Source organism: Mammaliicoccus stepanovicii (assembly GCF_002902525.1).
Taxonomy (GTDB): domain Bacteria; phylum Bacillota; class Bacilli; order Staphylococcales; family Staphylococcaceae; genus Mammaliicoccus; species Mammaliicoccus stepanovicii.
This window is the reverse complement of sequence record NZ_PPQZ01000106.1, coordinates 19,049-60,866: the sequence shown is the minus strand read 5'-3', so window position 1 is coordinate 60,866 and position 41,818 is coordinate 19,049. Positions and strand designations below refer to the sequence as shown.

General features: G+C 31.8%; 42 protein-coding genes, 1 other RNA gene, 1 pseudogene and 1 other annotated feature. Of the genes and pseudogenes, 2 read left to right on the top strand and 42 right to left on the bottom strand.

The window, feature by feature from the left end; all coding sequences use genetic code 11:
• From CD111_RS11300 to sal, 33 genes and pseudogenes are all read right to left on the bottom strand, one after another.
• A pseudogene (locus CD111_RS11300) lies at positions 1–275 on the bottom strand (DNA internalization-related competence protein ComEC/Rec2); the annotation flags it as partial.
• Between the two features lie 49 nt (positions 276–324).
• Positions 325–780 carry a ComE operon protein 2 gene (locus tag CD111_RS11295; protein ID WP_095087690.1) on the bottom strand — a complete coding sequence of 152 codons (456 nt, stop codon included), beginning with the start codon at positions 778–780 and terminating at the stop codon, positions 325–327.
• A gap of 59 nt (positions 781–839) precedes the next feature.
• Positions 840–1,481: a helix-hairpin-helix domain-containing protein gene (locus tag CD111_RS11290; protein ID WP_095087688.1), complete on the bottom strand. Its 642-nt coding sequence runs from the start codon at positions 1,479–1,481 to the stop codon at positions 840–842.
• Between the two features lie 47 nt (positions 1,482–1,528).
• On the bottom strand, positions 1,529–2,245 hold the full coding sequence (locus CD111_RS11285; RefSeq protein WP_095087685.1) for a class I SAM-dependent DNA methyltransferase: 717 nt from the start codon (positions 2,243–2,245) through the stop codon (positions 1,529–1,531).
• Positions 2,245–2,598: a ribosome silencing factor gene (gene rsfS, locus CD111_RS11280; protein ID WP_095087682.1), complete on the bottom strand. Its 354-nt coding sequence runs from the start codon at positions 2,596–2,598 to the stop codon at positions 2,245–2,247. The genes CD111_RS11285 and rsfS overlap by 1 nt, the downstream gene beginning before the upstream one ends.
• Positions 2,599–2,610: 12 nt before the next feature.
• On the bottom strand, positions 2,611–3,183 hold the full coding sequence (gene yqeK, locus CD111_RS11275; RefSeq protein WP_095087681.1) for a bis(5'-nucleosyl)-tetraphosphatase (symmetrical) YqeK: 573 nt from the start codon (positions 3,181–3,183) through the stop codon (positions 2,611–2,613).
• A complete protein-coding gene (gene nadD, locus CD111_RS11270) occupies positions 3,173–3,742 on the bottom strand; it encodes a nicotinate (nicotinamide) nucleotide adenylyltransferase (protein ID WP_095087680.1) in 570 nt (189 codons plus the stop codon). Before nadD ends, yqeK begins: the two co-directional genes overlap by 11 nt.
• A 3-nt stretch (positions 3,743–3,745) precedes the next feature.
• The gene (gene yhbY / locus CD111_RS11265) at positions 3,746–4,036 is read right to left on the bottom strand and encodes a ribosome assembly RNA-binding protein YhbY (RefSeq protein WP_095087679.1); all 291 of its coding nucleotides are present in this window, start codon (positions 4,034–4,036) and stop codon (positions 3,746–3,748) included.
• Between the two features lie 2 nt (positions 4,037–4,038).
• Entirely contained in the window at positions 4,039–4,848 is an 810-nt protein-coding gene (gene aroE / locus CD111_RS11260; protein ID WP_095087678.1) for a shikimate dehydrogenase, read from the bottom strand.
• A 12-nt stretch (positions 4,849–4,860) separates the two neighbouring features.
• Positions 4,861–5,961: a ribosome biogenesis GTPase YqeH gene (gene yqeH / locus CD111_RS11255; protein ID WP_095087676.1), complete on the bottom strand. Its 1,101-nt coding sequence runs from the start codon at positions 5,959–5,961 to the stop codon at positions 4,861–4,863.
• A gap of 2 nt (positions 5,962–5,963) precedes the next feature.
• On the bottom strand, positions 5,964–6,488 hold the full coding sequence (locus tag CD111_RS11250; protein ID WP_095087675.1) for a YqeG family HAD IIIA-type phosphatase: 525 nt from the start codon (positions 6,486–6,488) through the stop codon (positions 5,964–5,966).
• 233 nt (positions 6,489–6,721) lie between these two features.
• Positions 6,722–7,411, bottom strand: a complete 690-nt coding sequence (locus tag CD111_RS11245) for a 5'-methylthioadenosine/adenosylhomocysteine nucleosidase (RefSeq protein ID WP_095087674.1) — start codon at positions 7,409–7,411, stop codon at positions 6,722–6,724.
• A gap of 67 nt (positions 7,412–7,478) precedes the next feature.
• Positions 7,479–8,717, bottom strand: a complete 1,239-nt coding sequence (locus tag CD111_RS11240; protein WP_095087673.1) for an NRAMP family divalent metal transporter — start codon at positions 8,715–8,717, stop codon at positions 7,479–7,481.
• An 11-nt stretch (positions 8,718–8,728) separates the two neighbouring features.
• Positions 8,729–9,487: a 5-oxoprolinase subunit PxpA gene (gene pxpA, locus CD111_RS11235; protein WP_095087672.1), complete on the bottom strand. Its 759-nt coding sequence runs from the start codon at positions 9,485–9,487 to the stop codon at positions 8,729–8,731.
• A 13-nt stretch (positions 9,488–9,500) separates the two neighbouring features.
• Positions 9,501–10,838, bottom strand: coding sequence for an acetyl-CoA carboxylase biotin carboxylase subunit (locus tag CD111_RS11230; protein ID WP_169712009.1), 1,338 nt, complete (start codon positions 10,836–10,838; stop codon positions 9,501–9,503).
• A 17-nt stretch (positions 10,839–10,855) separates the two neighbouring features.
• On the bottom strand, positions 10,856–11,275 hold the full coding sequence (locus tag CD111_RS11225) for an acetyl-CoA carboxylase biotin carboxyl carrier protein (RefSeq protein WP_095087670.1): 420 nt from the start codon (positions 11,273–11,275) through the stop codon (positions 10,856–10,858).
• A 5-nt stretch (positions 11,276–11,280) separates the two neighbouring features.
• The gene (locus CD111_RS11220; protein ID WP_095087668.1) at positions 11,281–12,279 is read right to left on the bottom strand and encodes a 5-oxoprolinase subunit C family protein; all 999 of its coding nucleotides are present in this window, start codon (positions 12,277–12,279) and stop codon (positions 11,281–11,283) included.
• Positions 12,276–13,001, bottom strand: coding sequence for a 5-oxoprolinase subunit PxpB (gene pxpB / locus CD111_RS11215; RefSeq protein ID WP_095087667.1), 726 nt, complete (start codon positions 12,999–13,001; stop codon positions 12,276–12,278). Before pxpB ends, CD111_RS11220 begins: the two co-directional genes overlap by 4 nt.
• Positions 13,002–13,149: 148 nt before the next feature.
• The gene (gene greA, locus CD111_RS11210; protein WP_095087666.1) at positions 13,150–13,626 is read right to left on the bottom strand and encodes a transcription elongation factor GreA; all 477 of its coding nucleotides are present in this window, start codon (positions 13,624–13,626) and stop codon (positions 13,150–13,152) included.
• A gap of 27 nt (positions 13,627–13,653) precedes the next feature.
• Positions 13,654–14,277, bottom strand: a complete 624-nt coding sequence (gene udk / locus CD111_RS11205; protein WP_095087665.1) for a uridine kinase — start codon at positions 14,275–14,277, stop codon at positions 13,654–13,656.
• Positions 14,277–15,545 (bottom strand): peptidase U32 family protein, encoded by a 1,269-nt coding sequence (locus CD111_RS11200; protein WP_095087664.1) that lies wholly within the window; start codon positions 15,543–15,545, stop codon positions 14,277–14,279. The genes udk and CD111_RS11200 overlap by 1 nt, the downstream gene beginning before the upstream one ends.
• Positions 15,546–15,568: 23 nt before the next feature.
• The gene (locus CD111_RS11195; RefSeq protein WP_095087663.1) at positions 15,569–16,492 is read right to left on the bottom strand and encodes a peptidase U32 family protein; all 924 of its coding nucleotides are present in this window, start codon (positions 16,490–16,492) and stop codon (positions 15,569–15,571) included.
• Positions 16,485–17,132 carry an O-methyltransferase gene (locus tag CD111_RS11190; protein ID WP_095087661.1) on the bottom strand — a complete coding sequence of 216 codons (648 nt, stop codon included), beginning with the start codon at positions 17,130–17,132 and terminating at the stop codon, positions 16,485–16,487. Before CD111_RS11190 ends, CD111_RS11195 begins: the two co-directional genes overlap by 8 nt.
• Positions 17,133–17,323: 191 nt before the next feature.
• Positions 17,324–18,439, bottom strand: a complete 1,116-nt coding sequence (gene mltG / locus CD111_RS11185) for an endolytic transglycosylase MltG (protein ID WP_095087660.1) — start codon at positions 18,437–18,439, stop codon at positions 17,324–17,326.
• A gap of 78 nt (positions 18,440–18,517) precedes the next feature.
• The gene (locus CD111_RS11180) at positions 18,518–18,823 is read right to left on the bottom strand and encodes a DUF1292 domain-containing protein (protein ID WP_095087658.1); all 306 of its coding nucleotides are present in this window, start codon (positions 18,821–18,823) and stop codon (positions 18,518–18,520) included.
• Between the two features lie 15 nt (positions 18,824–18,838).
• Positions 18,839–19,270 (bottom strand): Holliday junction resolvase RuvX, encoded by a 432-nt coding sequence (ruvX, locus tag CD111_RS11175; protein ID WP_095087657.1) that lies wholly within the window; start codon positions 19,268–19,270, stop codon positions 18,839–18,841.
• Entirely contained in the window at positions 19,257–19,532 is a 276-nt protein-coding gene (locus CD111_RS11170) for an IreB family regulatory phosphoprotein (protein ID WP_095087655.1), read from the bottom strand. The genes ruvX and CD111_RS11170 overlap by 14 nt, the downstream gene beginning before the upstream one ends.
• A 67-nt stretch (positions 19,533–19,599) precedes the next feature.
• Complete coding sequence (gene alaS / locus CD111_RS11165) at positions 19,600–22,230, bottom strand: alanine--tRNA ligase (RefSeq protein WP_095087654.1); 2,631 nt, start codon at positions 22,228–22,230, stop codon at positions 19,600–19,602.
• Between the two features lie 46 nt (positions 22,231–22,276).
• Positions 22,277–22,447: a binding site (T-box leader), on the bottom strand.
• Between the two features lie 34 nt (positions 22,448–22,481).
• Entirely contained in the window at positions 22,482–24,869 is a 2,388-nt protein-coding gene (recD2, locus tag CD111_RS11160; protein ID WP_095087652.1) for an SF1B family DNA helicase RecD2, read from the bottom strand.
• A gap of 2 nt (positions 24,870–24,871) precedes the next feature.
• Entirely contained in the window at positions 24,872–25,537 is a 666-nt protein-coding gene (locus tag CD111_RS11155) for a tetratricopeptide repeat protein (RefSeq protein ID WP_095087650.1), read from the bottom strand.
• A 119-nt stretch (positions 25,538–25,656) separates the two neighbouring features.
• On the bottom strand, positions 25,657–26,766 hold the full coding sequence (mnmA, locus tag CD111_RS11150; RefSeq protein ID WP_095087649.1) for a tRNA 2-thiouridine(34) synthase MnmA: 1,110 nt from the start codon (positions 26,764–26,766) through the stop codon (positions 25,657–25,659).
• Positions 26,759–27,907, bottom strand: coding sequence for a cysteine desulfurase family protein (locus tag CD111_RS11145; RefSeq protein ID WP_095087648.1), 1,149 nt, complete (start codon positions 27,905–27,907; stop codon positions 26,759–26,761). The genes mnmA and CD111_RS11145 overlap by 8 nt, the downstream gene beginning before the upstream one ends.
• A 59-nt stretch (positions 27,908–27,966) precedes the next feature.
• Entirely contained in the window at positions 27,967–29,592 is a 1,626-nt protein-coding gene (sal, locus tag CD111_RS11140; RefSeq protein ID WP_095087646.1) for a Sal family ABC-F type ribosomal protection protein, read from the bottom strand.
• 308 nt (positions 29,593–29,900) lie between these two features.
• Between sal and CD111_RS11135 the strand changes: the two genes are divergently transcribed.
• Entirely contained in the window at positions 29,901–30,908 is a 1,008-nt protein-coding gene (locus CD111_RS11135; RefSeq protein ID WP_095087645.1) for an LLM class flavin-dependent oxidoreductase, read from the top strand.
• Positions 30,909–30,957: 49 nt separating this feature from the next.
• Here the strand turns inward: CD111_RS11135 and CD111_RS11130 are convergent, their stop codons facing one another.
• Both CD111_RS11130 and cymR read right to left on the bottom strand, forming a co-directional pair.
• Positions 30,958–31,692, bottom strand: a complete 735-nt coding sequence (locus CD111_RS11130; RefSeq protein WP_095087643.1) for a trypsin-like serine peptidase — start codon at positions 31,690–31,692, stop codon at positions 30,958–30,960.
• Positions 31,693–31,891: 199 nt separating this feature from the next.
• Positions 31,892–32,311 (bottom strand): cysteine metabolism transcriptional regulator CymR, encoded by a 420-nt coding sequence (cymR, locus tag CD111_RS11125; RefSeq protein ID WP_095087641.1) that lies wholly within the window; start codon positions 32,309–32,311, stop codon positions 31,892–31,894.
• 87 nt (positions 32,312–32,398) lie between these two features.
• Between cymR and CD111_RS11120 the strand changes: the two genes are divergently transcribed.
• On the top strand, positions 32,399–33,661 hold the full coding sequence (locus tag CD111_RS11120) for a replication-associated recombination protein A (RefSeq protein ID WP_095087639.1): 1,263 nt from the start codon (positions 32,399–32,401) through the stop codon (positions 33,659–33,661).
• A gap of 78 nt (positions 33,662–33,739) precedes the next feature.
• Here CD111_RS11120 and CD111_RS11115 read toward each other — a convergent pair whose 3' ends face one another.
• The 7 genes from CD111_RS11115 to CD111_RS11085 form a co-directional block, all read right to left on the bottom strand.
• Complete coding sequence (locus CD111_RS11115; RefSeq protein WP_095087637.1) at positions 33,740–34,507, bottom strand: tRNA threonylcarbamoyladenosine dehydratase; 768 nt, start codon at positions 34,505–34,507, stop codon at positions 33,740–33,742.
• Positions 34,508–34,562: 55 nt separating this feature from the next.
• Positions 34,563–34,755: non-coding RNA, 6S RNA (ssrS, locus tag CD111_RS11110), on the bottom strand.
• Between the two features lie 56 nt (positions 34,756–34,811).
• Positions 34,812–36,584: an aspartate--tRNA ligase gene (gene aspS, locus CD111_RS11105; RefSeq protein ID WP_095087634.1), complete on the bottom strand. Its 1,773-nt coding sequence runs from the start codon at positions 36,582–36,584 to the stop codon at positions 34,812–34,814.
• Complete coding sequence (gene hisS, locus CD111_RS11100) at positions 36,584–37,849, bottom strand: histidine--tRNA ligase (RefSeq protein ID WP_095087631.1); 1,266 nt, start codon at positions 37,847–37,849, stop codon at positions 36,584–36,586. The genes aspS and hisS overlap by 1 nt, the downstream gene beginning before the upstream one ends.
• 316 nt (positions 37,850–38,165) lie before the next feature.
• Positions 38,166–39,038, bottom strand: coding sequence for an N-acetylmuramoyl-L-alanine amidase family protein (locus CD111_RS11095; protein WP_095087628.1), 873 nt, complete (start codon positions 39,036–39,038; stop codon positions 38,166–38,168).
• Positions 39,035–39,487: a D-aminoacyl-tRNA deacylase gene (gene dtd, locus CD111_RS11090; protein WP_142380961.1), complete on the bottom strand. Its 453-nt coding sequence runs from the start codon at positions 39,485–39,487 to the stop codon at positions 39,035–39,037. Before dtd ends, CD111_RS11095 begins: the two co-directional genes overlap by 4 nt.
• Positions 39,488–39,498: 11 nt before the next feature.
• Complete coding sequence (locus CD111_RS11085) at positions 39,499–41,688, bottom strand: RelA/SpoT family protein (protein WP_095087622.1); 2,190 nt, start codon at positions 41,686–41,688, stop codon at positions 39,499–39,501.
• Between the last annotated feature and the right edge of the window lie 130 nt (positions 41,689–41,818).

Below are 41,818 nucleotides of genomic sequence, written 5' to 3'. Positions count from 1 at the left end.
GTTTGATTATTTATCATTCCAATTGCCTTAACTTGATCGCCATCTATTTTAAGTTTATCCGTAAAGTGAATAATACTGTTATAATACGGTGACAACTTTGAGTTTATATCGAATGATGACATTGGTTTTAAATGAATGTTTGGGTAGTTTAAATAACCAATACAAACAAAAATGAAACCAAATAACAATGTTTGTTTCATTTTTGTTTTAATAATACAGCTTGTTCCTATAATAACTAATAAAACTATACCAGTTGTAAAATCTATGTGTAACATGATGCCTGACAACAAAAATAATGAACAATAAAACCACATAATAAACCGTCTATTTTAAATATTTAATAATGTCTTCAGGTAAGAAATTAATTTTCTCGAACTTAACACCTGATTGTTCTAATAATTGAATGGCATATGTATGATTATGGTAATCATCAGCGTAATAAATTTGTTTAATTCCTGCTTGTATAATTGTCTTAGTGCAATTTAAACAAGGGAAATGCGTAACATAAATCGTTGCACCTTCTGAGGACACACCTAGTTTAGCGCATTGTATAATCGCATTCATTTCTGCGTGTATCGTTCTTATACAATGTCCATCTACAACTAAACAACCATTATCGATGCAATGATCCTCACCTGAAACAGATCCATTATATCCCCCGGCAATTACGCGATTATCTTTAACGATAGTTGCTCCGACCGAAAGTCGTTCACACGTTGATCTAAGTGATAACAAGTGACTTTGAGCCATGAAGTATTCTTTCCATTGTATTCTTTCCAATTCATATCAACTACCTTTCTTATACCTTATTGTAAATTTTCTATATAATAATTGCAATTTCAATTTATAATAATATATTCTTTTAAGCTTGATACTGTTTTATCGCCAAATCCTTTTACTTTCTTTAAATCATCAATAGAATTAAATTGACCATTTGATTCTCTGTATTGAATGATTTTTTCTGCTTTACTTGGTCCAACACCAGGAATTTTTTGAATTTCTTCTTTAGTTGCAGTATTAATATTTACCACTAATTTATCACTATTTTGAAGGTTCGCTTGTTCTGGCATTTGTTCATCCTTAATCGGGATATAAATATACATTTGGTCTCTTAATTTTTCAGAGAGATTTATCTTCGTTAAATCCGCATTATCTTTCAATTGTGCTTTACTGATTACATCCTTTATTCTATCTGTCGATTTCATTTCATATGTATTTGGATTATTAACGGCCCCCTTAATATCTACTGTTACACTTTTAACCGGTAACGATGATTCTTCTTTGTTAGGTTCCTCAGTTTTTTTAGAAGTTTGATTAGACATTTCATGATCCTGACTTGCTTGCTCGATATTTAAATTAGCGCTTTCCGTACTTGCATCATTTGAAACTAACTTAAACGCAATGAATACAACTGCTAAACCAATCAATATATATTGATAATTTTGTTTAATCCATTCTAAAATTTTATAATTATGATTCAAAAAAACACCTCCTACATTATAAAACGTAAGAAGTGCCTTAATTTACTTTATTTTTTAGCAACTATAAAGTGTCTGTCACCATTTTCATTGTATTCATCTATATTGAAATCTGTAAACACTGCTTCAATTTGAAAGCCAGCTGTTTTTAATAGTTCTTTATAAATTTGAACATCAAACGTACATTGATAATGCTCTTCATCAAATCGTTCATATAAACCATCTTCTCTTTCTGCAAAGAAAGACATTTGATGATAAACACTGTTAGGCTCTTCACCAGAAATAGCCTGCCATGTCAAAGTTAGGCCATCTTCTTCAGAAATGTAACTTTGATTATTAAATTGATTGTTCATTTTATAAGTTGAATGAACATCAAATATAAACACGCCATCATCTTCTAAATATTTGTCTATATAGTGAAAAACCTCAAGTACTTCCTCTAATTCAGTAATATAATTTAAACTATCACAAAAAATTGTCATAAGATCATATTTCTGAGGTAACACTAAATCTCTCATATCTTGACAATACCACTTTATTTCAGGATTGCGCTTTTCTGCTATCTCTAACATCTCATGACTTAAATCAAGACCGCTAACATCACCAAATTCTACTAATTGAGATGTTAATCTACCTGTTCCACAACCTATATCCATAATTTGATTATTTGATTTAGGTTTATAATGAGCAACTATTTGTTTCCATTTATCGTAAGGTTGGTCATTTGTTAATAAATCATAATAATCACTCATGCGATGATAAGCCATTAAGACATAACCTCATTTAACGTTATTAATGGTGCATCTTTATATAAGCGCTCTAAATTGTAATAATCTCTTTCTTCTCTGTGGAACACATGAACTACAACATCGCCCAAATCTACAAGAACCCATCTTGCTTCATTAAATCCTTCTAAACGCTTTACATTTACATCGTTTATTTCAGCTTCATCTTTAACGTTTCTTGCGATTGCTTGTACTTGTTTATCACTATTACCATGACATACTATAAAGTAATCAGTAATATCACTTATGCCTTCCATATCAATTGCTACTATGTCTTCTGCACGCTTATCGTCACATGCTAATAAACATTTTTCCATTAAATCATTCGAATTCATCTTATCATTCCTTTATTTATCTGAATGTAAATTATAATAATTTAAACATTCTATAGTTTTCAAATGAACTGTTTTATCTTTATTTATTAAATGTAAAACTGTTCGTTTCGATATTTCATAAACTGCTTTGTCTAACTTTTTTTCTTTAAATACTATATCTCTAATTTCATCTACACATGGTTGATCACGCTTTGGCTCTATATAATCTGCAATAAAAATAATTTTTTCAGTTTTATTCATTTGTGCTCTACCAGTTGTATGATTATATATAGCATAATATATTTCTTCGTCGTCAATTTCATATTCATCTTTAAGTCTGGCAGCTGCAACAGGTCCATGTAAAATTTCTGAACCATAGCTCAGTAAATCTTGACCTAATTCATATTTAGTAACGCTTTGATAAAGTTCAGATAATTCTTCATACTTGCATAAATCATGCAATATACCTGCTAATTCTACCTTTTTAATATCACCATCAAAAATTTCTGCCATTTTCTTACCTGTTTCTGCAACTCTTAATGAGTGATTATATCTTTTAGTTGGAAGTGTTTCTTCGACTAATTTCACTGCTTTTTTAATCTTCATACAATCGTCCCCTTTTTATATAAGTTTCCACATTGGGTGTCACTAGCATCTTGATCGAACGACGATTTTTACATCTATTTCTAATTACAGTAGAACTAATATCAACTCTTGGTATGTTAACTGATATCATATTATCTTCAACAACTTGTTCATCCACATTCCGATTTACAACAACAAATGTTAAGATTTCTTTTAGTTGTTCAATATTTCGCCATTTATGCAAATGATCAAATTGGTCTGTACCTATAACAAAGTAAATTTGATAGTCTTGATAGTCTTGTTGAATTTCACGTATAGTATCAATCGTGTAACTCGTTCCTTTACGTACAATCTCCCTGTCATCCAATATCCCAAATCCTAAATCTTGTATAGCTAATTGAATAATCTTCATTCTATCTTTTTCATCTACATGATGATATTGTTCTTTTAACGGTGACTGATAACTTGGTAAAAATATAAATTCATCTGGTTGTACATACTGATAAGTTTCACTCGCAACAAGCATATGACCAATATGAATTGGATTGAATTGGCCACCATAAATCAACAGTTTCTTCATTTATTAAGGTAATTCGATTTTCTTGTTTTCTTTAGATTCTTTATAAAGAATTATAATATTTCCTATCAGTTGTACGAGTTCACCATTTGTTTGTTTTGCAACAACTTCAGCTATTTCTTTATGATCATCCATATTATTTTGTAAAATATGAACTTTTATAAGTTCTCTTTTTTCTAATGCTTCTTTTAATTGTTCTACCATATTTTCGTTAAGTCCACCTTTTCCTATTTGAAAAATTGGATCTAAATGATGTGCTTCTTTTCTTAAATATCTTCTTTGTTTACCTGTTAACATGTTTATCTCCTTTTAAGTTCATCTATAACTTTATTTTTCATGATATCTATATTTGCTTCTTGACCTGTCCATATTTCAAAACTTTCAGCACCTTGGTATACAAACATATCTAGTCCATTGTATACAGTGTTTCCATTTTCTTCACAAGCTTTTAAGAATGGTGTTTTTTCAGGAATATAAATAATATCACAGACTAAAGTGTTTTTATTTAATTCGTTTATCGGAATAATTAGCATATCACTAGCATCGTTCATTCCAACAGATGTTGTATTAATTACAATATCAAAATCTTTCAAGTAAGGAACGATTTGTTCTAAACTATATTTGTTAATATCTATGTTCCACGTTTCAAATCTTTCCATAGTTCTGTTTGCTACTGTAATTTTGGATGTTGTAAACTTATCCATTTCAGAAACTATACCTTTACTTGCACCGCCAGCACCGAGTACGAGTATATTTTTATTAGCAATGGGTCCATAAGTATCTATTAATCCTTTTACAAAACCTATTCCATCTGTATTATAGCCTGTCCATTTACCGTCTTCTATCAATACTGTGTTTACAGCACCAATATGACGTGCACTTACAGAAATGTTATCTAGATACGGAATAATTGACTCTTTATGTGGAATGGTAACATTGAAACCATCCAGGTCATTTTCGAGGATGATTTCTTTTATATGACTGAAATGTTGTGGTGGCACATCTAATGCGATATATTCATCTTTTCGTTGTAATGATTCAAAGTTACTACGATGCATAATTGGTGATAAGGAATGACTAATTGGATGTCCTATTACTGCAAATTTCATGCATGTCACCTCTTACAAGATTGATTTTCTAATTGTTATTTCTACTTCACTCGGTGCAACTATGTTTATTTGAGCACCTTCATCAACTGTTACAAAGCCTAAACCAGAAATCATGATATCTTTTCTTTCGTTTTCAGTAACGATTTCAGTCGTTTTTAAATTATCAAAGTCAAAATTCTCTGCAGAATAAGGTGGTGCTAATAATTCACCAATTTGTCTTTGCCATAAATCTTCTGCTTTTTCTAATTTTGTTCGATGAATATTTAATTCATTTGAAACAAAACATGTTAATGACCTTCTACCACCTTGAAGATAATCAACTCTCACTAAACCACCTAAAAATAACGATTGTTCTTCATTTAATTGATAAACTTTCGGTTTGATTTCTTTTTTAGGCATTACTATTTTGAGTTCTTTATCCGTAACATAATGCGTCATTTGATGACTTTGAATAATTCCTGGTGTATCAAACATATAAGAATCATCATCTAATGGTATATCAATCATATCAAGAGTGGTTCCAGGAAAATGACTTGTCGTAATCACTTCTTTTTCACCGACGCTTTTCTCAATCAACCTATTTATGAGTGTTGATTTACCTACATTTGTCGTACCGACGACATATACGTCTTTGTTATTTCTAACTTTTTCAATTGTATCTAATAATTCATCGATACCTTGATTTTTAAATGCTGAAATTAGTACGACCTCATCTGGATTTAATCCGAAATCTTTAGCTCTATTTCTTAGCCATATTTCGACTCTTCGTTTATTTATCGCTTTTGGTAATATGTCAATTTTATTTGCAACAAGTACTACTTTTTTCTTTCCAACGATATCCTTCAATCGATGTATCATAGATCCTTCTAAATCAAATACATCAACAACGTTTACAATTAAACCATCTTCATTTCTTAATGATTTAAGCATATTTAAGAAATCTTCACTCGTTAATTCAACATCTTGCACTTCATTATAATGTTTTAACCTAAAACATCTCTTACAAATGACATCATCTTTATCAAGACTTGATGTTGGCACATATCCCGCTTCTTTTGGATTTGTTGATTGTAATGTTGCACCACAGCCAATACATTTTGCTAACTCTGTCAATACTATTCCTCCCAGTTAATATAACCTTTTCTTTTAAAGTAATTTAAAAATCTTCTTTCAATTAGTCGATTGAATTTCGTAATAAAGCCATCCGTTTTTTTAACGGGAACTACCATAATAGTGTATAAACCATTTCTATTACCACCAAATACATCAGTTAACATTTGGTCACCTATGACCACTACTTCAGATTTGTTTACTTGCATTAAACTTGTTGCTTTTCTAAATGCACTACCTCTAGGCTTTTTGGCTTTAAATATATAATCTATATTTAATGTAGAAGAAAATGTCTGCACACGATCTTCATTATTATTTGAAACGATAGTTACAGTTATACCATTCTCTTTCATTTCTTCAAACCATTTTCTTACTTCGTCAGTTGGATCTTTAACATCCCAACCAACTAATGTATTATCTAAATCCGTAATAATTGCTTTAATATTTTTTTCTTTTAAATGTTCTGGCTTTATTGTATAAATTGATTGTACATACTCATTTGGTAAAAAGTATTTTGTAAATATACCCATTATTCACACCTCTATATAATTTCTTATTTTAACATAAATTATTCTAACATTTTCTATTTATCAGCACACAAAATAAAAGTGTTGCAAATCAAGTTGATTCGCAACACTCAATATTATTCAGTAATTTCACGGTCAGATGATTTTTCAACATCAGTATTCGCATAAATCACAAAACCAACAAGTGCTGTAGCAATGACAGCAATAGCCATTAATATTAACATGAGACTGCCTCCTTATGCCACTCTATTTAATAACAATTTTACAATTTTACTTGAATTCACGCAAGCTACTTTTAAAAATTCTTCAAATGCCACATCAGATTCTTTATCTGCTAAGTCTGATACAGCTCTTGTAACGATTATTGGGACGTTATATTGATAACATGTTTGTGCAATTGCACATGCTTCCATTTCTACAACGCTTGCAGTAGGGAAATGATTCTTTATAACTTTACGTTGATCTAATGAACCTATAAAGCTATCCCCTGTTGCAACTTCACCTACTATGCCATTTAAAGACAATTCTTCAATTGTCGATTTTGCAGCTGAAATTAAAGTTTCATCAGTTTCATAATATTCCGGCATGTTTGGAACTTGACCTAGTTTGTAGCCAAATGCCGTTGCATCTGCATCGTGATAATAAACTTTGCTACTTATTATAATATCCCCAATATTTAAATCTTTATCTACTGAACCAGCTGAACCAGTGTTGATTATTATTTCAGGTTCAAATTCTTCAATTAAAATTGTAGTAGTTATTGCAGCATTTACTTTACCTATACCGCTTTGAGCTAAAACAATTTCTTTACCCTCAAGTTGTCCAGTGTAAAAAACAACATGAGCTCTCTTAATTGTATTCACATTACTAATAGAAGATTTTAATATTTCAACTTCTTCTTCCATTGCGCCTATTATACCAATCATGTTTAATCACTCCATAATTTTCATTCTTATATATCGTAACATAATTAATAAGAATTTAAACGCAATTTTATTGATTCCATAGCGCTTGTAAACCTTGTAACGATAAAATACCTGCTATTAGCGTTGTTAATACTGCTATTACACCTAAAACTAACATCCAAGTTGGGTGTTTATAATCTCCAACAATGCTCTTTTTACGTGATGCGATTAATATCGTTCCTAAGGTAACTGGCAAGATTAACCCATTTAATGCCCCTGCAATAATAAGTAATTTAACTGGTTTACCTATTGTTAAAAATACAATTGATGAAACAACTATAAACATAATGATTACTAAATTTCTATGATTTTTGATTGCTGGGTGTAATGATTGGATAAATGTTGTACTTGTATATGCACAACCAATAACTGAAGATAATGCTGCTGAAAACAATACAACACCGAATACCTGTTTACCAACAGGTCCTAGTACATGTTCAAACACTGAAGCTGGAGGGTTGTCTGGATTTAAAGTAAACCCTGTAACAACAACACCTAAAACTGCTAAAAATAAAAATGTTCTCATTACGCCAGTCGTTACAATTCCTGAAACAGCTGCTCTATTTACAAATGGTATATAATGTTTACCTGTTATTCCCGCTTCAAGTAACCTATGCGCACCAGCGAATGTAATATATCCACCAACCGTTCCACCTACAAGTGTAATAATCGGCACAATTAAGCTATTTATTTCATCTGGCATAATCATTTTTTGTGCTGCCTCTGCTACAGGTGGTTTTGTTAATACCATCACATAAGCAACAATCCCAATCATTAAGACACCTAGAATTTGCGTAAGTATGTCTACTACCTTTTGGGCATTTTTAACGATAAATATAAGAATTGCTAATACGCCCGTAATACCTGCTCCAATTCGTACATCGATTCCAAAAATAGCATTTAACCCAAGTCCAGCCCCTGCAACATTTCCAATGTTAAAAGCAAGTCCACCTATCGCGATTAATACCGCAATAAAACTACCTAGTCCTTTAAATACATCATTTGCAATATCTTGTCCGCCTTTACCTACGACAGTTATAACTCTCCATATATTAATTTGTGCCCCAACATCAATGATAATTGAAGCAAGAATGGCAAATGCAAAACTCGCTAAAAATTGTTCCGTAAATACAGCTGTTTGAGTTAAAAACGCTGGACCAATCGATGAAGTAGCCATTAAGAATACTGCTCCCCATAATATTCTTCGATGTTTAGCTGTAAACTCAAATGGTTTGTCTATATTTTCAAATCCTTTATTATTGTTCATGCGCGTATCTCCTAACTTAATGGTTTAATTTCAATACCTTCAGATTTAAATTTACTTATAATCTCTTTAACAAAATTCAATGCGTGTTCTCCATCTCCATGGACACAAATAGTATCTGCTTCTATAGGTATTTCATTACCGTTTATCGTGTTTACCTTAGATTCAGTTACCATTTTCAAAACTTGTTCAACCGCTTGAGATGTATCTTTAATCAATGCACCTTCTTGCTTTCTTGAAACAAGTTGACCGCTATCCATATAAGCTCTATCTGCAAACACTTCACTTTTATATTTAAGCCCGAACCTTTTGCATGATTCTATTAATTCACTATTTGATAAACCCACAAATAATAAGGTTGGATCAAACGATTTAACAGCGCTTACAATCGCATCAGCAATTTCTCTATCTTTCGCACCCATTTGGTATAAAGCACCATGTGGTTTAACGTGATAAATTTTTGTATTGTGTATTTTGCAGAATCCAGATAATGCACCTAATTGATAAATAACAAGATCAAATACTTCTTGCGGCGTTACATCCATATTTCTACGTCCAAATCCATTTAAGTCTTGTAATCCTGGATGTGCTCCAATATGTATATTGTTTTCTACGGCCATTTTGACAGTTTGATTCATAACATGTTGATCTCCAGCATGAAAACCACACGCTACATTTGCAGAAGTTATAAGTGGCAAAATCAACTCATCATTACCAAGTTTATAATTACCAAAACTTTCACCTAAATCACAATTTAAATCTACTTGTACCATAATAACAGCCCCTTTATACGAGTTTATGTTCATGTAAAAATTTGATGGTAATATCATTAAGAATATATGGTTCGTAACTTAATATTCTATAAAGAAAATCCAAAGTAGTTGGGAAACCTTCTATTACAGTTTCTTCGAGCGTACCTTTCATCTTTTCAATAGCTTCTTGTCTATTTACACCTTTTACTAATATTTTAGCTACTAATGAATCATAATATGGTGGTATTTCATATCCGTTATACAACATGCTATCAATTCTTGTATTAAATCCATTAGGTAAATGTAATGCTTGCACTTTACCTGCAGCTGGTCTAAATTGTTTTTCTGGATTTTCAGCATTAATTCTACATTCTATAACGTGTCCATTGAAGTTTATATCTTCTTGTTTCATAGACAGGTGTTCTTTATTAGCAATTAAAATTTGTTCTTTTATTAAATCAACACCCGTTAGTAATTCAGTGACCGTATGTTCGACTTGTATTCTAGTGTTCATTTCTAAGAAATAATACCCATCGTCAGTTAAGAGAAATTCAATTGTACCTGCACTTTCATAGTTACAAGCTAATGTAGCTTTAACGGCATCTTCATGTAACGAATTTCTAGTAGCTTCATCAAGTGCCTGACATGGCGCTTCTTCAATAAGTTTTTGATTCTTACGTTGAATCGAACAATCTCTTTCCCCTAAATGAATTGCCTCATGATGACTACTACCTAACACTTGAACTTCAACATGTCTTGCTTTATCTATGAAAGTTTCAATATATACACGTTTATCGCTAAAATATTTTTCACCCTCTGATTGAGCTTCTTTGAATGCTTTTTCTAATTCAGAACTTTCATGTACAATTCTTATTCCTTTTCCACCACCACCACTTGCGGCTTTGATAACAAAAGGATACCCAATATCATTTGCAATTTCACGTGCTTCATCAGTCGTTGTCACTTCGCCAATAGAGCCAGGAATAATTGGAACATTTGCATGGTACATCGTTTCTCTAGCTTTTATCTTATCACCCATTAAACTCATAGTATTATAACTTGGCCCTACGAATATGAGATGTTCTTCTTCTACTCTTTTTCTAAATGTTGTAGATTCAGATAAAAATCCATAACCAGGATGTATTGCATCAGCTTTACTCATTCTACAAGCTTCTAGTATTCTATCAATATACAAATAACTATCAGTTGATGCGTTTGGCCCAATACAATATGCCTCATCAGCTAATTGGACATGTAAACTATCTTTATCCGCTTTCGAATAAATAGCAATTGTTGTGATATTCATCATTCTGCATGTTCTTATAATTCTTACCGCAATTTCTCCTCTATTTGCAATTAATAAACGTTTTATCAAAGTCATTCCCCTTTTTACTTTAATGTAATAATTGTTTGGCCATATTCTACTGGGTCACCATGGTTTAGGTGAAGTTTTTCAATGATGCCATCTTGATCACTTAATACTTCATTTAATACTTTCATTGATTCAATATAGCCGACAATTTGTCCTTGCTTCACTTGGTCTCCTTCTTTTACTAGCGGAGTAGATAGTTCTTCTTCGTCTTGTAAATAAAAAGTACCTAATATTTCAGCATCAATTGTTTCTTTCTCATCAATTGATTCGGACGATGCAGGTTGATTAGATGTCTCTCTAACATCTTTAGATGTGTCTACTGGATTTGATGACCCAAAATCAATTTCAATTTCAGACTTGTCATCATGATACTTCAAATGTGATACATCATTATTTTTCATTAATTGTATGACTTGTTCCAATTTTTCTAAATTCATATTTTTTACCCCTTTATTAATTTCGCTATTTGTTTTGATTTTGGTCTTGTATAATGTAAATCTTTAAATTTCTTTTGTCTAATAGATATAAGGCTACTTTTCAGTTCACTTATATAAGTTTTATACGCTTCCATAGCTTCTTCAATAGTAATCCACTTAAACCGCAATGTATCATTTGGTTTTAATAGCGCAACTCTTTCTCGACCAATATAAGTTAAAGTCGCTATTTTCGTGTACCCTCCAATAGTTTGACGATCATTTAATAAGATAATCGGTTGACCGTTATTTGGAACTTGTACACTACCAGGTGCAATAGGTTCAGAAATAATATCAGCATCATGAATATGAGTTAGTTTCTCTTCTCCTAATAATCGATACCCCATCCTGTCAGAATTACCAGAAATTTCATACGTTTGATTAACTAATATTTCGTGTGCATTGTTCGTAAATTGTTCATACTGCAACCCTTTAACGATTGGAATAACATTTTGGTAATTGTCTAAATTTAAATTAATTGAATTTCCAATCACATCTTGGTTTATAAAGCGATCTTTAAAACATAATGTATCATTGCTTTTCATTGGCTTACCTGTATATCCGCCAATTCCGCTTCTAGTATGGGTTGATACACTTCCCAAGATTGGTTCTATCTCCATTTGTTTATGGAACGCTAAGTATCCTCGAGCGCCTTTTGTTATTTGTTTTATTTGTAAAATTTGTCCTCTTTCAACGTAAATAGCTGTATTAGTAGGAATTTCAACATTATCTAAAAGTATTTGTGCATCATATGCTACGAAAGCAATAATATTAGATGTATTAATCTTTAATGATGGACCATTCAATGTAACTTCTAATACTGGTGAGTTTTCATTTTCAACTAATGTTGTTGCGATTTTATAGAGATATTGATTCATAACGCCAGCAACAGAAAAACCATCTTTCTCATGCTTAAATCTTCCTAAATCTTGAATCGTTGTAAATAATCCAGGCTTTATACACTTCATTTAACTTCACCAACCAATATTGTATAATCAAAACTTCCTTCACTAATCTCATGTTCAATTTGTTTATACTGCTCTTCACTAATTGATTTAAATGAAATAAAATCGCCTGCCTCATATAAAATCATTGGATCTCTTTCTAGATTAAATACATCAACAGGTGTTCTTCCTATTATTTGCCATCCCCCTGGAGAATCTTTAGGATAGAGTCCAGTTTGATTATTTGCAATGCCAACGGACCCAGACTTAATCTTATTACGAGGCGTTTCTTTTCTTGGTGCATGAATACGTTTATCTAAACCACCTAAAAATGGAAACCCAGGTAAAAAACCAATAGCATAAATTAAATAATCGTTACGTGTATGTATTTCAATTACTTCTTCTACTGATAACTTATTATATTCGGCTACATATTCTAAATCCGGCCCAAAGTCATTACCATAATATACAGGTAATATAATTTTCTTCTTAGAATTGATTACGTCTCCTTTCCTATGACGCAGGTTTTCAATGTCCAAATCTTTAAGTATGTCTTCGCAATCAAATTTTAAAGCATTATACTCAACCATAATCGACGTATAAGAACTTGTAACGCTTATTATGCCTGGATGATTTAATTGCTCGATTTGGGTAGCTACAAGTGAAATGCCGTCTTTAACTGATGGATCAATTTCATTTTTATCATAAATCATGAAATGTGATTCATTTATAACCTTTACATCCAAAGTTAACACCCCTTAAACAAACATTTTCTAAATAATCCGACTATTCTGGATTATTTCTTCATTATAATACCATGAAACTTATATAAAAAAAATAACTACTAACAATAGTTTCCTATTGATTAGTAGTTACTTGTATAAAAATATTATTTTAGTCTATTTTTACAATTTTAACTTTCATTTCATTGCCGTTTGGTAATGGAACATTAACTTCGTCATTAACCTTTTTACCTAATAAAGCTTTAGCAATTGGTGATTCATTCGAAATCTTACCTTCAAATGGATCTGCTTCTGCTGAACCAACAATCTTATAACTTTCTTCATCATCACCTGGTATTTCAGTGAATGTAACAGTTCTACCAAGTTGGATATCATTTTTAGAACCATTATCTTCAATTATATGAGCATGACGAATCATGTTTTCTATTTTTTGGATTTCTTGTTCAATAAAACCTTGTTCATCTTTAGCAGCATCATATTCGGAGTTCTCAGATAAATCACCAAAACTTCTTGCTACTTTAATTTTTTCTACTACTTCTGGTCTTTTTACTGTCTTTAACTCTTCTAATTCTTTTTCTAATTTGATAAAACCTTCCTGAGTCATAGGAAATTCTTTTTGTGTTTCCATTCTGCCATCTTCCTTTACTTTGTGTTTTTAAATATTTTTAACTAATGATTGAATCTTAGTTGTCATGATATCAATTGCAACTTTATTGCTACCACCTTCAGGGATAATGATATCAGCATATTTCTTCGTTGGTTCAATAAACTGAATATGCATTGGTCTAACAACTGATAGGTATTGATCTATTACTGATTCCATTGTACGTCCTCTATCTTTAATATCTCTAGTCATACGACGTAAAATTCGTAAATCAGCATCAGTATCAACATAAATCTTAACATCCATCAATTCTCTTAAATCTGCATTTTCTAAAGCGAATATACCTTCTAGTATAATAACATCTTTAGGTTCAAACCTGATTGTCTTATCACTTCTCGTATGATTTGAGTAGTCATAAGTTGGAACTTCTATAGCACGACCTTCTTTAATGTTCTTTAAGTCCTGCTTTAATCTTTCATTATCGAAAGCAAATGGATGATCATAATTAGTCTTTAAACGATCTTCAAATGACATATGTGATTGATCTTTATAATAGTAATCCTGCTCTATTAAAGCTACACTATATCCATCTAAGTTTTTCATAATTTCTGATGTTACAGAAGTTTTACCTGAACCAGATCCCCCTGCAATACCTATAATTGTTGTTTTCCCCATCAAACTAATCCCTTTCTCATCATATTATTTGGATAAATCGGGTGATCCACTTTTATTTGGATTATTTGAAGTGGATGTCTAGCTGCATCTAATTCCTCACCATTTTCATCATAAATTTTATCTATGACTTGTGTGAAATTATCAATTTCTGGTCCAAAAAATTCAATTTCTTGACCGGGTTTAAAATGATTTCTCTGTTGAATTGTTGCAATTTTTGATTCTGCGTCATAGTCTAACACTAATCCACAAAAATCAAAAGGTGTTTTTTTATTTGATTCACTCCCAAACATTTGTTCTTCAAATTGAGGTACACCTTCGAAGAATGCAGGAGCTGTGTCTCTATTTGCACATTTGTCCAACTCTATTAACCAATTGGGGTCTATTTTGAAGTTTTCAGGGTCATTTGCATAACTATCTATTACTTTTCTATAAACTGAAACGACAGTTGCAATGTAGTGCATAGATTTCATTCTACCTTCAATTTTTAATGAATCAATACCAATGTCCATCATTTTAGGTATAGATTCGATTAATTTCAAGTCTTTTGGGCTCATTGCAAATGGTGTAACTTCATTTTCTTCGAAATATGGTTGTAAATCTCCATCTTCTTCTACTGAAATCAAATCATAATCCCATCTACAACTTTGACAACAGCCACCTCTATTTGAATCCCTTGCTGTCATATGATTACTCAATGTACATCTACCTGAATAGGCTATACACATTGCACCATGGATGAACGTTTCAATTTCAATATCTACTTTCTCTTTCATTTCAAGCATTTCTTCAGCACTTGTTTCTCTTGCTAAAACAACTCTTTCTAATCCTTCTTCTTTCCAATATTGTACAGCACGATAGTTTGATAACGATTGTTGTGTACTTAAATGGATTTCTAAATTAGGTGCAACTCGTTTACATGTTTCTATAATTAATGGATCTGCTACGATAATACCATGCGCACCAGTTTCATTTAAGTTCGATAAATATTCTTCTAAACCGGGGATATTTTCATCGTGAGCAAATATATTAGTTGTAACATAAATTTTTGCACCGTATTTTTTCGCAAATTGCACACCTTCTGCTATTTCATCCATTGTGAAATTATCAGCATTAGACCTCAATCCATATTCTTGTCCACCTAAGAATACTGCATCCGCACCATAATGGACAGCAATTTTAAGTTTTTCTAAATTACCTGCAGGTGCTAGAAGTTCAGGTTTTTTTACTTTCGTTTTCTGACTAGATCTACTAGGCTCTAAAACTTTCATATTAATCATTCCTTTAATTTAACTTAATAAACTGTCTGTTTAAATAAGAACCCTTGATCCATAGGTCGATGATCTTGTTGAATATCTTCAATTGGTTCAAGTAACATAAATTTTTCATCTTCATAAAGTTCTGGGTCTTCATTATATAAGTCAATAGCTTGTCTATATTGTTCTGTCGCGACATTTATATATGCTTCTGATTGTAAGACACCGTCAATTTTAAAACTATCAATATTAGCTTCAAATAATTCTTCTAAATCTTCAATTAAGCAAATGTCATTTGGACTCATAATATGTGTACCATTATAATCTTCATAAATTGGATATTTATTACTTCTTTCTTCATCAAATAGTAACATATCTTTGTTTTCTTTTCTGTTTTCAATCTTCATTACTTTATCTTGATACATAAAGTAATTACCGAGTAATTGTCGTTTTGATTGGAACATGCATGTCATACCATGAACTTGAACTTCAATTTCAACATTGCTTCGTTCCTTAATCTCTATAACCTCTTCAATACTCAATTCTCTTGCTAGAACTGCACGTGAAGATCCTCTATCACCCCAATAATTACACTGGAAATGATTCGTTACAATTGTTTCTGCATTCCAATGTAACGGAATAGGATTCTTATATTTTTTCATTGCCATAACAACAGCAGGATCACCAAAAATAATTCTATCTGCCTTAAGTTCGTGTAACAGGTCAATATAATTTTCTAAATCATCAATATGTTCATTGTGGAATATACCATTTACTGCAACATATGCTTTTTTGTCGTGTTGATGTATCAACTTAATTGCTTCTCTTAATTCTGGCTCTTTAAATTCTCCTGCTAACCTTAAACCGAACTTTTCTTCACCAATTACAAATGCATCAGCACCAAGTTTAATTAAAGTTTCAATATGCTCTACTGATTTAGGTGTAACCAATAATTCAGTCATCTTTTCTTCCCCTTTTTGAAATAGCCATGCCATCCCCAATATTAATAATCGTTGTTTCATAATTGGGATGGTTCATTAACCATTCATTATAGCTTTTTATTTTTTTAATCATCTGTCTAATATTTCTACTTCTAACGATTTCTATATTACTAACAAATCCATGATACAAAACATTATCCGTTAGTATAATACCGCCTTCATTTAAAAAAGGCTCATATAATTCGAAAAATTTTTGAGATTGAGCTTTAGCCGCATCAATAAAAATCATATCGAATTTCATATTCTCAGGTATACGTTCGAATGCATCTTTTGCATCAGATAATATAACCTTTATTTGATCTTCAAAATGATAATGTTTAATATTTTTGACGGCTTGGTGATACATTTCTTCATTTCTTTCAATTGTGTAAACATTTATATTTGAATTACATGATGCAAAATGCATCGAACTATAACCAATTGCAGTCCCAATTTCTAGAATATTTTGTGCATTATGGATTCTTATCATCTGTTTAACAAATTCTGTAGATATTTTATCCATAATTGGTACTTTATTTTGGTCTGCATAAGTTCTTAACTCATCAATTTCTGAAGAATTTTGAAATAGCAATTGTTCAATGTACGCTATATCTTTTTCCATGTTCAACTTCCTTACACTTCATTATAATAAAAAATCCAACTAGACCTATGACTAGTTAGTAAGATAAACAATGTATTTTATTTAATTTTATAAACATTAGATATTTTAACATATATTTAAAGAAATAGTAAGTGAAAATTCAAAACAAGAACGTCCTACTGATTAAGATTGAACGCTCTTGTTTTGAATGATTAATTTTCTCTATTTTTTTCTTGTTCTTTTAAAGTGTCAGCAAATATGATTTTACCACTTTTACTATGCGTATAATAATAATAGTCTGTATCAGGTGGATTGATTGTGATTCTAGCCGTTTCTTCTGAAATATTACAAATTGGCCCAATCGGTAACCCTTTATGCACATAAGTATTGTATTTAGAATCATCTTTGTAATCATGCTCAGAGAGATTCTCATTTGGTTCCTTATTAAGTGCATATTTGACTGATTTATCAGAGTTTAAAGCACTTTGTGGATTATTCTCAATTCTATTAATAATCAATGAAACATATCTTGATTTGTCGGTCACATTCATCATTTCAGACTCTACTAGTGAAGATAATGACAAAAATTCATGAAATGAAATTTCTTCTTCTTGGTAATTTCTAGTAAGTTTGAAAGCACCATTATTTTTATAAATATTATAAGTAGTGTCATATGTTTCTTTCAACATTGTTTCAACAATTTCATCAATTGAAACATCTTTTTTTGAAAATTGATATTTACCAGCAGCTAAATAACCTTCTAATGGATATCTAATACCTTGTTGCATCACTTCATCTGTAATCATTTTAGGATATTTTTTTTGAATTTGTTTAATATAACTTCTATCTTTCATTTTTTTCAAGAATTCTTCTCTAGTAATGGATGTTTCTTCTTCAATTGTTCCTGCAATCAATTCAATTGAAGATTCTGCTTTTATTTCAATTTGTAATGCTGTTTTTAAGTACACTTTTCCTGATTCTAAACTTATTGCAATGTCTTTAGGTGACATTGATGGTGAAAATTTATATTCACCTGCTTGAAAACTAGAAATATTATTCAATTTTAAATAATATTTAAAAATTGTAGCATTTCGGATAATGTTTTTCTTTGATAATTCCTCACTAATTGTTTCAGTGTTGGAACCAGGTTCAACCTGAACAATGATTTGTTCATTACTGTCTTGATTTACGGGTCTATTGTTAATCCCTATAACTATAATACCGATAACAAATAGTAATAAAAATAATAACAAGAGGATGACTACGATCGTTAAACTAATATACTTAGATAACAGCCTTGCATCTTTATAAATACTATTGTTTCCCATTTCTAACTCCTTATGTAAATTAAATACCCCTAATGATTATATCACATTAGGGGTAAAGTGTACTATTACATATATGAATTAAATGTCATCAATTTCAGTGTTTACGATTTCTTCAATCATATCCCACTCTTCATCTGTTTCGACTGGAAGTAATTTTCCGCCTTCTCCATCATCATTAGCTTCGTTGATCATAGGAATTAATTCAATTTCCTCATCTTCATCTGCGCCTTCTTCTGCTAATATAATGTATTCTTTTTTAAAGCCAGGATGATAGAATTCTAATACTTTACGGTATAAAACCTCATTATTGTTTTCATCAATTAGCGTTAATAGTTCTTCTTCATTGTTAATTTCTAAATGTCCTTCGTTGTTATGTTCAGTCATTATTCATTCTCCTCATTATTGTTTTATAGAATCTAAATAGCCTTGCAATATAAATACAGCAGCCATTTTATCTATTACTTTTTTTCTTTTTTTGCGAGAAACATCTGCCTCTAATAAAGAGCGTTCTGCTCCTACAGTACTTAGTCTCTCATCCCACATAATTAATTTCAAATCTGGACGCTCGTGTGCCAATACATCTTTAAAATGAATGGATGCATCTCCTCTTGGTCCAATAGAATTATTCATGTTCTTAGGTAATCCAATAATGACAGTATCGACATTATATTCATCTATAATTTTAATTAATGCTTCTAGTCCAAATTCTTCTTGTTCTTCGTTAATACGGAGTGTGTCTATTCCTTGAGCTGTCCAACCCATTGCATCACTAACTGCTACACCAATCGTTTTACTTCCAACGTCTAAACCTATTATTCTATTTGTTAGCATTGAAATCTTTTTCTTGCTGTAAATAGTGGGATACCAATTCTTCCATAATATCATCTCTATCCAAGCGTCTTATTTGGTTTCTTGCTTCGTTATGTCTAGGTATATATGCTGGATCTCCAGAAAGCAAATAACCTACAATTTGGTTTACAGGATTATAGCCTCTTTCTTCTAAAGTGCGGTAAACATTTTGAAGTACGGTCTTGACATCTTCATTAGGAAAATCATCATAATTAAATTTCATCGTTTTATCAAAATTATTCATCTTTATTTACACTCCCTAACTCCATTAACTTAGTATTAATTATATCATATTCTATTCTTAGTTGTAATTACAGCGTTTTAATATAGTCTTTAACAAATTGTAACGCTTCTGTTACTTTAGAAGGATCCGTTCCGCCACCTTGGGCCATATCCGGACGACCTCCACCTTTACCATTTGTTATTTGTGCTGCTTCTTTAATTAAGTCTCCGGCTTTAACTTTATCTGTGAGTTCTTTTGGAACAGAAGATACGAGTGACACTTTTTCACCATTAATACTTGCTAAAAATAATACAGTATCTTGTAATCTAGATTTGTAGTCATCCATAATTGTTCTAAGCACTTTTGGATTTTCCGCTTCTACAAGTATTGACAATACTTTAACACCGTTTATTTCTTCTATGCTATCTTCAATATTACCTGATTTCAGTTCAGTAATTGTTTTATTTTTTTGTTGTAGCTCTTTTTCTAATGCTTTGTTTTGTTGTTGTATTTGCTCAATTTTTTCTATTGTTTTGTCTTGTTCTTTAACTTTGACTTGTTGCATAACGTCTTTAAGAACTGTTTCAGTTTCTTTTAATGTTTCATATGCTTTCTTACCTGTTACTGCTTCAATTCTACGTACACCTGCACCAGTACCTGATTCGGATTCGATTTTGAACAAGCCAATTTCGCCCGTATTGTTAACATGGATTCCACCACATAATTCAATCGAGAATGGTGACATATCTACTACTCTAACAACATCTCCATATTTTTCACCAAATAATGCCATTGCGCCTTTTTGTTTAGCTGCTTCTATTGGCATTTCTTCAATATTTACTGAAATATTATCCCAAATCTTCTCATTAACTATTCTTTCTACTCGTTCTATTTCTTCAGCAGTTACTTGACCAAAATGAGAGAAATCAAATCTAAGTCGATCTGGTTCTACTAACGATCCTGCTTGATTCACATGACTGCCTAATACTTCTTTAAGCGCTGCATGTAATAAATGTGTAGCAGAATGATTTTTGATAATAGATTTACGATTATTTCTATTCACACATGCATCTACTGTTTCACCTATATGAACATGACCAAAAGTAACAGTACCTGTGTGTAAGTTTTGACCGTTTGGTGCTTTTATTACTTCAGTAACTTCAATTTCAAACTGATCATGTTTAATAACACCTTGGTCCGCTACTTGTCCACCGGATACAGCATAAAACGGTGTTTCTCTTAATATAAACTGTATTAAGTCTCCACTTTCAGCTTCTTCTGATATTTCACCATTCAAAATAATATCTGTTATTTCTGTTTGTGTTTCAGTATTGTCATACCCAATAAATTTACTTGGCGTTGTCAGTTTACCTAGTACTTCATTTTGTACTTGCATAGATTGTGTTTTTTGACGTGCCATTCTAGCTCGATTTCGTTGTTGTTGCATTTCTGTTTCGAAACCGTCTGTGTCGATTGCAATACCTTCTTGTGCTGTAATTTCTTCTGTTAACTCTATTGGGAATCCATAAGTATCATATAATTTAAATGCATCTGATCCTGATAGTATATTGTTATTTTGTTTTGCAGTTGTCATCATTGTATTTAGAATTGTCAAACCTTCTTCAAGTGTTTCATGGAATCTCTCTTCTTCTGATTTAACGACTTTCTTAATGAAATCACTTTGCTCTTTTACTTCTGGATAGTAAGGCTCCATAATATCAGCGACAACATCTACTAATTTATATAAAAATGGTTCGTTAATATTTAACGATTGGCTAAATCGTACTGCTCTACGTAATAATCTTCTTAGGACATAACCTCTACCTTCATTTGCAGGTAAAGCGCCATCTCCAATTGCAAAACTTATCGTTCTTATATGGTCTGCAATAACTTTAAATGCAGTATCTTGCTCTTTCGAATCTAAATATTTTAAACCACTCACTAATTCTACTTGTTCGATGATTGGAATAAACAAATCAGTATCGTAATTTGTTGGCACATCTTGTGAAATAGATGTCATACGTTCAAGACCTAAGCCAGTATCTATATTTTGATTTGGCAATGGTGTATACGTATGATCAGCATTGTGGTTAAACTCACTGAATACTAAATTCCACACTTCTAAATAACGTTCGTTTTCTCCACCCGGATACATTTCTTCTGCTGGATCATCTTGACCATATGATTCTCCTCTATCGTAGAATAATTCTGTATTTGGTCCTGAAGGTCCTTCACCAATATCCCAGAAGTTTCCTTCGATACGAATAATTCTACTTTCTTCAAGTCCAATTACGTCTCTCCATAATTCATATGCTTCTGTATCTTCAGGATGAACAGTGACATATAATTTTTCTGGTTCCATACCCATCCATCGATCACTCGTTAAAAATTCCCAAGCATATTCAATAGCTTCACGTTTAAAGTAATCTCCTATTGAGAAGTTACCTAACATTTCAAAGAATGTATGGTGACGAGCAGTAAAACCAACATTTTCAATATCATTTGTTCTAATCGCTTTTTGTGCATTTACAATTTTAGGATTGTTAGGAACTTCTCTCCCATCAAAATATTTCTTTAATGTTGCAACACCTGAATTAATCCATAATAATGTGTCATCATCTATTGGTACTAATGGTGCTGAAGGTTCAACCATATGCCCTTTTTCAACGAAGAAATCAATATACATCTGTCTAATTTCACTAGCTTTTAACTTTTTCATAAAAGTCACTCCTTAAATAAAATAAAATAAAATACGCCCGCCCCAAAAAAGGGACGAACGTATCGCGGTACCACCCTAGTTATGACAATAGTCATCACTTTAAGTTTATTTAATTAAAGTTAAGAAGTAGCGTTCAATACATAATGTCATGTTTTTCACCAACCAACATGTCTCTTTAATCATTATTTTATTTACTCATCTTCTTAATTTCTATTCTACTTGATTATAATCACTCAATTTTTAGATGTCAATTAATTCATAAAGTCATAAGGTGTTTTATTTTGCATATTAATCATTGGATCTACTTCAAACATATTATCTTCTGTTAAGATAATGTTTTTAGTGATATGAGCCTCATCCTTTGCATCTCCATCATTATCCTCATAATTAAAATACATTTTTAATTTAGTATCAAATGAAGTCATTCTTCCGTGGCCTAATGTTGTAATCCCTTGATTAAAAGCTTGTTCTTCACCACAAACGACTAGAGATTGTTTAGCTCTTGTTAATCCTGTATACAGGATATTCTTTTGGAGCATTCTAAAATATTGTTTTACAATCGGCATAATAACGATTGGAAACTCAGAACCTTGAGATTTATGAATAGAACAACAATAAGCATGAGTGATTTCTGATAAATCTTGTTTCGTATATGTTATTTCATTACCTTCATAATCAACGATGACAACATCTTTACCAAGTGCATTCTCTTCTGCTTTGTATACACCCGTTACGATACCAATATCTCCATTAAATACATTGTCATCAGGTCTATTTATGAGTTGCAGCACTTTATCTTTCTCTCTATATTCAATATCTCCATAAGCTAAATATCTTGTTTCTTCATCTTTAGGGTTTAAAATATCTTGCAAAATCAAGTTTAAATTATTTATACCTGCTTGACCTCTATATATGGGTGCCAAAACTTGTATGTCTTGCATATTGTAACCTTTATTTACTGCGCCTTGAACAACTTTTTCGACAACTGTACCAATTTGATTCGTCGTACAACTTATGAAAGAACGATCATGATGCTTTTCATTTATCGAAACTGGCATGCCATTCTTTATTTTGTGCGCTAAATCTATGATTGATGAACCTTCTTGTTGTCTATATACTTCAGTTAAATTTACTCTCGGTATAACTTTTGAGTCTATTAAATCCTTGAAAATTTGTCCAGGACCAACAGAAGGTAGCTGATCTTCATCACCAACAAAAATAATTTGCGCATAATCAGGAACTGCTCTTAAAAATTGGTACATGAGCCATGTATCAACCATCGACATTTCATCCAATATAATTAAGTGTGCATGAATATCATTGTCTAGTACGTCATCCGGTTGTGTATCTTTACTCCAACCAATTAATCGGTGGATTGTCATTGCCTCAAGTCCTGTAGATTCACTTAAACGTTTTGCGGCTCGACCAGTAGGCGCAGCCAATACAACAGGAAAATCAGTACCTTCTTGATAGTCATCATAATCTAAGCTGACACCATGAATTTCTGAATACAATTCACATATTCCTCTAATAACCGTTGTCTTACCTGTACCTGGTCCACCTGTTAAAAGCATCATCTTATTATTTATAGCTGTTTCTAGTGCTGCCTTTTGACCTTCTGCATACGATACTTCATTCATATCTTCTATTTGACCAATATGAAGTTGTAAATCGCTTTTTTCAATCGTCTTTAATTCATCTTGATGTTGATAAAGTCTATGAATGATTTGAACACTCTTCGCTTCTGAATAATATAATGAAGGAAGGAAACAATTGTTGTCTTCGATAATAATACGTTTCTCTTCGTTCATTTCTATGATAGATTCATTGATTTGGTCTTTCGTTACCACTTCAGGCTGATTATGATTTAATAAGTCATATGCACCATTACATAAAATATCAATAGGTAAATAAGTATGACCATTTTGCAGAGATTGTTGATCTAAATAATAACTGATACCTGCAACTATTCTCGCTTTATGGTCTTTCATTATACCCACTTGTTCAGCAATCTGATCTGCTTTTTGAAAACCAATTCCATTCACATCCATAACTAAACGATATGGCGTCTCTTGAATAACATTTATCGTTTCTTCCTTATATACTTGATAAATGGACATCGCTAACTTAGGTCCAAAACCCAAATCATTTAACTTAATCATGATTCTCTCTATGGCTTGATTTTCTCTTATAGATTCGGCGATTGTATCACGCTTTTGTTTGTTAAGTTTAGGTATTTCTCTTAACACATCAGGATCTTCTATTATTTTATTTAGCGCATCTTCTCCAAGTTTGTTCACGATTGTTTCAGCTGTTTTTTTACCTATACCTTTAAATAAGTCACTCGATAGATAATGTATGACGCCTTGCTTCGTCTGCGGTAATTCTTTTTCAAATGTTTGTGCTTGTAGCTGTTTTCCGTATTTGGAATGTTCGATAACTTTACCTTTAAATAGATAAGTTTCTCCTTCAACTATTTGTGGAAGATAGCCAACAATTGAGACTTCTTGGTCAAAATCTTCATTTGAATCCGACACATCTACTTTTACAACGGTATAATAATTATCGCTATTTTGAAATAAGATTCTAATCACTTCACCTTTGACATGTGAGAGATCAAATAAAGATAAATTTTCCAATGTTAGCCCTCCTCAATTAATTGTTCGAACATCTTTATTGCATGACCACTCAACAAATGATCTGGTTGAATTTCTACAGCTTTTTCAAAATAATTCAATGCTTCCTTTGGATCTTCGTTGAGCATATATTTAGCTAAACCTAAATTATAAAGTGCATCAACATGTTGTGAATCATGTGTTAATACAATTTCAAGTTGTTTAATAGCTTCTTCGAACATTTCTAATTGGCAAAGCGTTAAACCATATTGAAAACCTATTTCTACATCTTCCGGATTCAATTCACTTGCTCTCATAACAAATGGTAAAGCCTCAGTATGCGCGCCTAATTCATTGAAACACATACCTAGCATAAAGTTAGTATCTGCATCATTTAAGCCTTTTTGAATTGCTATTTGATAAAGTTTAACCGCTTCTTCAAATCTTTGCTCATTGTAATATAAATTTGCTAAAGAATAATAAGCACCACCATGATCTTCGTTAACTGTGATTGCTTTTTGGAAAAACTTTTCTGCACGTTCTGTTTCATTTGCTTCAGATAAAATTGTTCCAGCATTTATATAATTCGTAACCTCATTTGGGTCTTCTTCGATATTTTCAAATAATAAACTTAAAGCTTGATCGAATTTTTTACTTTCGATTAATTCTAGGATTTTTTTCTCATTATGCATAACGTAACTCCTTTATATTTCATCTCATATAATTATAGCAAAAAATAACATTACAGAACATATGTAAAAATCATAGAGAGCCTAGGACTATACATACACGTCCTAGGCTCTCAATTAATTTATACCATGTAATCTAATTGTTTTTCAGTTTTGTATACTTCGTCAATTGTAGCCCCACCTAAACAAACTTCACCATCATATAATACAACCGCTTGGCCAGGTGTTATTGCTCTAACTGGTTCATCAAATATAACTTTAATTTGATTATTTGAAATTTTTTCTACTTTTACTTTAGTATCTTTTTGTCTATATCTAAATTTTGCAGTACAAGATATAGGTTGGTCAAAATCAATTTCATTTACAAATGATATATCTGAAGCAATTAAATAATCGCTATATAGTGCCTCATGATGAAATCCTTGTTCAACATATAATATGTTATCTTTTAAATTTTTACCAACTACAAACCATGGATCACCGTCTCCACCAATTCCTAAACCATGTCTTTGTCCAATCGTATAGTACATAAGTCCAGAATGTTCACCCATGTCTACACCATCTAATGTTTGCATTTTACCATTTTGAGCAGGTAAATACTGTGATAAGAATGTCTTAAAGTTTTTCTCACCAATAAAGCAAATCCCAGTAGAATCTTTCTTTTTAGCTGTAGCTAAATTTTGTTCTTCTGCAATTTTTCTTACTTCGCTTTTTTCTAATTCACCTATTGGAAACATGACTTTTGATAATTGGTCTTTTGTAAGTTGATTTAAGAAATAAGTTTGATCCTTATTATTATCTACACCTCTTAACATTTCTACCGAATTACCGTCACGTTTAACTCTTGCGTAATGTCCGGTTGCTACGTAATCAGCACCTAACTTCAATGCATGATTCAAAAATGCTTTGAATTTTATTTCTTTATTACACATAACATCTGGATTTGGTGTACGTCCTTTTTTATATTCGTCTAAGAAATAAGTGAATACTTTATCCCAGTATTCTTTTTCAAAATTAACAGCATAATATGGTATGTCAAGTTGATTACAAACTTCAATAACATCATTATAATCTTCAGTTGCCGTACATACGCCAAATTCGTCTGTATCGTCCCAGTTTTTCATAAATATTCCTATTACATCATAGCCTTGCTCTTTTAATATATGAGCTGTAACAGAACTATCTACTCCCCCACTCATGCCAACGACAACGCGGGTTGATTGATTATTCATTTTCTTCCTCCTTGAATTGTTGATATATTTTCGTAATTGTCGCAATCATATATTGAACTTCTTCTTCTGTTGTCACAGCGTTAAAGCTAAATCTTATTGATTGTTTTATTCTATTATCTTTACCAAACATCGCTTCCAATACGTGAGAAGGTAATGTTGAGCCTGCAGTACATGCTGAACCGCTTGAAACGTAAATGTCAGACATATCTAATAAAGTTAACATTGTTTCTACTTCTATGAATGGAAAATATAGATTCGTAATATGGCCAGTTGTATTGACCATGCTTCCATTTAATTCAAATGGTATGGCGTTTTCTTCTAGTCCAACTAAGAATTGTTCCTTTAATTTCATCAAATGAATATTATTTTGATCCATATGCTCATACGTATCTTTAAGTGCAGTAGCCATTCCACAAATATAAGGAACATTCTCAGTTCCAGCTCTACGTTTTAATTCTTGTTCTCCACCATGTATATAAGGCATAAATTGCGTACCTTGTTTAACGAGCAATGCACCTATCCCTTTTGGGCCACCAAATTTATGAGCAGTGATACTTAGCATATCTACAGGTAATTCTTTAAATTCAATCTTCATGTGACCAATAGCTTGCACTGCATCAACATGAAACATAACATCTTTATCTTCAAGTAATTCAGCTATTTCAAATAAAGGTTGTACAGTGCCAACTTCATTATTTACAAGCATTATTGAAACTAAAGTTGTTTCATTCGTTAGCGCATGTTTCAATTCTTCTAAATCAATGATTCCTTCATGATTTACATTTAAGTAAGTAACATTAAATCCTTCATGTTCAAGTTCCTCAAATACGTTTAGAACAGAATGATGTTCTATACGACTTGTAATAATATGCTTACCTTTGCTCTTGTTCATTCTAGCAACACTTTTAATTGCTGTATTATTGGCCTCTGTAGCACCACTCGTAAATATAACTTCGTTAACATTCGCACCTAATATAGTAGCTATTTCTCTACGTGACTGATCTAAATATTTACGACCATCTCTACCGATACTATGAATAGATGACGGATTACCGTAATGATTCGTCAATATTTCCGTTATTCGTTCAGTTACAATTGGTTTGACAGGTGTCGTGGCTGCGTAATCTGCATATACTTTCATCTTGAACGTCCCTTCTTAGTTTTCAATGTACCTATTCTAGCACCATTTTAATAAATTGACTAGAACTCTGTTTCTCGATTTCTTTTATCTGTATATTGCTCTAAATTTTCCAATTCGTGTTTTATTTCATCTACATTTATCGATTGATTAACAATCATATTTTCATGGATGAGTGTTTTATCACGGATTGTCCACACTTGACCTTTAATTAAAGCTTTAAAGTCTTGATCATGAGATACAATCAAAATTGAACCTTGGAACGATTTAATCAGTTTAATTATTTTTTCTTGCATTTCTAGATCAAAATAATTCGTCGGTTCATCTAAAATTAATAAATGTGGATTTGAAAAATATAATTTCACAAATTGTAATCTACACTTTTCACCCATTGAAAGACTATTAACTGTTGCAGTTATCATAGATTTATCAAAACCAAAACTGGCTAGAATTGTTCTTGCATCTGTTTCATTCATTTCAGGAATAGTGCTAATTTCTTCAAGAACCGATCGATTCATATTGAGATTATTAAAATCTTGTGAAAAATAGCCTATTTTAAGTTCAGGATGTACATAAATTTCACCAGTTGTCGGTACTAAAGTGTTTAAGATTAATTTAATAATTGATGATTTGCCCGAACCATTTGCACCTTCAATTATGACGTTTTGATTACGCTCTATATATAAATTAATATTATCCAAAATAATGTTATCACCAAATGAAAGTGTGACATCTTTAAAATTCACCAAGTAGCGAGACCGAAATGAATGGTGTTGTATAGAATATGATTGTTCTTCTTTATCTGGATTCAAATTATTATGATCTATCAATTCTTTATTTAGTTGTTTTTCTTTAGATTTGAATTTTCTTGCTAATTTACTTAACTTTTTTTGTGCCTTTGGATCTCTTACAGAAGCTTTTTGAGCGGCACTATGATACCATTCTTTATATTTTTTAATCGTCTCTTCAATTGCCTTTTTTTCTCTTTCATGCTTTTCAAAGAGCGTTGCTTGTGTTTGTTCCTCAATATCTATTTGTCGTTTAAATTCATCATATTTACCATAATATTTTTTCCCACCATCTTTTGTTAATTTTATAATTGAATCTGGTGTATTATTTAAAAACGCCTTGTCATGAGATACATATAAAATCGCTCTTTTTTCGTGTTTAAATGCATTTATTAACCAAGCTTTCATTTCACTGTCCATATGATTTGTAGGCTCGTCGATTAGTAATAACGATGCTTGTGTCATTTTTAATTTTAAAAAAGCGACTTTCGTTTGTTCACCACCACTTAAAGTTGAGATTTTCTGATTAAAGTGAGATTCTGTAAGTCCGAGTTTTTTCCCTTCAGTGATTATATGATTTTCAAATGTAAAGCCATCAAGTTCAATGTAGCGATTTAACGAAAATTCATCACTTAGATCATTTCTAAGTGACGATAAATCAGGATAACTCAACATAACATATGATAAAACATCATAATTCGAATAAGAACTTAAGTCCTGCTCCATTAATGCTGTATCAATATCTTCATTTATATGAATATTATTTAATAATGTTGATTTACCTACCCCATTGGAACCTACGATAGCTACATGTTCATTTTGTTCAATTGTAAAAGTAAGTGACGATATTAAAACTTTGTCGTCTACTTCTATAGGTTTTTCTTCAAATAAAAATAGCATAATGTTGCCTCCTTTATCCATGAATTACACAGATGGGCACCATCACACTATATATGTAATGGTGGCTTCAATATTTAGACAGAACTATCCATACATCATTGTGTAACACAATGGAATTTTTACGTTATATTCTTCGGTCGTAAAAATTATTGGATTTCCATGTCTAATATTGATGCCACCTCTCGTTAAATTTCTATAAATTATAACCTTATATATCAGTGTCGTCAACTTTTGTTGAGCAATTATATAGAGCATTAATCTTTGTGTTGATATACTTCGTGTATACAATTATTAAGGAGAGTCTATAAATGAAATCTAAATTTCCAGTTTCTGTATTAGATTTAGTCCCACTTCGAAAGGGAGAAACTGCACAAGATGCAATTCAAAACATGATTAAATTAGCACAGACTGTTGAAGAATATGGTTACGAAAAATATTGGATAGCTGAACATCATAATGCGCCAAACTTGGTCAGTTCAGCAACTGCTTTACTTATCCAACACACTTTAGAACATACAAATACAATCCAAGTTGGTTCTGGAGGCATTATGTTACCTAACCATGCACCTCTTGTCGTAGCAGAACAATTTGGTACGATGGAAACAATGTTCCCTAATAGATTGAATTTAGGTTTAGGTAGAGCACCTGGTACGGATATGATGACTGCTTCTGCGTTGAGAAGAGATTCACATAAAGGCGTTTACACATTCGGAGATGATGTTAAACAACTGTTACAATACTTTGGTCCAGAAGAAAAACAGTCTCACGTTAGACCATACCCTGGTGTAGACACTAACATACCAATTTATATACTCGGATCATCAACTGATTCAGCTCATTTAGCAGCCAGATTAGGTCTTCCTTATGTATTTGCAGCACATTTTGCACCTGACCAAATGGCACAAGCAATTGAAATATATCGAGACCTATTTGAACCTTCCGAATATCTTGATAAGCCATATATGAAAGTATGTTTAAATGTCATCATTGGTGATACAGATGAAGAAGCCACTTATTTATCATCAACAATGCATTTAATGTTTTTAAGTATTGTTAGAAATGCGCGTCTGCCACTTCAGCCACCAACTGATCAATTAGACAATATTTGGTCAGAACAAGAAAAATATATGGCGCAATCAAAAACAAACACTTCTTTTATCGGAAACAAAGAAACTGTTAAAAACCAATTAATTAAATTCCAAGAAAAATATAATGTCGACGAAATTATGGCAGTTAGTTATATTTATGATAGAGAGAAACAATATAAATCATATAAGTTATTCAAAAATATTGTAGATGATTTATATAGTGAATAAATAAAAATATCCTAGGCGTATTGTAAATCGCGCCTAGGATATTTCAAATTTATTGTAAATTATTATTAATAAAGTCTTGTACACTACTATTAAATAGAACACCGCTATTGTGACTGTCTGGAACACCGCCAAAATGTAGGCCGATTAATTCTTTATTTGAATTAAATATAGGTGATCCTGAGTTTCCACCATATGTACTTAAATCGTAAGTTATATCGTTTCCACTTGCAGATAAGACATTACCTTTACTTTCCCACAATGTTGCATATGGTTTATCACCAGGATACCCCGTTACAGTAATATCATCACCTTCTTGTCCTGAAGATGTATCCGCAATTGTTGCAGGTTGTACTGCTTCACCAATAGATTGACCATCACTATTTTTTCCTACATGAACTAATGCTAAGTCCTCACCACCGGGCGCTGTTTTAAAATCTGTTGCAGTAAATGTACCGGCTGGATAGTTATCGCTACCATTAGCTCCAGGTGAAAATTTTAAAACAGATGGATTACCATTTGTTGCGTTTACAACGTGTTTATTCGTAAGTACTGTATTTTCTCCAATAACTACTCCAGATGCAATTGAAGATTCATCAATATCAGCAAATGCTATTGATTGATAATGCCCTGATGTAGTATCTGTAATCTGAACTCTGTCATTTTTAGGAAGAATGACTTTAGATGATACATCATCCGTTTTTGCATTAACTTCTAGTGGCGATGCTACAAGACCTACTAATAAAATTGCAATCAAACCAAATATGTAACTTTTAAACTTTTTCATTAAATCTCCCCTTTTCTATAATATACATTAATATTAAATGTACTTTGTAAAAAAGGGGTGTTTTTACAATACTTTGATATGATTCGTGCCTGTCTGTCACATTATAAAATTTTTAAAACAGTTAGGTATTAAAACACAACAGTTAGGCATTATATTATATTATTTGTTAAATAAAAAATAAAGCTGAAAACAAATCTAATTAAATATAGAACATATATCCTTCTAATTCTTCTTGATTCGTGTAATTTGCTAAGTATTCTAAAGTCGTATTATCTAACACTTCTTTAACTGCATCTCGAATTCTAATCCATAATTGTTGTTGAGCTGGTGGTTCATCTTCTATCCCTTCAACTGGCGTAATTGGACCTTCTAATAGTCTAATCACATCTCCAGCTGTAATTTCTGAAGGTGATTTTTGTAATTGATATCCACCTTTAGCACCTCTCACACTTTTTATGAGACCAGCATTACGAAGTGGACCTACCAATTGTTCTAAATATAAATCACTTAAATTATTTTCTTCTGCGATTGACTTTAAGGATGTACATCCTTGACCATAACGCTTAGTCAAGGATATCATAAGTGTTAAGCCATATCGTCCCTTTGTGGAAATTTTCATGTACTACACCTCTTATTTTCTAAAAAATATTATTACCTTATTCTATCATTTTTTAGGCGATTTGAGTAATTAGAAAGGTTGATATAAATGAAAAATGAACCATTAGCATATAGAATGCGTCCAAAAACGATTGATGACGTTATTAGTCAAGATCATCTTGTAGGACCAAAAGCAATCATTAGAAGAATGGTCAATACAAAACGGCTAACATCAATGATTTTTTATGGGCCACCTGGCATAGGAAAAACAAGTATCGCCCAAGCGATAGCAGGAAGTACACAATACAAGTTCAGACAACTAAACGCAGTTACTAATACAAAAAAAGATATGCAACTTGTAGTTGAAGAAGCTAAAATGTCAGGACAAGTTATTTTATTGCTTGATGAAATACACAGATTGGATAAAGCTAAACAAGATTTCTTATTGCCTCATCTAGAATCAGGCAAAATTGTATTAATCGGAGCCACAACTTCAAATCCATACCATGCAATTAATCCTGCCATTAGAAGTAGAGCGCAAATATTCGAATTATATCCATTAGATAAAGAAAATATTATGGAAGCGCTAAATAGAGCTTTAAATGACGAAGAGAATGGCTTGTTATCGTATGCTCCTAAAGTTGATCAAGAAGCAATTGAATACTTTGCAGATTCCAGTTACGGAGATGTCAGAAGTGCATTGAATGCGTTAGAGCTCGCGGTACTAAGTGCTGAAGAAACACATGGTGTTAGACATGTTACGATTGAAGATGCAGAAGTCTGTATGCAAAAAAGTGCTTTTCAATACGATAAAGATGGCGATCAACATTATGATGTGATGAGTGCATTCCAAAAATCAATTCGTGGTAGTGATGTTGATGCAGCGCTACATTATTTGGCTAGACTGATTGAAGGTGGCGATTTACCTGCAATAACAAGAAGATTATTAGTTATAAGTTTCGAAGATATTGGTCTCGCATCACCTGGTGCTGCAAGTAGAACATTATCTGCCATTGAAGCGAGTGAACGTTTAGGATTTCCCGAGGCAAGAATTCCACTTAGCCAAGCAGTTATAGAATTATGTTTATCACCAAAATCCAATTCTACTGTAACCTCAATAGATGCTGCTCTTTCAGATATAAGAAACGGTAAAGCTGGACTTGTACCTAAACATCTTAAAGATGGTCATTATCAAGGTGCAAAAGAATTAGGTAATGCAATTGGCTACAAGTATCCACATAATTATGAAAATGGTTATGTTGAACAACAATATTTACCTGATACTTTAAAAAACAAGAAGTATTATCAACCGAAAACGACATCCAAAGCAGAACAAAAATTTGCAGAAGTATATCAGAATTTAAAAAAATAAAAATAAAGCCACGTTATATTCATAACAACTTGAATATAACGTGGCTTTATTTGATACACATTGTAATGTGAGTTCATATTATTTATCTTTAATTCTCTTCATTGGAATATCTTTCAAAATTTGATTAACAACATAACTTGCACATATTAGCCCTACTACACTTGGAACAAATGCATTAGATGAAGGAGGCAATTGCGCTTTTCTAACTTTAGCGTTTTTGTCGCCAATCTTATCTTTTACATCTTCTCTTACCACAATTGGGCTTTCATCACTAAAGACAACATTTATACCTTTTTTGATGCCCATTTTTCTTAATTTAAGTCGAATAATTTTCGCCATAGGATCAGTATGCGTCTTCGATATATCTGCTATCTCAAATTTAGTTGGGTCTGTCTTATTTGCAGCGCCCATACTTGAGATCACATCTATATTTCTTTCTAAACATTCTTTCATAAGATGTACTTTATACATGATAGTATCGCTAGCATCAACGATATAGTCTATCTTATATTCGTTGAATAATGCTTCATATGTATCTTCAGTATAGAACATATGTAATGGCGTTACTTTACAGTCAGGATTAATTAGTTTAATTCTTTCTTCCATTAAATCTACTTTCGATTGTCCAATAGTAGTGGTCAACGCATGTAGTTGGCGATTAACATTCGTAATATCAACATCATCTTTATCTATTAATATAATATGTCCAATATTCGTTCTAGCTAATGCTTCAGCAGCAAAGGAGCCAACTCCTCCAACACCTAAAACAACGACCGTTTTACTTTTAAGTAGATCCAATCCTTCTTTACCAATTGCTAATTCATTTCTAGAAAATTGATGCTTCATAATTTTATTTACTCCTTTACACAAAAATACGCAAGACATAAAGTCTTGCGTACCGATAGAATCCGATTGTGCCGTAATAAAAAGTGCTAGATCATTTTGGCCTGCTAAATACAGGTGGGTGCCCTGTTTCTTATTTTGCATGTCCTCCTTGCGAGGCGTATGCGCTATTAAGAAAACCTATCTGGCTCCCTGATCAAAAAGTGTTAGGTCAAAATATATAAAGCTTATTTCGAACACTTCAGATGACTACCTTATAAATATATTTTATCACAAAACATTCAAATAACAAGTATTTTGGCTTTGCTTATTTTTCTTCTAAATCTAATTTCAAATGTAACTCATGTAGTTGACTAGTCGATACTTCACTTGGAGCATCTGTTAATAGACATGATGCACTAGCTGTCTTAGGAAATGCAATCGTATCTCTTAAATTCGTTCTTCCTGATAGAAGCATAACTAATCTATCTAATCCAAGCGCAATACCACCATGTGGTGGCGCTCCGTATTTAAATGCTTCAATTAAGAAACCGAATTGCTCTTGAGCTTGTTCTTCTGTAAATCCTAATGCTTTGAACATTTTTTCTTGTAAGTCAGCTTTATGGATTCTGATTGAACCTCCTCCAAGTTCAAAACCATTTAATACGATATCATATGCGTTAGCTTCTACATTTGTTGGGTCAGTTTCTAACATTTCTATATGTTCTTTTTTAGGTGCAGTAAACGGATGATGCGCAGCAACATATCTATCTGCTTCTTCATCATATTCAAATAGTGGCCAATCTGTAACCCATAAGAAATTATATTGGTTAGGATCAATTAAACCACGCTCTTTACCTAATTTATTTCTAAGTTGCGCTAGACTTGCTGCTACGATGTCTTTTTTGTCAGCGACAAATAATATTAAATCTCCTGAAGATGCATTTGTTTTGCTTAATAATTCTTCTGTATAAGTTTCATCAAAGAATTTACTAATAGGACCGTTCAAACCTTCTTCAGTTACTTTAACCCATGCCAAACCTTTAGCGCCATATATACTCGTAAATGCTTGTAGTTGATCAATGTCTTTTCTTGAGTAATCATTTGCACCATCTTCAACAACAATTGCTTTTACTTCTCCACCATTTTCAACTGCTGATTTGAATACTTTAAATTCCATTTTTGATGCTAAGTCAGATAAATTAATTAATTCCATACCAAATCTAGTATCAGGCTTATCTATACCATATCTATCCATAGCTTCTGCATATGTCATACGTGGAAATGGTGTTGTAATGTCAATGCCTTTAACATCTTTCATAATACGTTTCATAAGACCTTCATTCATCTTCATTACATCTTCTTGATCAACGAAACTCATTTCAATATCAATTTGTGTAAATTCAGGTTGTCTATCTGCTCTTAAGTCTTCGTCTCTAAAACATTTAACAATTTGATAATATTTATCAAATCCACCTATCATTAATAATTGTTTAAATATTTGAGGAGACTGAGGTAATGCATAAAATTCTCCATCATGTACACGTGATGGTACTAAATAATCTCTAGCACCTTCTGGCGTTGACTTCGTAAGAACTGGCGTTTCAACTTCGTAAAATTCACCTTCATCTAAATAATTTCTAACTGAACGTGTAATTTGGTGTCTCATTTTAAAAGTTTGCGCCAAACTTTCTCTTCTTAAATCAATATAGCGATATTTCAATCGAACATTTTCATCAATTTCAGTATTATCTGTTATAGAAAATGGTGGTGTTTCAGATTCATTCAAAATTTGAATTTCAGAAACTTGAACTTCAATTTTTCCGGTATTTATTTTGTCATTAATTGCTTGTTCATCTCGTTTAGAAACTAGACCCTTAACTTGTATAACATATTCAGATCTTACCTTTTCAGCTACTTGTAATGCTTCTTCTGAGAAATCAGGATTGAATACGATTTGTACAATACCTTCACGGTCTCTCAAATCAATAAATATTAATCCTCCAAGGTCACGTCTTTTTTGTACCCATCCATTTAATATAACAGTTTGTCCGATAAATGATTCATCTACTGTTCCACAATAAGTTGTTCTTTTATTCATTATGATTTCTCCTTTAAATATTGCTCTAATTCTTTAAATGAAACCGTTGTATTCTCACCGGTTTTCATATTTTTCACTTCAACTTGTTCTTTTTGTAATTCATCGTCACCTAACACGATTGTATGAACTGCATTAAGTCGATCTGCTTGTTTCATTTGACCTTTTAATTTACGTCCTAAATAGTCTTTATCGCAACTAATTCCTGAATGTCTTAATTTATTAATTAATGAAATTGAATACTTTTCTGCTTGATCTCCCATTGTCGCAATGAATAAATCAATAGACTCTTCTTGTTCAATTTCAATTCCTTCTGCTTCTAATGCTAATAATAATCTCTCAATACTTAATGCAAATCCAATCCCTGTTTCTTTAGGTCCATCTAATAGTTCTAATAAACCATTGTATCGTCCACCACCACATAAAGTAGTAATTGCACCAAATCCTTCTGCGTTACTCATTACTTCGAATGCAGTGTGTGTGTAATAATCTAAACCTCTAACTAAATTAGTATCAATTTCATATTCAATACCTAATTCATCAAGTAACGTTTTGACTTCTTCAAAGTATTGCTTAGAATAGTCATTTAAATAGTCTGTAATTTTCGGAGCATTTTTAACTGCTTCTTTATCACGATCTACTTTACAGTCCAATATACGCATAGGATTTGTATACAATCTGTTTTGGCAATCATTACAGAAAGTATCTATAACCGGTTCAAAATGCGTTTGAAGTGCTTTTGTATATTCAGCTCTTGACTCTGCATCACCAATACTATTAATAACTAGTTTTAAATCTTTTAAACCAAAAGATTTATAGATGTGTACGAGCATAGAAATAATTTCTACATCAATTGCAGGGTTTTCAGAACCGATTGCTTCGACACCAAATTGTACAAATTGACGATAGCGCCCTTTTTGTTTTCGTTCATATCTAAACATTGGCCCGTTATAATATAATTTAACTGGTTGATTTGGATCACCTTGCATTTTGTTTTCTATGAAACTTCTGACAACACCAGCAGTTCCTTCAGGTCTCAATGTAATACTACGATCGCCTTTATCTTTAAATGTATACATTTCTTTTTGTACGACATCAGTAGAATCACCAACACCTCTACTAAATAATTCAGTGCTTTCAAAAATTGGCGTTCTAATTTCTTTATAATTATATAGTTTCATTAACTCATGTAATTTATTCTCTATAAATTGCCATTTATATGTGTCTTTAGGTAATATGTCTTGTGTACCACGTGGTATATTTATCATTTAATTTCCTCCTTTAAAATATAAAAAGTCCCTTGTATGTTCTCACATACAAGGGACGAAATTTCCGTGTTGCCACCCTAATTAGCATTCTAAATATAGAATACTCACTCATCAACATGATAACGGGTGTAAACCGATCTTACTTTCATAAGATTCCCTCTTCTTGTGTTCTTAAAATACTTAGCCTCTATATAACTTTCAGCATATGTCATATTCTCTGTTTCAGCTAATTTAGTATTCTATTCAAGAATAAACGGTATATAATTCATTCGTAATTTATACTTATATTAAACCCAATACGTTTATGAGTCAATCTTTAATTTGAAAAGTATACTTTCAAACCATCTACAATCCCTGTTTCTACAATATGTCTATATTTTCTATCAGCAATCAAATCTTCATCTGTTGGATTACTAATATAACCCAATTCTAATAAAACTGCTGGCATTTTAGTTTGTCTAATCACTTGGAAATTCTCATTTCTTACGCCTCTATCAGATAAAATTGATTTTTGGTTAATAGAAGTGTGCAAAGTTTTGGCAAAGTCTTGTTGCGTATCATGATGATAGTAAACGGTCACGCCATGTGGACCTGAAGAATCAAGTGCGTCATTATGAATACTTATGAATACATCACCATCTCCTTGACGGTCTTTCAATTTAACATACTCATCTTTAGTACGGGTCATTTTGACTTTTGCACCTTCAGATTTTAACATTTCTTCTAATTCTTGTGCAGTCTTAAGCGTTATTTCTTTTTCAGTGACATTTTTATGTTTTGAACTTGAAGCGCCTTGGTCACCACCACCGTGTCCTGGATCTAGTATGATTGTTTTTCCTTTTAAAGGTTTTGCCACGGGATTTACATCTTCTTTAATATCTAGATTCGTATGCCAACCTGCTATCCAACCTTTTTCGTTATCATCGTTAGTGACTTCAAACCATTTACCTTTTCTATCGGTAATTTCGAATTTGTCACCATCTTTAACCTCAAAGATGATAGGATAATATGCTGCTGGTCCAGTTCTCAGTTCCCCATCTTCAATCATGGATAATGATTTAGGTTCTACATCGTTTGGTATTAGCATTTTAATTAAGACAATCAATAATATGATGACTATAACTGCTACACTAATTACAGGGATTGGCTTTAGTTTATACTTTTTAAACCACAAGTTGATTCGGTTCATTGAATGATACCATCCTTACTTTCAAAAATAATAGTAATTGGTCCATCATTAATTAATGAAACATCCATATGGGCACCAAATTCACCTGTTTTCACATTAACTCCATGTGATTTTAATTGTTCATTAAAGTATTGGTATATTTTGTTTGCCTCATCTGGTGACATAGCATCTGTAAAACCAGGTCTATTACCCTTTTTTACAGATGCATAAATTGTAAATTGTGAAATTGATAATATTTCACCATTTACTTGATGTATATCTAAGTTCATCTTACCGTCACTATCTTCAAAAATTCTTGTTTTTGCAATTTTTCGAGCGATAGCTTCTGCATCTTTATAATTTGAAGTTTGTCCGACACCTACTAACAACAAAAATCCTTGCTCAATTTCATTTTCTATATTTTCTGTTGTTACTTTTGCTTGACTTACTTTTTGCAAAACTACTTTCAAAAAATCACCTCTTAATTCCATACACGACTAACTGTATAAATATCTCCTAGTTGTTTAATTCTATCTACTATTTTGTATACATCGTTAACATTTTTGACCATAACACTGATATTAATTACTGCATTCTTATCAATATCTGCTTTACCAGAGACTTTCACTAATTGTACTTTAATAGCATTTACTACTTGTAATACTTCGTTTAATAAGCCGTTTCGATCATATCCAGTGATTTCTAAATCCACTTGGTATTTTTTCTGTTCGTTTGTATTCTTAACCCATTCGACATCAATTAATCTATCGGTTTCATTCACTATATTAGGACAGTCTTTTCTATGAACTTTGACACCATGTCCTTTAGTGATGTATCCAATAATATCATCACCTGGTATTGGGTTACAGCATTTTGATAATTTAATCAGCATATTATCTAAACCTTCAACATAAACACCTGTTTCTGTGCTTATATCTTTCTTAATAGGAATAGACTTATTAACTTCTTGAACTTGATTTAATGTTTGTTTCTTACGCTCTAATCGAATTTTTTCAGACAGACGATTAACTGCTTGTAATGATGTAATACCACCAAATCCTACTGCAGCAAATAAATCTTCTTCACTTGAAAAATTATATTTATCGTTAACTGCTTTAACATTATCATGAGTAAGGACATCATCAACATTAAATCCTTGCTCCCGTATTTCAGCTTCTATCATAAATTTGCCTTTTTCAATATTTGCAGAGCGATCCTGTTTTTTAAAGAAACTTCTGATTTTACTTTTAGCACTTGAGGAGCGAACAATTTTTAACCAGTCACGACTTGGCCCATAAGAATGTTTACTCGTTCGAATTTCAACGATATCACCTGTCGTTAATTTAAAATCAATTGGTACTATTTTGCCATTAACTTTCGCACCAATCATTTTGTTACCTACTTCACTGTGCACTGCATATGCAAAATCAATTGGAACTGCCCCATAAGGAAGTTCTACAACATCACTTTCTGGCGTGAACACATAAACTTTATCACTTTGTAAGTCATACTTTAATGATTCCATAAACTCTTCAGCATCTGGAGAAGTATTGTCAGTTTCTGCTATTTCTTGTAGCCAACTCATTTTTTGTAAGTATTCTTCAGATTTAGTGCTTAAATTTTTACCTTCTTTGTATGCCCAGTGAGCTGCAACACCATGCTCTGCAATTTCATGCATTTCAAATGTTCTAATTTGAATTTCTAGAGGGTCTCCATTTGGGCCTACTACGGTTGTATGTAATGATTGATACATGTTCTGTTTAGGCATCGCAATATAATCTTTAAATCTTCCTGGCATTGGTTTCCAAAGCGTATGCACGAGTCCAAGAACAGCATAACAATCTTTAATTGATGGCACGATAACACGAATAGCTAATAAATCGAATATTTGCTCGAATTGTTTCTTTTGTTTGACCATTTTTCGATAAATACTATAAATGTGTTTAGGTCGACCACTAATGTCACCTGTTATCCCCATTTCAACCATTTCATTCTCAATATCTCTAATGGCATTCGAAATATACGTTTCTCGCTCACTTCTTTTTTTCTTCATTAGATTAACTATTCTAAAATATTGAACACTATCAATATATCTTAATGAAATGTCTTCTAATTCCCATTTAATTGTATTAATACCTAATCTATGTGCTAATGGTGCATAGATTTCAAGCGTTTCTTTAGCAATTCGCTTTTGTTTTTCTTTTGGCATTGCCTTTAAAGTTCTAATATTGTGTAGCCTATCTGCTAATTTAACAAGTATCACTCGGACATCTTTAGCTATTGCGATAAATAATTTACGATGATTTTCTGCTTGTTGTGTTTCTTTAGATTTATATTTAACTTTTTTTAATTTAGTAACACCGTCAACGATAATGGCTACTTCTTCATTAAACATTTCAACAAGATCATCATATGTATAAGGTGTATCCTCAATAACATCATGTAAAAAACCTGCTACTATAGTAGGACCATCCAATTTCATTTCAGTTAAGATACCTGCAACCTGTATTGGATGCATGATATAAGGTAAATTATTTTTTCTAATTTGACCCTGATGTGCTTTAAAGGCTAAATTATAACTCTTTACAACTAGATTATAAGCCTCTTCTGATAAGTAACTTTTAGCTTTATACAATACATCATCTGCACTATAAGGATATTCTTTATTCATAGGGACACCACCTCGTGAGAGTAATTCTCTTTAATATTACTATTATAGCAATTATCAATAGTACTTGACCACAATTAAATTCTGAACTTTTAATAAACAAAACTGACTCCCATTCTTAAAATCTTATGAT

Coding starts and splice junctions, on each gene's coding strand:
- CD111_RS11285 (WP_095087685.1), bottom strand. CDS start 2,245: ATGGCTTATCATCGCATGAGTGATTATTATGATTTATTAACAAATGAC.
- rsfS (WP_095087682.1), bottom strand. CDS start 2,598: ATGAATTCGAATGATTTAATGGAAAAATGTTTATTAGCATGTGACGAT.
- yqeK (WP_095087681.1), bottom strand. CDS start 3,183: ATGAAGATTAAAAAAGCAGTGAAATTAGTCGAAGAAACACTTCCAACT.
- nadD (WP_095087680.1), bottom strand. CDS start 3,742: ATGAAGAAACTGTTGATTTATGGTGGCCAATTCAATCCAATTCATATT.
- yhbY (WP_095087679.1), bottom strand. CDS start 4,036: ATGTTAACAGGTAAACAAAGAAGATATTTAAGAAAAGAAGCACATCAT.
- aroE (WP_095087678.1), bottom strand. CDS start 4,848: ATGAAATTTGCAGTAATAGGACATCCAATTAGTCATTCCTTATCACCA.
- CD111_RS11250 (WP_095087675.1), bottom strand. CDS start 6,488: ATGGGTATATTTACAAAATACTTTTTACCAAATGAGTATGTACAATCA.
- CD111_RS11245 (WP_095087674.1), bottom strand. CDS start 7,411: ATGATTGGTATAATAGGCGCAATGGAAGAAGAAGTTGAAATATTAAAA.
- CD111_RS11240 (WP_095087673.1), bottom strand. CDS start 8,717: ATGAACAATAATAAAGGATTTGAAAATATAGACAAACCATTTGAGTTT.
- pxpA (WP_095087672.1), bottom strand. CDS start 9,487: ATGGTACAAGTAGATTTAAATTGTGATTTAGGTGAAAGTTTTGGTAAT.
- CD111_RS11225 (WP_095087670.1), bottom strand. CDS start 11,275: ATGAATTTAGAAAAATTGGAACAAGTCATACAATTAATGAAAAATAAT.
- CD111_RS11220 (WP_095087668.1), bottom strand. CDS start 12,279: ATGAAGTGTATAAAGCCTGGATTATTTACAACGATTCAAGATTTAGGA.
- greA (WP_095087666.1), bottom strand. CDS start 13,626: ATGGAAACACAAAAAGAATTTCCTATGACTCAGGAAGGTTTTATCAAA.
- udk (WP_095087665.1), bottom strand. CDS start 14,277: ATGGGGAAAACAACAATTATAGGTATTGCAGGGGGATCTGGTTCAGGT.
- CD111_RS11200 (WP_095087664.1), bottom strand. CDS start 15,545: ATGAAAGTTTTAGAGCCTAGTAGATCTAGTCAGAAAACGAAAGTAAAA.
- CD111_RS11195 (WP_095087663.1), bottom strand. CDS start 16,492: ATGACTGAATTATTGGTTACACCTAAATCAGTAGAGCATATTGAAACT.
- CD111_RS11190 (WP_095087661.1), bottom strand. CDS start 17,132: ATGGAAAAAGATATAGCGTACATTGAACAATTGCTATTTCAAAATTCT.
- mltG (WP_095087660.1), bottom strand. CDS start 18,439: ATGGGAAACAATAGTATTTATAAAGATGCAAGGCTGTTATCTAAGTAT.
- CD111_RS11180 (WP_095087658.1), bottom strand. CDS start 18,823: ATGACTGAACATAACAACGAAGGACATTTAGAAATTAACAATGAAGAA.
- ruvX (WP_095087657.1), bottom strand. CDS start 19,270: ATGCTAACAAATAGAATAATAGGTTTAGACGTTGGAAGTAAAACGATT.
- CD111_RS11170 (WP_095087655.1), bottom strand. CDS start 19,532: ATGAATAATTTTGATAAAACGATGAAATTTAATTATGATGATTTTCCT.
- alaS (WP_095087654.1), bottom strand. CDS start 22,230: ATGAAAAAGTTAAAAGCTAGTGAAATTAGACAGATGTATATTGATTTC.
- CD111_RS11155 (WP_095087650.1), bottom strand. CDS start 25,537: ATGCATAATGAGAAAAAAATCCTAGAATTAATCGAAAGTAAAAAATTC.
- mnmA (WP_095087649.1), bottom strand. CDS start 26,766: ATGAATAATCAATCAACCCGCGTTGTCGTTGGCATGAGTGGGGGAGTA.
- CD111_RS11145 (WP_095087648.1), bottom strand. CDS start 27,907: ATGAAAGTATATGCAGATTACGCAGCCACGACACCTGTCAAACCAATT.
- sal (WP_095087646.1), bottom strand. CDS start 29,592: ATGCTATTTTTATTTGAAGAAAAACCTATAGAAGTAGACGACAAAGTT.
- CD111_RS11135 (WP_095087645.1), top strand. CDS start 29,901: ATGAAATCTAAATTTCCAGTTTCTGTATTAGATTTAGTCCCACTTCGA.
- CD111_RS11130 (WP_095087643.1), bottom strand. CDS start 31,692: ATGAAAAAGTTTAAAAGTTACATATTTGGTTTGATTGCAATTTTATTA.
- cymR (WP_095087641.1), bottom strand. CDS start 32,311: ATGAAAATTTCCACAAAGGGACGATATGGCTTAACACTTATGATATCC.
- CD111_RS11120 (WP_095087639.1), top strand. CDS start 32,399: ATGAAAAATGAACCATTAGCATATAGAATGCGTCCAAAAACGATTGAT.
- CD111_RS11115 (WP_095087637.1), bottom strand. CDS start 34,507: ATGAAGCATCAATTTTCTAGAAATGAATTAGCAATTGGTAAAGAAGGA.
- aspS (WP_095087634.1), bottom strand. CDS start 36,584: ATGAATAAAAGAACAACTTATTGTGGAACAGTAGATGAATCATTTATC.
- hisS (WP_095087631.1), bottom strand. CDS start 37,849: ATGATAAATATACCACGTGGTACACAAGACATATTACCTAAAGACACA.
- CD111_RS11095 (WP_095087628.1), bottom strand. CDS start 39,038: ATGAACCGAATCAACTTGTGGTTTAAAAAGTATAAACTAAAGCCAATC.
- CD111_RS11085 (WP_095087622.1), bottom strand. CDS start 41,688: ATGAATAAAGAATATCCTTATAGTGCAGATGATGTATTGTATAAAGCT.